Raw genomic sequence first — 57,671 nt, forward strand, 5'->3', positions numbered from 1 at the left:
GAGGTCAGAACCTGGCGTAAAAACCACTTTGGCGTTTCTAATGGCGGCTGGGGTTACTTCCTCTTCTTTAGCTTTACCCTCGCTACTGATGCTCACCCGCATACTGCCCATTTCGCCCAGCCTTACCACTTGCCCCTCTGCTAGAGAAGTCTGCATTACATCTACCAAAGCGTATAAGACTGCACGAATGTCAGCACCGCTTACGGTGGAAATTTTCTCGATGTCCTTGGTAAGTCCTGCTAAAGTTTTCTCGCTTACCGTGTTTGCAGAGGCGTAATATTTCTTCTCGCCTCCTCCAGCAACCCCAGGTTGCCCTTTCTGAATTACTTTGTACTTGATTGACATATGTTTAATATTTAAAGTTTAAGGTTCAATGTTTAAGAATTTAAAGGATTAAGGGTTTATAAAGGTTAGATTTTAGAGGTTGGAGGTTCTGCTTAAGGGCTGATGAGGTTATACTAAGTTCTAATCTCTTATATCTCACCTCTAACTCAAACCACCTATTCAGCTGATGAAAAAGACGAACTTTTAGCGGATATTTATGAAAACAAAACTTAGCGTGTGCTAAATACCAAATGCCTCTAACGGAAGCTAGAGGCACATTATTTATGATTGATGATAAAAATTTAGATAAAAAGTGGTATAATACGCGTACGCGTGTAACTATTCTGTATGTTTACGAAATTATTTGAGATAGCCAAATAATTTTGCAACTTTTTTTCACTTTTTTGTATATGGTTGGTATTGTGTCGCATAATAAACTGGAGCAAATGTATAAGCTATTTTTTAGATATGCAAATTTTAGGATATAGAATGTTTCTCTACCTGTGTAGTGGTATGTATATCCCAGTGGATTTGTTTCTGAAAAGGAGCCGAACGAAATGGGCAATCCAACTGGCAAATTTCGCAGGAGAAAGGCTTGCAATCGTCCATATGGAAGTTAAACTCTACCGTCCGTTCCGTATGTGCTAAGAGTAGTTTTATGGCTTTTTCCATTTCTTGGTGAGCTTCTCTTAGGGTGTAGTAGTAGGGGAGTGTAATATGGGCATCTATATGCAGATGAGCTCCAAACTGTTGCACCTTTACATTATGTATGTCTATCCATTCGTTGCGACGGAAGTCTTGCAGTACTTTTACAATTTCGGAGAGCAGGGCTTCGTCTTTTTCGTCCATAATGCCGCTTAGGGCTTTTCTTACAATTTTGTACCCCACGACAATAATGTATCCCCCAAAGAATAAAGCCACTACGGCATCTAGCCAATACACTTTAGTAATGTAAACCAGAATTAAACTCAATACAACGCCTAGAGTGGTTAGCGTATCAGACTGGAGATGTTTCCCCGAACTCATAAGCACTAGGGAATTTTCTTTTTTTCCTTTTTGGTAAGAGATATATCCCATAATGTAATTGATGAGTGCGGTAATAGCCACAATAGCAATTCCCCAATCTAGTTTCTGAAGGGTATTTTGATTAAGGAGTGAGTTGGCAGATTGCACAATAATCAGTATCCCTGCGAAGATGATGAGCATACCTTCAGCTCCTGCGGTTAGAAATTCTATCTTGCCGTGCCCATAAGGGTGGTCGTGGTCTTTGGGTTTTGCCGCAAGATAGAGAGAATAAAGCCCCATAAAAGCAGAAATGATGTTCATAATGCTCTCCATAGCATCAGAGAAAATGGCATCGGAGTTGGTAAGATGCCACGCAATAAGTTTTCCTACGAATAAAGCCACACCTATAAAGGCAATACTCCTTTGGAAGGTAAATTTATTTTTCTCTGGTGTCATATTTATTAAAGGGTTAAGCGGAGGTAAGTTGTGTGATGGTGGTAATGGTGTTTTGCTCTAGTTCTTCTAATGTCCCATTATTATAGATGATAAAGTCGGCTAACTTTATTTTGTCTTTTTCGGGCATTTGTTGTTTGATAATGTTTTCAACCTCTCGGTAGGTCTTTTGGTCTCTATCCATCACTCTTTTAATACGGAGGTTGTCCTCACTAGTTACCAAAACCGATTGATAGCAAGACTGATGCAACCCTAACTCAAATAAAAGAGCCGTTTCTTTAAATACAAACTCGGTATTCTGCTGATTAGTCCATATTTCAAAGTCTTGCTTTACTGCTGGGTGGATAATTTGGTTTAGCCTCTCCAATAAGTCTTTGTTGTCAAACACTTGTTCTGCAACCCATTTTCTGTTGTAGATGCCATCGGTAGTATAGGCTTCTTTACCGAGGAGATTGATAATCGCATTTTTCAAAGTTAGGTTATCATTAACCATAGTTTTGGCTCTCGCATCTGAATAATAAACAGGATAGCCCATTTTCTCTATGAAATGGGCCGCTGTAGATTTTCCAGAACCAATACCGCCTGTAAGTCCAATTATTTTTTTCATTTATTGGTTTAATGATTAGTAGCCAAATACTTCGTTGAAGCTAAAGGTTTCGTCTAGTCTTACGCCTTTTTCGGTCATTTTTAGAGAGGCGAGTTCGTGGTAGGCGTCGTGTTCAAAGAATAGTAGATACTCATTGTCTACACATTGTTTTAAGAACTTTTCTTTCTCTTCCATCGTTAGAAGAGGGCGAGTGTCGTACCCCATAACATACACCAACGGAATATGCCCCACGGTAGGAATTAAGTCCGCCGCAAAAACAATGGTTTTATCTTGATACTTGATGACAGGGAGCATTTGTTTTTCGGTATGCCCATCTACAAAGATAATGTCCATTTTTAATTCTGGAGCAAAACCATAATTTCCTGTTTTAGGAAGTGGCAAAAAATCTAACTGTCCACTTTCTTGTATAGGCAAAATGTTTTCTTTTAAGAAAGAAGCCTTTTCTCTAGGGTTAGGATTAACCGCCCAATCCCAATGATTCTCGTTAGACCAAAATTTAGCATTTTTGAATGCAGGGCGATAGCCAGACTTGTCGTCATTCCACTCTATAGCACCACCACAATGGTCAAAATGGAGGTGGGTTAAAAAAACATCTGTAATATCCTCTCTTACGAAACCATATCTTCTGAGGTTTTTGTCCAAAGAATCATCGCCCCAAAGGGAATAGTGCCCGAAGAATTTATCATCTTGCTTGTCTCCCAAACCACAATCTACTAAGATGAGTTTTTTGCCGTCCTCTATCAATAGTGAACGCATACCTAGTTCTATGAGGTTTTTCTCATCGGCAGGATTGGTTTTTTGCCAAAGCGATTTAGGCACAACCCCAAACATAGCACCGCCGTCTAGTTTAAAATTTCCGCATTGGATAGGATATAGTTTCATATAGTGATGTTTTTTAGTGTTTAAATTAAAAAATAGAGTTAGAAAAGTTCTCCCATATTTTTAGCTCTATTGATGTTAAGGTGTTGGTAAGCCTTATCGGTAACTTCTCGACCTCTTGGCGTTCTGATGATAAACCCTTCCTGAATTAAAAAAGGCTCATAAACTTCTTCCAAAGTCTCTGGATTTTCTCCGATGGAAGTGGCTAATGCAGAAATCCCCACAGGTTTCCCTTTGAAGTTTTCTATCATCACCCTCATAATTTTGTTGTCCATATCATCAAGACCAAACTCATCTACATTGAGAGAATCTAGTGCGAATTTGGTTATCTTTATTTCTATCTCGCCATTGCCTTTTATTTCTGCAAAATCTCGCACACGGCGAAGTAGAGCGTTAGCAATTCTAGGAGTACCTCGGCTTCTTCTAGCTATCTCTAGTGCAGCATCTTCATAAATAGGAACGCCAAGCACTCTAGCACTTCTTTCTATAATCATACCTAAAAGTTCTACCGTGTAGTATTCTAACCTAGATTGTATCCCAAATCTTGCGAGCATTGGTTTGGTAAGCATACCACTTCTTGTAGTGGCTCCAACTAAAGTAAACGGATTAAGATTGATTTGTACTGAACGGGCATTAGGTCCTGTTTCTAGCATAATATCTATCTTGTAATCTTCCATAGCGGAATAAAGGTATTCTTCTACTACGGGAGATAAACGGTGTATTTCGTCTATGAAAAGAACATCGTTTTCTTCTAAATTGGTAAGGAGTCCAGCTAAACTTCCAGGTTTGTCTAAGACAGGACCAGAGGTTACTTTAAAGCCTACGCCCAATTCATTAGCAATAATGTGGGCTAGAGTGGTTTTCCCTAACCCTGGAGGCCCATGCAGAAGTGTGTGGTCTAGTGCAGAACCTCGTTTTTTGGCAGCTGCTACAAAGACTTCTAAATTATCCAAAGTACGCCTTTGTCCCGCAAAATCTTTGAACGATTGAGGACGTATTTGCTCTTCTAATAAAAGCTCTTCGGCTGAATAATTTTCTTTATCTGGATGTAAGAAGTCTGGCATAGCTTACTAATATCTGAGGTCAAAGATAAGGTTTTGTTATAAATTAAACTAAAGAATAAATGCGAAATTGAGTTTGGGAGAAATACAATTGGTTAATATAAAAAATCCTCACAGCTCTCATTCTGTAAGGATTTTTATGTTTAGATTTTAATTTAATAAAACTATTCAGCTCCTTCTTGGAAAGTACGTTGCCCTAATTCTTGGTCAAAAAGATAAAGTGCAGAGTTGTTATCTTTTACCATTTTAATTTTAGCAACTAACTGAGATGCAGATGCTTCTTCCTCTACTTGCTCATTGATGAACCATTGTAGAAAAGATGCCGTAGCATAACTTCCTTCTTCGTTGGCGGTTTTATAGATGTTGAAGATACTTTTGGTAACTTCTTTCTCGTGGGCTAAAGCTCTTTCAAATATATCTAAAGCATCTTTAAATTCATAAGGCGGAGCGTCTACTTGTCCTAAAATTACTCTTCCACCAACATCATTAAGGAAATCAAACATCTTATCTGCGTGCATCAATTCTTCCTTAGCTTGTACACGAAAATAGTTAGCAATACCATCTAAATCCTGGTTATGGAACCATGCTGCCATAGATAGATAATATTGTGCGGCGTATTGTTCTTTTGTAATTTGTTCGTTAATGAGTTGTTCTATTTTTGTACTTATCATAGTTTAAGATTTTCTACAAATTTAGGGAAAATATTGTAACTTATTTTAAGAGAGTAATATGTAATTTCTATAGAGTGTTTAGACTAAATGTATTGATTTTTGAAAAAACCTTTTTTGTGAGTCAAATGCTAGATTATCAAGGTTTAAATCATTTTTGTTTATCCAAACGGTCTCATTTATTTCATCTAGTTCTAGCTCTAGTTTGGGCTTTTCAGTGAGTTCGTATTGAAAGAATAAATCCATAGTATTGTAATCTATACCCTTATAATGGTAAATATTATCTTGGCTAGAAAGGTAGCGGAGTTTATTTGAATCTATATTAAGTTTTAATTCTTCGTAAAGTTCTCTTTTGCAAGTGTTTTCTGCGGTTTCTTTTGGGTCACAAAAACCACCAGGAAGGTCTAGCATTCCTTTTTTAGGGTTTTGATTTCTGCGAGTGAACAAAATTTCATCTCCGTAAGTAATGAGTACTGCTACGGCAGCGGCACAATTGTGATAAAGTACAAAAGAACATTTGTTGCAGGAGAATTTTCTAAGATCGGTAAAAACTAATGTTTCTTTCCCGCATTTGGGGCAATATTTTAGTGCCATATGTTTAAAAATTAGTATTGTTTCTTGGGTGATACTTCATAATAGTTTCTCGGAGGTCTTCGTTGTCTAGATGGGTGTAAATTTCTGTGGTTGTAATGCTAGAGTGTCCCAACATTTCCTGAATGTATCTAAGGTCAGCACCGTTTTTTAGTAGATGTGTCGCGAAAGAATGTCTAAAGGTATGTGGGGAAATATTTTTTTTGATGTTGGCTTGTAGTGCTAAATCTTTAATGATGATAAATACCATCACACGAGTGAGCTTAGAGCCTCGTCTATTCAAAAATAAAATATCAGAATGCTTTGGGTTGATTTTTATTTCTGACCGAACTTCTAAAAGGTAATCCTTGATAAGTTTAGCTGTATACTGGGCTAAAGGAACAAGGCGAGTTTTACCACCTTTTCCGTCCACAATTATAAATTCTTCTTCAAAATTAAGGTTAGATATTTTTAGTTCTACCAATTCGGAAACCCTTAGTCCACAACCATAAAGTGTTTCTATAATGGTATGGTTTCTTTTACCTAAAGGATTGGTTTTATCTATGACGTTTATAAGTTGTTCTATCTCTTCAAAACTTAGAGTATCAGGGAGGTATAAGCCTATTTTGGGAACTTCTAGAAGTCTTGCGGGGTTATCAGTCCTTAGTTCATCTTCGTGTAGAAATTTAAAAAAAGCCTTTATAGAAGAAATCCATCTAGACTGACTTCTTTCATTGGTGTAGTTTTTAGATATTTGGTAAAGATATTCTTGTATCTGTTCGTAAGAAATATCTAAAGAGGAAGTATGGTTTAGCTGATTTTCAGCGAAAGATTGTAGTTTTTTTATATCTCTAGTATAGGCATCAATGGTGTTGTTTGAAAGGTTTTTTTCAAACTTTAGAGCATTTGCAAAGTCCTGTATTCGCTCGTTCCAATCCATTTAATTTTCCAGCAAATCTTGCGTGATTTGAACTACCTCTACTCCTGCGTTTTTAAGGAAAGTAAGTCCTTCTTCATCGGAATAATGGTCTATATAAACTAATCTTTTAATTCCTGATTGGTAGATGAGTTTGCTACATTCTTTGCAAGGCGAAAGTGTAAGGTAAAGTGTAGCGCCTTCCGCCGTTTGTGTGGTTCTTGCGAGTTTTAGTATGGCGTTAGCTTCGGCGTGTAATACATACCATTTGGTTTGACCTTGTTCATCTTCACAGCAATTTTCTAGTCCAGAAGGTGTACCGTTGTAGCCATCTGAAATAATGGTGCGGTCTTTTACAATAAGAGCTCCCACTTGTTTTCTTTTGCAGTAGGAAAGTTTGGCCCATTCTTGAGCCATTTTAAGGTAAGCGATGTCAAATTTATTATGTGGTTCCATTAAGATGTTTTTTTTGGAGATTTCGTCTAAAAGTTAGGTTTTCTTTTTTCTAGAAAAGCAGTAACACCTTCCTTTTTATCTTCCATTTCAAATAACTCTCCAAAGGCTTTTATTTCTACTTCGTAGCCGTTGTTACTGTCCGATGCATTAACGGCTTCTATTGCTTTACTAATGCCTTGTGGTGAGTTTTTAGCAATAGCTTCTGCTAATAGTTTAGTTTGAGGCAGAAGTTCTTCTTGAGAGAAAACTTCGTTTACTAAACCAATTTCTTTGGCTTTTTCTGACGAAATCATTTTTGCGGAAAATATCATCTCGTTAGCAATGCCTTTACCTACTAGTTTAGGAAGCCTTTGGGTGCCACCATATCCAGGAATAAGCCCTAAAGTAACTTCTGGTAAACCTAATTTTGCATTATCCGAAGCGTAGCGGATATGACACGCCATCGCTAACTCAAGTCCACCTCCAAGAGCGAACCCATTTACAGCGGCTATAACGGGTTTTTTGAGTTGTTCAATTTTGTTGAATAATGTATTTTGCCCTGTTCTTGCTAATTCTTCTGCTTTTGGTGTATTGAAATCGCTGAACTCTTTAATGTCTGCTCCTGCGACAAAGGATTTAGCTCCACTTCCTGTGAGAATGATAACTCTGATATTTTGGTCAGATTCTAACTCGTCTAAAGCGGTGCTTAGTTCTTTTATAGTAGTAGCATTAAGGGCGTTAAGGCTTTCTGGTCTATTGATAGTGATGGTAGCGATTTTACCTTCTTTTTCTATGATAATATACTGATACATAATCTTTGTTTTTAAATGGTTGGAGTAGGAGCATTTTTTTCAATTAGTCCTAAAGTTTTCAATTCACTCCAAAAGGCTTTGTGGATGATTTCGTTTCCATGTAACGAAATGAAATTCTTGTAAATCTGTTCTGCATTTCTACAACCTGTGAGTACAGAAACTACGGCAGGGTGTGCCATTGCAAATTGTAGAGCAGCGGTTCTTAGGTCAACACCGTACTTAGCAGCTACGGTTTGTAGTTGCTTTCTTTTTTCTGCAATTTCTTTAGGAGCTAGGTTGGGAGAGTAGTTCCAAGTTTCATTTCCTGCAAGATAACCACAGTTTAGTGGAGAACCGAGTACAATTTTCACCTTGTTTTTTTGCAAGGTAGGGAAGGTTTCATTTAGTGCCTGTTTGTGGTCTAGCAGGGAGTATTGTGTTGCCATTAGACAAATGTCTGGTTGCGAAAAATTCAATGCTTCTAAAACTGCATCAGGCTGATTGATGCCAAAGCCCCAGCCTTTGATGATGCCTTCTTCTTTCATTTTGGCAAGTTCGGGGATAGCTCCTTTTTTAGCTTCTTCAAAGTATTTTTGATACTCTTCTTTAGAGCCAAAATTAGCAGGGTTTAAGTCGTGGATAAAAACAAAATCCAACTTCTGAACGCCCAACCTTAATAAGCTGTCCTCTATTGATTTTCTAGCTCCACTTGCTGTATAATCGTAATTGAAAACGGCATTCATTGGGTTTTTCCAAAGATGTTTAATTTGTTCCTTTGGAGCGATGCCAGGCTTTAAGATTCTCCCTACTTTACTAGACAAAATATATTTATCCGAAGGTTTGCCGTCTAAAAACACACCAAATCTTCTCTCGCTAATTCCATTGCCGTATCTAGGAGATGTATCATAATAACGAATGCCTAATTCCCACGCTTTTTCCAGAGTTTTTAGTGCATCTTCCTCCGAAGTTGGTTTCCAAGCTCCTGCTAATGGAACGCCACCAAGTCCTAATACTTTATTAAGGCTATTGCCGTCGTTTAGAGGTGGCATTTCTTCATTATATTCATCAATGGTTTCGTTGTCTTCATTGTTTACAACAGTGCTTTGACCTAACAAAGTAGTAGGTGCTGCTGCCGATAATACGCCTAAACCTAAATTTTGTAAAAACTCTTTTCTTTTCATATTACTGCAATTTTGATTGGAGCTTAATATACAAAAAAATAATGAAGAATCTTATCTCTGCTGATGCATTTCATTGAAATTGATGTTGACGCCAAGCCCAGAAGCTACTTTCATTCCTAAGTCTAAATTAGCACGGAAGAAATGGCAGAGCTGTCTATTGATGATTTCCTCTCTTCTTTCACCATCAATTTTTTGCATATGGTTTATAATATTTTTTACAAGGTTGGCTCTAGCTTGGTCGTCCATCGCTTTGGAATAAAGTAATCCTGGTTGTGTAAAGTGGTCATCATCGTTTTCATTTCGGTTGAAAAAAGCCACTTTATTATTATCTAAATGATATTCGTGAGCTTTGTAGGAAGAGTCAGGTTTTATATCATCAAAGCTGTTTGGGTAATAGTTAGGGCTGTCTTTATAGTTTGAAGCATCTGCCATTGCACCATCTCTATGATAATGATTTACCGAGAATGGACAGCGATTAACCTGCAACTGATAAGCATTAACGCCCACTCTATAACGATGTGCATCTGGATAGGAGAAGATGCGTCCTTGTAGCATTTTGTCGGGAGAAAGTCCAATGCCGTCAATGATATTGCTAGGAGCAAATATAGACTGCTCCACTTCAGCAAAATAATTATCAGGGATTTTGTTGAGTTCCATTTCTCCCACTTCTATTAAAGGGAATTCGCTATGAGGCCAAACTTTGGTGACATCAAAAGGATTCCAACGGAATTCATTAGCCTGTTCTTCAGTCATTACCTGTATGTAGAGTGTCCATTTAGGAAAGTTGCTACTTTCTATTGCGTTTACAAGGTCTTCTTGGGCAAAGTCTGGATTTTCACCTTTCATTTTCACGGCTTCCTCATCGGTGAAGTTTTTAATGCCTTGCTTGGTTTTAAAATGGAATCTCACCCAAACCCTTTCATCATTAGCGTTAATCATAGAAAAGGTGTGAGAGCCAAAACCGTGCATATGGCGATAGCCGTAAGGTGTACCTCTATCTGACATTAGTATAAGCACTTGGTGAAGAGATTCGGGATTAAGCGACCAAAAATCCCACATCATCGTGTGGCTTTTGAGGTTGGTTTTTGGGTGTCTTTTCTGTGTATGAATGAAATCAGAGAATTTTTTAGCGTCTTTGATAAAGAACACGGGGGTATTGTTGCCCACCAAATCCCAATTTCCGTCTTCTGTGTAAAATTTAAGAGCGAAGCCTCTAGGGTCTCTTTCAGTATCAGCACTGCCTTTTTCGCCGCCAACCGTTGAGAAACGAGCAAATATCTTGCAAGTGTTGCCTACTTTAGAGAAGAGTTTAGCTTTAGTATATTTGGTAATATCATTAGTTACGGTAAACGTTCCGTAAGCTCCTGTCCCTTTTGCGTGTACGACCCTTTCTGGTATTCTTTCTCTTACGAAATGTGCCAGTTTTTCCTGTAAAACAAAATCTTGTAGCAGGACAGGACCTCTAGAGCCTACCGTTTGTGAGTCTTCGTATTCGTAGTAAGGACTTCCAGAAGTAGAGGTAAGTTTTTTATGAGACATATTGTTATTTTATCGTTATTTTAGGTTAAAACTACACTATTGTAGGTTCGTAAAATTAAACAAATTTAGGTATAAAATGAATAAACATTAGTATATTTGCGTAGAAAAATTTTAGAGAAGCCTTATTTACAATTCTATGAAATAATGAATGTTCAGCAATTAGAATACCTCATTTCTGTGGATAAACACAAGCATTTTGGCAAAGCAGCTCAAGCGTGTTTTATCACTCAACCTACCCTTAGTGCAATGATACAGAAATTGGAAGAAGAGTTAGATGTTAAAATATTTGACCGCTCCGCACATCCAATAAGAACCACAGATGCAGGTAAGGAAATCCTGCAACACGCTTATAAGATTATTGATGAAATTAATGAGATGAAAAATAAGGCGAATAGTCTCAATAATGTTTTGGCGGGTAAGGTGGTGCTGGGTATTATCCCTACGGTGTCTCCGTTTATACTTCCTGTGGAAATTTTTGATTTTCTATCACAGAATCCCAATATAGAAATGGAAGTAAAGGAACTTAATACAGACAGTGTGATAAAGGCATTGAAATCAGGCGAGATAGATGCAGGTATCATTGCGACACCTCACCACGATGCTGATGAGTTTTTTAAAGATGTTTTGTTTAATGAGGAGTTGATGCTGTATTCTTCCGAGTATGGCGGAGAAAATGAGAGTAAATTTGTACTTCCTCAAGATATAAAAGCGGACAAAATATGGCTTTTGGAAGAGGGAAATTGTTTGACAACACAATTTGAGAATATATGTAATCTTAAAGAAAATAGATTGAAACCTAATAATCTTGATTTTAAAGCGACGAGTATCAGTTCTTTACTTCAAATAGTAGATAGAGTGGGAGGGATTACACTGTTGCCTGAACTTGCGGCTAACCAGCTAGAGAATACTCAAAAAGCTAAAATATCAAGGTTCAGAAAGCCATTTCCTTATAGAGAAATTAGTTTAATCTATTATAAACCTACCTATAAACAGAAGATTTTAGATGAGTTTGTAAAAGTGGTGAGGGATTCGGTTCAGCCGAAACTTAACTACACACAAGCTCCAAAAGATTATATTAACATTAGACCAGATTAAAAAGAAAATGAAAACCTTTTATAACCCATTTAACAATAAAAAAATCTATATATTCGGGCTATTGTCTTTTGTGATGTATATAGTCGGTTTTTTCTCATCATACCCTTATTTATTAGATGGTTCTTTTAAGAGTGTCAATGGGCTCGATGTGGTGAGGAATGTTATAGAGTATGGTGTGATGTTTTTTTCGATAATTACCTTTTGTAGCATTCTTTATAGGGGGAATTATTTTTTCAAATGGATAGTTTTTTTACTGTTGCTTTTGTTGGGAGCTAATTTTATGATTTCTGCGTCGTGCCTATTTATATATAAGCAGGGATTTAATGTAGGAATGATAATGAGTGTACTAGACACTAATCTCTCGGAAAGCCTTAGTATGTCTAAAACTTTAATACTACCTATTATAGCGGCTGTATCGTTTGTAGTTTTAGCATTTGTTTTTATTAGAGAGCTATCAAATAAAATATACAACTTCAAAAGAATGCCAATATATCTATATTCGTTTGTTTGGGTATTGTTACCGCTACTTTTTTATGCTAAACATCAGTATATCAGTAATAAAGGGGGGGGGTAGTATGATTAAAAATGTCTTCTACCATGCTAGTGATTTACAAAAAGCATATAACCTAAGAGAAGAGCTAAAGCTAATAACAGAGAATAAAGTTCATTATAATTTGTCTCCGTTAGATGATGGAGAAGAATTACCTCAAAATATTGTGATTTTAATTGGAGAGTCTGCAAGAAAGCAAAATATGTCGTTGTATGGCTATGGAAGAAATACTACGCCCATAGCAGTTTCTGAGAAACATAATATGAAAATTTATAATAATGCATATTCTCCAGCGGCTATTACTAACTTAGCGGTACCCATTATTCTAAGTAACATTGATATAGATAACTACAAAGAAAATATCTTGTCTATTAGTGATAATATTGTGAATGTAGCTAATCATCAAGGATACGATACCTATTGGCTTAGTACACAAGGTGGAGCGGCAGGAATAACGGCAATAGCGTCTTTCTCTAAGAATAAAAAATGGATTGGCGGGTTTGATGAGAGTTTAATCCCGGAGCTATCGAGTGTACTTTCTCTAAATAAAAATTCAAAAAAAAGGAAGGTGATTATAATGCACATCAATGGTAGTCACCCTTATTCTTGTGATAAATATCCAGAGAAGGAAGAGTATTGGAAATTTCAAGGGCAATTGGATAATTGTTACGACAATTCTATAAGATATACCGATAAGGTAATGGGGGAAGTGATGAAGCAGATTGAGAAAACAAACTCTGTATTAGTCTATGTTTCAGACCACGGTCAAATCAAAAAAGACGATAAGTATATTCACGGGGACTACAGAGAAGCGGTTCAGGTGCCTTTCTTTATATGGTACTCACCGCTATATAAAACTAAAAATAAAGGTGTTGAGGTAAATAAAGTTGTATCAACAAGTATCATCTACAAAACCGTTTTAGAGCTTATGGGGGTAAGTAATCCTAAGGCAGTTAATAATCAAGGGAAATATTTAAAATTAGATATGAAAGCTATAAAGTACGAGGAGCTTAAATAGTTTTTGTTATAAATAAAAACTTTTATAACTTTGCAAACCTAAAGTAAAGAGGAAAAATTTGACTGATTGCAACCTCACTAAAAAATGCTAAAACAGATTTCTATTTTAGTTTCTTTTTGATGTTCTTCGGTCTTATTTTTAGTATTAAATTTAATTAAATAATAAAAAAATATGCCGTATTTATTCACATCTGAATCCGTTTCAGAAGGACATCCTGATAAAATTGCAGACCAAATTTCTGATGCTTTAATAGACCATTTTCTTGCCTACGATGAGAAGGCAAAGGTGGCTTGTGAAACTTTAGTAACCACAGGACAGGTTATTTTGGCGGGAGAGGTTAAATCTTCGGCTTACTTAGACGTGCAAACCATTGCTAGAGAGGTCATCAATGAGATAGGCTATACCAAAGGCGAGTATATGTTTAATGGAGATTCTTGTGGGGTTTTGTCTGCCATCCACGAGCAATCGCCAGAGATTAACCAAGGGGTGGATAGAGTGGTAGCCGAAGATAACTTTGAAGCAAAAGCCCAAGCCCAAGGGGCAGGCGACCAGGGAATGATGTTCGGTTATGCAACCAACGAAACCGATAATTATATGCCCTTGGCTTTAGATTTGGCACACGCTATTTTGAGGGAACTGTCTGCAATCAGAAGGGAAGGAACGGAAATAAAATACCTTCGTCCCGATGCTAAAAGTCAGGTAACCATAGAGTATTCTGATGACCATAAGCCTATCCGAATTGATAGCATTGTAATATCCACTCAGCACGATGAGTTTTCTGATGATGATGCAATGTTAGCCCAGATTAGAAAAGACTTAACGGAAATCCTCATTCCTAGAGTGGTCGCTAAGCAAAAACAAGAGATACAGAAGTTGTTTAATAATGATATTAAATATCACATCAACCCTACAGGGAAGTTTGTTATTGGTGGACCTCATGGGGATACGGGTCTTACCGGACGCAAGATTATTGTGGATACGTATGGAGGGAAAGGCGCTCACGGAGGCGGTGCTTTTTCGGGTAAAGACCCTTCTAAAGTAGACCGAAGTGCAGCGTATGCTACCAGACATATTGCTAAAAATTTAGTGGCTGCTGGGGTGGCAGATGAGGTGCTGGTTCAAGTATCTTACGCTATTGGTGTGGCAGAGCCTTGTGGGCTTTACATCAATACCTACGGAACCTCTAAGGTGCCTTATAGCGATGGGGAAATAGCGGAAAAATTAAAAGGTATTTTTGATTTGAGACCTTACGCCATAGAAACTAATTTAAAATTAAGAAACCCTATCTACAGAGAAACGGCGGCTTATGGGCATATGGGTAGGGAGTCTTATATTGCGGATAAGGTATTTAATGAAGGGAAAGAAAATGAACTTGTGGTAAAAGATTTAGAGTTCTTTACTTGGGAGAAATTGGATAGGGTAGAGGATATTAAGAGGGTTTTTGACCTTTAATGCCGTGTTGAGTTCGTATCATTGATGACGATATTTACTAAAACGATAAAGCCCAACTTTATAAAGCTGGGCTTTATGTGTTTTTTATTGTTTTACTAAAACAAGATCTTTTGGTAGCGGTTGAGGAAATACCGCTGCATTATAATAAGGGCAATCTGGTGTAATAAGATTACTGCCCTCATAGAAGTTCCATTGTAACCTACTTTTTGTATGGTCTGTAAAATAAATCGTGATAAAGCCCCAAAGACCACAGATGTCTTTATCATGGTAGTTTAAGGAATATTTATCATCTTTTTTTCTGAATCCCCAACCTTCTATCTTGGTATCTTGATCAGACAAATAAGAGTTGTCAAATAAAATTCTGTTATTTTGATCCATTACCTTAAATTTTCCTATTAACATATCTCTGAAGTATTCATTGGATACTTTATGTGTTAAGTATTTTTTTACTTTCCTAAATGTTATGAGAATTGTTTTTCCGTCCCAAGTTCCTTTCCAAGTTCCTTCATAGGCAGGTAATTCATTTTTGGTGTCCTTTACATAGCTGTCTTTAGGGAAATTTATTCCATAGGTTCTTAGTGTATAAGTTTGTGATTTACAAAACCCAGTCGTTAACAGGGTAATGATTAAAATAAATTGTTTCATAATAGTTTTTGCTAAAAGCCCAACTTTATAAAGCTGGGCTTTATGTGTTTTTTATTGTTTTACTAAAACAAGGTCTTTTGGTAGCGGTTGAGGAAATACCGCGGCATTATAATAAGGACAATCTGGTGTAATAAGATTACTACCCTCATAGAAGTTCCATTGTAACCTACTTTTTGTATGGTCTGTAAAATAAATGGTCATATGCCCATTCAGACCACAAATATCTCTATCTATATATGTTAAGTAATATCCATTTTTGTTTCTTCTGAAATTTCCTCCTTTAATTTTTGCTTCGGTATCGGATATATTGGTGTTATCAAATAGAACTTTATTATTTTGGTCTATTACTTTAAATTTTCCTACCAATATATCAGCGTAGTAAGCCTTATCATTTAAAAACCATTTATAATATTTTATCTTTTTAAATGTTATGAGAATTGTTTTTCCGTCCCAAGTTCCTTTCCAAGTTCCTTCATAGGCAGGTAATTCATTTTGGGTGTCCTTTACATAGCTGTCTTTAGGGAAATTTATTCCATAGGTTCTTAGTGTATAAGTTTGTGATTTACAAAACCCAGTCGTTAACAGGGTAATGATTAAAATAAATTGTTTCATAATAGTATTTTTTTAGTTACAGATTTAATTACACGGAGTTGTTTTTACGGGTTGGTTTTCTCCGTTATACTCCATTTTTTCTGATGATGTGGGAGTGCTTTTATATACTTCTAAACCCTCTATTCTCACCACTTCTTTTAAAAATTGTGTAAATAGTTTTTCTACATCAGGTTGAGAAAAGGATTCATTACCGTTGTAATATAAACTAAAATATTTGTCATTATACCATGTATCCCATTGACTCAACTGATTAGATCCCAGACTGTAGTTGCCGTCCCCCGTATATTTTAGGGTATAGCTCCCTTCAGAAGTTACCACAATGGCGTAGGCATCTGAAGCATTTCCCTTTTCTTCAGCATTTCTTACACAAGAGCTTAAAAAAGTAGCCACATCGGCAGGAGAAAATATTTTAACCACCCCTTCCTTATTGTTATGGGTATGCATAAAGCCGTAGTAACTTCTTCCATCTTCTGGGAGGCGAACGCTGGTGGTGCCAGTCCTATTTGTAAGCAATGTAGGAGTGCTATTTTCGTAAGATTCGGCAAAACCCAGCTCATGGTCTAGATCAAGTGTTTCTTTTTTTTGGAGTCTTTCAAAATTCTTTTTAAAAATAGGGTCTTCAAATTTACCTTTCATTTTCTTGCAAGGGTTTCTAGGAGGGATAGGATGAGAGTAACCACCGCCGCCATTGTCATGATCATTACATTTATAATACTTCATACAACCACGATCAACAACCCAAGGAGTTCCGCCGCCACCGCCGCCATCTATAACACCACTAACACCTCCTTTATCACCTCCTTTAGGTGGCGGTGGTGGTAATATTACGATAGGTATATTACAATTATCAAAAAAATTTCCTTTCTTCGTACATATACCCAGTTCCAAAAACTTTTGTGAACTATTTAATGCTTTTTTCGCTGGTGCATATTTTTCTATATAAGCATTTTGGAATAAGCCAATACTATTTTTATAAAATTCTGTATCCCTTTTTAGAACATAGTAATGAACTTGCGTTTCTTCATCAGAAAGCACACCACAGACTAAATCTTTTACCATACCGTCTTGTATTCTTGGAAATACTACCCACTTATCACCATTCTTCTCTGTAATAGTTTGAGAGTGAATACCAAAATCTACATAAGGTTTTGCTTCTATGGCACTCATATCAATATCTTTAACTTTAGATAGCTCCAAGAGTTTCTCCATATGCTTTCTGCCAGAGATATTAGTATGATATAGACTATCGTGGATTTGTGCAAGAATTTCAAATCCTTTAGCATAATCTATCACTTCATTATCGGTTTTCTTCGTAAAAACACTAAACTTCTTTGCCTAATTATCTTGCCGTTTGGCATTGGTTACCATATCGTCTGCCCTACAACCTGTTAATAACAACAGACCAGACAGACCCAAAATAGTTAATTTTTGTTTCATATTTTATCTTTTTTTTGTTATTGATTTTATTAGGCTAGTCCCTTCGGAACGGACTTTTATCCCGTAGTTTACGACCTGTTACCCCCTTATCAACCCCTTTTTTACCCCTTCGGAAGGGGTCGTTTAGCCCTTCCAAAGGGGTGTCGGGGCTTTAAATAACACCTCCTGCACCCCTAAAATAAAAACCCCTTACCCGTAAGCAAGGAGAATCAGAAGGGTTAGTTAGTCGGTTCGGAGGGCTTAGCAACGGGGGCTTTTGCCCTTCCTCCAGGGTATTGTTGCTTAAGGTCGGTGTAGATGGAGCCTGCTCCAGGGTCGTTATTGGTAGCCGCCACCTTTATCGCACGGTAAAACATCAGGGCAGCACCGTCCAAATCATAGCCCAATAGGAGATTGGTATCCTTCATCAGTTGTAGTTGTTGGTCTAGGAGGTTGATGAGTTCGTTGAGTTGTTTGTGGGCGGCGTAGTCTTGGTCGAACTCCGTTTTGTCCACATAAGTAGGTACTTTGGTAGGGTTGGCGTCCATTTGGAGCTTCACACGGTCTATCCAGACCTCCTTTTCGTACTTTACCCGCCCGAAACCTTGCCTTTCCGTAGGCGTAAGGCTCTTTACTTTACCTTCTAAAACACCGGCAATGGTGCTGATAGCGTCTTTCACTTTTTTGATTTCTTCTGTACTGAAGTTTACAGAAATGGTGTTCTCTTGTGCCATTTTTACTTGTTTTTATTGGATTGATACTATTTTTACTAAAAATCACATACTATTTTAGCCTCTAATGAGATAAATAGGTAATGATTTTTATATTTCGATGATAAATCTATAAATTGTCTTTCGATTATGCAAATCTTTATTTTTTTGGCTAAATACTCTGTATTTATGGGATATAACGATGAGTTCCCTTAGCATCGCCTTGTGAAATTCTAATGCAAAAATGGGTGGGAAGAAGGGGCGTTTTGTTTTCTAGGAGTGATAGAATGGAGTTCTTTGTTTGGGTTCTGGGTGTAGTGTATGATAAGTTTTTTTAGGGAGGTTTAATCCTTTAATTGGGTAGCGAGAACCTATACAAAATAATAATAGACGACGATAGAATGATAAAATTGGCGTGTATGCTGATGGCAGTATTGATGGTGAGGTGATGTTAAAGTTTAGTAAAATTTTGAACAATCATTTTCAATATAGCGGAATAATTACTTAAATTTGGGGCAAACATTGATGAAGTTTAATTAAAAAAATAAAATTATGTCATTTGAATTACCAAAACTAGGATACGCTTACGATGCTCTAGAACCGCACATTGATGCAAAAACGATGGAAATACACCACACCAAACACCACCAAGCCTATATAGATAACCTTAATAAAGCAATTGCGGGAACGGAGTTAGAAGGCAAGTCTATAGAGGAAGTTTGCCAACAGGGAAGCGATAAGCCAGCCGTAAGAAACAATGGTGGTGGGCACTTTAACCACACTCTTTTTTGGGAAGTTTTAACTCCAGGAGGAAGCAAAGAGCCCGTAGGAAAAGTGAAAGAAGAGATTGAGAAAATGGGTGGTTTTGATAAATTCAAAACGGATTTTTCGGAAGCGGCAAAAACAAGATTTGGTTCTGGTTGGGCGTGGCTTTGCAAAATGCCAGATGGGTCTTTAGAAGTATGTTCTACGGCTAATCAAGATAATCCATTGATGCCAAATGTAGGCTGCGGTGGTACGCCTATCTTGGGATTAGATGTGTGGGAGCACGCTTATTACCTTAATTACCAAAACAGAAGACCAGACTATGTAACAGCTTTCTTTGAAGTGATTAACTGGGATAAAGTAGAAGAAAACTATAACAAATAATCCTTTTTAGAATTAAAAATAAAGAAGCATCATCTGACTAAGGTGGTGCTTTTTTTGATTTCAAGTTTTCGTTGGTTGGGCATTTATCCGTATCTTTGCCACCGAAAAAGACCTTTGAAATGTTAGGAAGAAGACAAATACGAGAAAAAGTAGTACAAACCCTTTATGCTTACCAGCAAAATCCACTTAGCCAAGATGCATTGCAAAGAAAAATGTTCTCAGAAATAGAGAAGATTTATCATTTGTATGTTTATCAGCTTAATTTTTTGGTTGGTCTAAAACATTTGGCAGAGCACCAAATGGAAATAAGCAAAGGTAAGTTTTTAAAGACCGAGGAAGACCTTAATCCTAATCAGAAGTTCATTAGAAACCAAGTTCTAGAAAATATAGAGAATAATCAGGAGCGACTTTCATTTACCTCAAAACATCAAAACCTAAAGTGGGACTTAGATGATGATTTATTGGTAAAGACTTTCCAAAGAATGAAGGCGGGGAAGCGTTACCAAGACTTTATGCAGAATGACGAAGTGTCTTTTGAAGACGACCAAAAATTCCTTGGGAAATTATTTTTGAGGTATGTGGCAGAGAATGAGGCGTTCCACGAGCTGATGGAAGAGAAAGAAATTAGCTGGGCAGATGACCTACATATTTCTAATACAATGATACAAAAGACCATTGGTTTTATAAGAGAAGGTGAGCCGAGCCATACACTTATCAAGATTATTAAAGATGAGGAAGACAGAAGTTTTGCACAAAAGCTATTACAATACAGCTTAAACCATTGGGAAGATACGGAAGTGAAGCTAAAAGAACGCCTTAAAAATTGGGAGCTAGACCGAGTTTCTCTTATGGATAGAGTGATTTTGATAGCGGCTATCACAGAATTAGACCATTTCCCATTAACGCCTTCTAAAGTGATTATCAACGAATATATAGAAATTTCTAAGGCATTTTCTACAGATAAAAGTCAAGTGTTTATCAACGGACTTTTAGGTAAATATGCAGAAGACATCAATCGTTTTTAAAATAAATATACAATGAGAAAAATTACAAAAATAACTGCCCTTTTGGGATTTAGTGTATTATCTCTAACGGCTTGTAATAAAAATGAAAAGCCGGAAGTGCTTAATCCAGAAACGGAAGTTGCAGAACAAATTTCTGTTGAGGAGCAACTGCACACAGAGCAATCTGATATGGTAAAGCAGGCACAATCTTCACCATTAACTTCGGTGGCTTTATCGGCTCCAAGTTTTGATTTTGGTGTGGTTAAATCGGGTTCTATTGTAGAGCATACTTATGAAATTACAAATACAGGTAAAAATCCACTAATAATTTCTAATGTTAAGCCTACTTGTGGTTGTACTGTTCCTGATTATACTAAAGAGCCTATATTACCGGGTAAAGTAGCTAAGGTAACTCTTAAATTTGATTCAGGTAGTTTCCAAGGAATGCAGCAAAAATTTGTGGAAGTTTATGCTAACACAGAAAAAACACCTATTGTATTAAGTTTCACAGCAGATGTACAGTAGTCGTCTATCACTAAAAATAAAACTAAATAAAAAACAATGAATTTACTTATTTTACTTCAAGCACAAGCACAACCATCTATAATGCCAACTTTCATTATGATAGGAGGTATGATAGTTTTCTTTTACTTTTTTATGATTCGTCCACAGATGAAAAAACAGAAGCAAGAGAAAAACTTCCAAGAATCTCTAAAACCAGGGAGAATGGTGGTTACCACATCTGGGATACACGGTAGAGTTTCACAAATAACAGAAGATGGTGTGATACTAGAAACAATGGCAGGTAAACTTAAATTTGAGAAAGCTGCTATATCTCGAGAGTTTACACAAAATAGATTTCCGGATACTAAAGAAGTAGCGGACAAGAAATAATTCTAAGACAGATTGGTAGCTATATCAATCTGTTTTTTTTACAATATGGAGCATAGTTTGGAACATAACAAGCGGTCTATAACTACACTAGCAAAGCTTTTAACAGAGGTAGCTACACTTCTCATTTCTAATGGTGCTAACTCTACGAGGACAAAACGAAATGTAGTGCGTATTGCGGAAGCCTATGGCTACGATGTGGAAGTGTTTTTCTCTTTTTCGGGGATATTTCTATCCTTGTACGATAAAGATGGAAATAATACAGAAACTTTAGTTAAAACCATTGGTAGATATGGTATCAATTTTAATCTTATTTCAGATATTAGCGTTCTTAGTTGGGATATAGCAGCACACAAACTTCCTTATGACGAAGTAGAAAAAAGATTAGATGAAATAAGGAATAAGCCTCATTACTCTGTATGGATTAAAATGCTGTGGATTGGTATGGCGACAGCGGCGCTTAGTCAGTTGTTTTCAGGGACTTATTTAGAGTTTTTAGTAGTATTTATAGCGAGTGTCATTGGTTTTTGGGTAAGATTATTTTTAGTTAAAAAAGAATATAATCTGTTTATGCAGAGTTTAGTGGCTGCGTTTGTGTCGGTATCGGTTGTGAAAATGGCATTGATTCTAGGTCTGCCAGAAGGTCATGCGGCACTCACAGCGTGTGTACTTTGGTTGATACCGGGAGTGCCTTTAATCAATGGTTTTTTAGATTTATTGGAAGGACATATTGTTTCGGGGTGGGCTAAAGCTGCCTTGGGAACGATGATTGTTTTTATGATAGCGGTAGGCTATTATTTATCAGTATTTATATTCAGATTGTTTTATGGCGTATGATGTTTTAGAAAAGATATTTTGGGCGGTATTTGTATCGTTAGGCTTTGCGGTACTTTTCAATACTCCAAGGCGGGCATTATGGGCGGTAGCACTATTAGCCGCTTTAGGTTTCGGTATAAAAACAATAATATTAGTTTATGTGTTAAATGGGCAAGTGGTAATGGCAACGCTTTTGGGAGCATCTGCCGTCGGGCTATCAGGTTTGTATTTTGCCCACCGAGTACACACACCACCTATTGTATTTACGATACCTGCGGTTATCAATATGATACCAGGAACATTAGGTTATAATTTTATGGTAGGGATTATACGTATTGTGTCGTCTAGGAAGGAAAACTCAATTACAGTGGAAAATCTGATAGAGATTATCAATAATGGACTTAATGCAGGGTTTACCGTTTTGGTACTAGCGTTTGGAGTTGTTTTTCCAATTTTGATATTTAACACTAGAACGGTAAAGAATAAAGACTTAAACAGATATCTTAAATATAAGATGCTTAGACTTAAAAGAAAAAGGCTTAAATAATAATTTTATTATGGGAAGAACGGCATTTATAACAGGAGCTACGTCGGGCATAGGGAAGGCTACGGCAGAGCTTTTGGCTCAACAGGGATACAGACTCATCATTTGTGGACGAAGAGCAGAAGTTTTAGAAGAGTTTAGAGAGAAATTATCTTCAAAAACAGAGGTGTATGCTTTGGTTTTTGATGTTAGAAACGCTGATGAGGTAGAACACTCCATAACATCTTTGCCTGAAAGTTTCAAGGATATAGATATACTCATCAATAATGCAGGGAATGCTCACGGATTAGAGCCTCTGTCAGACGGTAATATTTCTGATTGGGATATGATGATGGACGCTAATGTGAAAGGTTTACTTTATGTCTCAAAGCCGATTATCTCTAGAATGAAAGAGGTAAAGAGAGGGCATATTATCAACATTTCTTCCGTTGCGGCTCGCCAAACTTATGCTAACGGGGTGGTCTATTGTGCTTCTAAAAGGGCTGTAGATGTGATTTCGGAAGGTATGAGGATAGAGCTTACTGGTTTTGGTATTAAAGTAACCAATATTCAGCCTGGAGCGGTAGAAACCGATTTCTCTAAAGTGAGATTTAAAGGAGATGAAGCAAGAGCTAAAGCCGTTTATGAAGGTTACGAAGCCCTGAAAGCCGAAGATATTGCAGATGCAGTAGCGTATTGTATCAACGCTCCAGAGCGTGTTTCTATAGCGGAACTCTGTATTTATCCTAAAGCACAAGCGGAGCCTAGAACCATTTGTAGATAAATGAAATTAAAAGAAAAAGGGACATTTTATAAAGTGTCCCTTTTTTATTATTGAGTTAGCTCAAACTATAAGTCGTCCCTTCTTTACCATCTTTTAGTTCAATGCCTTTTTCTAGCAGTTGGTCTCTAATCTGGTCGCTTAATTCCCAATTTTTAGCTTTTCTAGCTTCGTTTCTAAGGTTGATTAGGATTTGAAGGGCTTGGTCTAGCTTTTCATTATTATTTTCTTCTATTTTCTGAAGTCCTAAAACATCAAAAATTAGACGGTTTAAAGTTTCTTTTAATAGAACTAAATCTGTTTCACTTATACTTTCCTTGCCATCTTTTAGTGCAAAAATAAATTTAACAGCTTCAAATAAATGAGCAATAAGTATAGGAGCATTAAAATCATCTAATAATGCGGTGTGGCATTTAGACTTCCAATCCTCAATATTGAATGTAGTATTGTTACCATTAGCTGATAAATGTTCTAAAACACTCATAGCTTCCATAAGTCTTTGGAAGCCCTTTTCACTAGCTATCATTGCTTCGTTAGAAATATCCAATACACTACGATAATGGGCTTGCATAAAGCAAAAACGCACTACTGATGGATGAAATGATTTTTCAAAAAAGTCATTTTCCCCAGAAATGAGTTGCATTGGGAGGATATAGTTTCCTGTGGACTTGCTCATTCGCTGTCCGTTCATCGTCAGCATATTGGCGTGCATCCAATAGTTTACGGGTGATGTTCCATTACACGCCTTACCTTGAGCAATCTCACATTCGTGGTGAGGGAATTTTAAATCCATTCCGCCTCCGTGTATATCAAATTTTTCGCCTAAATATTTAGTACTCATAGCAGTACATTCTAGGTGCCAACCAGGAAATCCCTCTCCCCAAGGAGAGTTCCATCTCATAATATGAGCTGGAGAGGCTTTCTTCCATAGTGCAAAATCTTGTGGATTTTTTTTCTCTCCTTGTCCGTCCAAATCTCTAGTGTTGGCAAAGAGTTCTTCTATGTTTCTTTTGGAAAGTTCGCCGTAGTTTAGTCCTTTCTCATTGTAAGCCTTTACATCAAAATAAACTGAACCATTACTTTCATAAGCGAAGCCTTTGTCTATTAGTTTTTGTGTGAGTTCTATTTGCTCCATAATATGCCCTATGGCGGTAGGCTCGATGGTTGGGGGAAGTAGATTAAAAAGTTCTAAAACTTTATGGAAATCTACGGTGTATTTTTGTACAATTTCCATAGGTTCTAGCTTTTCTAACCTTGACTGTTTTATGAAACGGTCGTTGTTTACATCACCATCATCGGTAAGATGCCCCGCATCAGTAATATTTCTTACATAACGCACTTCGTAACCTAAATACACCAATGTACGGTAAATAAAATCAAAGGACATAAAAGTACGCACATTGCCCAAATGAACATTGCTGTACACCGTAGGCCCACACACGTACATGCCTACCTTGTGGTCTAAAATAGGTTTGAATATTTCTTTTTCTCCTGTGAGAGAGTTATATATTTTAAGCATATCTTTTTCGTTTTGAAAAGGGTGGAGTTAATCTAGTTTTGTGTGACTACCAACATAGTGTAGAAACTCTTGCCTAGTGATAGGATTAGTTCTAAAGATACCACTAAGCTCGGCTGTAATGGTAGAGCTAGCCGTATCCTTGATGCCTCTGCAATTAACGCAAAGGTGCTTAGCATCAATAATACAAGCCACATCATTAGTGTTGAGAGCCTCTTTTAAAGCCTCTACTATTTGCATAGTGAGTCTTTCTTGTACTTGTGGACGTTTGGCGTAATAATCTACAATTCTATTGATTTTTGATAACCCAATCACTTCCCCGTTAGAGATATAAGCCACATGAGCCTTACCGATGATAGGCAAAAAATGATGCTCACAAAAAGAATAAACTGTAATATCTTTTTCCACGAGCATTTGTCTGTATTTATACTTGTTGCTAAAAGTAGAGATACCTGGTTTGTTTTCAGGAAGTAACCCACCAAAAATCTCATTTACATACATTTTGGCTACTCGCTTAGGTGAATCTTTTAGAGAGTCATCTGTCATATCTAGCCCTAAAGTTTGCATGATTTCGGCAAAATGTTTCTCTATAATAGCAATTTTTTCTTTGGGTGTTTTCTCAAAGGCATCAGATCTTAAGGGGGTGTACTCTTTGCCTGTAAACACATCGTCATCATTATCAAAATGGTTATTCATGATATACTCTGTAAAATAGGAGCAAAGTTAAGAAAATCTTTGGAGTAATGTGGTGTAGACATAAAAAAGGATTAATGATAAATTTAATCTTGTATAAGATAAAGCTTTGTAGCTATGAATAAAAGCAGATGGATTCAAAATAAATTTGTAGCTTTGCGAGGTTATTTATGTGTGGAGGTTAGTTGAATTGTGCATTTAGTATTATAATTTTTCTGAATGCGTTATATGATTATTAGAGTACAAGTATGAAAAATAAGACAACGAGTAGTCTTGGTTTTTTTAATTATTTTAAAAAAATAATAGGGTGGCATATCTATGGCTATATATTACTCAATTTTTTGGTTGGGCTATTAGATGGTTTAGGTTTGGCTATGTTTATTCCTTTATTGGCTTTAGCTACAGGAACTGAGGGAGGGGGAGAATCTTTGGGTAATTTACAGTTTTTAGTTGATCTTATTACTAAAATAGGATTAGAGTTAAACTTGATGACCACACTGGGTTTTATGGTTTCCTTGTTTTTATTTAAGGGCGTTTTTTATTACCTGCGTTCAATTTATTTCATCAAAATTCGATTGAAAACGATAAGAACCGTACGTATTCGTTTGATTGAAGGGCTGAAATCACTTTCTTATTCTGGGTTTACCAAAATGGAAGCTGGTAAGTTGCAAAACAACATGATTGGAGAAACGGGAAAACTAGTGGGGGCTATGACTTTTTACTTCAATACAATGCAACATATAGTTATGGTGATGACTTACGTGGTATTGGCTTTTTCTGCGAACTGGAAATTTGCCGTTATGGTAGGGTTAGGAGGTGTGATAACGAATATTTTTTATAAGTATATCAATAAGATAACACAGAGGTATGCAAGGAAGCAATCCTTGTTGGGACATGATTTTAACGGAGATTTAATACAAGTTATCAATCATTTTAAATATCTAAAGGCAACAACTTATTTTAAAGCGTTTGAAAAAAAATTGCAGGATAATATTTGGACGGTAGAGGAGATTTCATTTAGAATAGGGCGTATTGGAAGTATTGCTGAAAGCCTTAGGGAGCCATTAATCATTGTGGTTATTTCGGGAGTTATCCTGTTTCAGGTTAATGTAATGGGAGGGGATTTTAGTTCTATTTTGGTAAGTTTACTTTTGTTTTATAGGGCTTTGGCTCATTTGGCTTCGATGCAGAATGCGTGGAATGGCTTTTTGACGAATTCGGCGGGATTAGAGTCTATAGAGACTTTACTTCTCCAGTTTACTAAATATAAGGAGCTTCAATATTCGGAAAACATAGAGGAGATAGGCGAAATAAAGGTAGAGAATGTAAGTGTGAAGTATGATAGCAAAGAGGTTTTGAAAGAGGTAACATTCTCTATTCCAAAGAAAACCTCCGTAGCTTTTGTGGGTGAGAGTGGGGCAGGAAAAACGACGTTAGCTAATGTGATTTGCGGGTTAATGACTCCAAATCAAGGCTCAGTTTGGGTATCGGGTAAATCGGTTTATGCTTCGGATTTGGATTCTTACAGAAAAAGGATAGGGTATATTACCCAAGAGCCTGTGGTTTTTAACGATACGATTTTTAATAATGTAACTTTTTGGGCGGAAAAAACGGAGGAAGCACTTGCTAAATTCCATAAAATTATGGAAATGGTATCCTTGAAAGATTTTATGGAGGGGCTTAACCAGAAGGAGGATACTGTACTTGGGCATAATGGGATATTGATTTCGGGAGGGCAAAAACAGAGGATTTCCATAGCGAGAGAGCTTTATAAGGATGTGGAATTGATGATTTTGGACGAGGCGACTTCGGCTTTGGACTCTGAAACAGAAAAACATATTAAGGAAAGTATAGATATGCTGCAAGGTAAGTTTACGATGATTATTATTGCCCATAGATTATCTACTATTAAGAATGTGGATGAAATTTTTCTCTTGGAGCAAGGTGAAATTACAGCTTCAGGAAATTTTGGGGAATTGATGAGTACATCAGATAAGTTTAAGAAAACGGTGGAATTACAAGGCTTAAAATGAAATGTTTTTATGAAGTTGGGAAGTTCATAAGAATGAATTTTAATTAAATAACCTAAATCGAGATAAGCAACCATTAAAAAATAATTGACAGTCGTTTACTCTTTGTAGGTTAAGTGACTTTTTTTAGAAAAAAAACTGTATTACTTTGTCCCAAATCTCAAATATTTTTTTAAATTATATTGATTTGGGAGCTGTGGAATGTGTAGAAGAACACCAAATTTTTGAAAAAATAAAAGAGTTGACTTATAATTAATTTGTATTTATATATATATCATGATTAAGCGCATTAAGGATAGCTTGCAGGTTTTATTAGGACGCAAAGAAGCTATTTATTTAACCCAAGATAAAAATAAAGAACCCAATTTTAATCGGGAAGTTTTTTCTGTAGAAGAAAAAGCGTATATAGATAATACTTCTATGGAGTTTATATTTGCAGAGTTTGGAGAAAACAGAGTAAATGCAGGAGGGGCGGATTTAAGTGGACATTCAAGATTAGATCCCACTCTTTCTAGCTTAAAAAAATATTTTCCTAAAGCTACTTATACTGTTTATACAGATTTTGATTTAAAAATAGAAGGGGTGCAGACTAAGAGAGTAGTATCTCCAGTTAAAAATGAGGAAAACCATACAAGGTTTGGACATAGGACAAGTGTTTATTTCAGGTTTTTAGGTTTATTAGAGTCTGAGGCAGATTTTAAGTGTTCAATAGATACAGATATGTATATCACTTCTGAAGATATTATTGCTTTAGTAACTTTAACTCAAAAATTTGGTTTTTGTGTTCCTCATAATGTAAGGCAATTATTGAGACAAGATATGAAGATGTCTTTGGATACAAGAGAAATTACAGATAAAAGTAGGGGGATGGGGTATTCTTATAACCAAAGCCCTATGACTCTTTGGAAAGATGATATTAGAGGACAGATATTTTATAAAAGAGCATCAGAATTAATGAAAGCAGAACCTGCAAGAGGATCCTACATTATGTGGAAAGCTGCTTGGGATACAGGGGTTTATCCGTATGTATTGCCAAGACAATTTTGTGTTTGTGTAGGAGAGGAAGGGTGTGGTGAAGAAGTTCTTTTACACGTAGGACATCCCCCAGTAGAGAAATACTATAAAGAGTATTTAAAATGAAAAAAAGTATTTTATTTATTGTTGACAAACCTAATTGGGCATACGAATACATGGTCAAAGTATGGGTGCCTTATCTTTTCAGTGAGTACGATTGTTACATAACTTATCAGCAGGATTATTTTATTAAACCTTTTGACGGTAAGGTACGGTGGTGGGTTCAATTAAAGTCTTATTTTATTCATACTCTTAGTTATATTTTAAATAAAGATAAATTAACCTATTTTGTCTCTGATAATAAAAGGTATTATTATCCTAAAAGAACAAAAAATAAAGTATATCAATTTGATGCAGAACTCAATAAAACTTTAGTTGATAGAATCAATTTTGATATTATCACGGAGATGGCTTTTTACTTTCAATATACTGCAGAAATTCCCTTTACAGCTCCTAGGAAAATAGTAGGTATATTTACAGATAAGTTTCCTCATGATGGTCCAAATGTAGATATTAAAGAAAATATAGATCGCTCATTATTGGATAGAAAAAGTTTTTATGATAAGTATTTATCGTCTTATGATTATATTATAGTAGGAGGTGGAAATTTAGAAAAAGAGTATAAAAAGTTATCTAATAGAGTGCAGTTTGTTTACGGTATTTTTGGACAAAATAATTTTATAGAAAATAAAACTGTAGGTAAAAAAGAAGGATTAATAATAGGTTGGACGGGAACCCCTAAGCGACCTATGAAAGGTTTTGAATCTATTATTCTTCCCGCTATGGAAATGGTTAAAAATACAGGGAGAAAAGTAGAGCTTAAGACAAAGTTTTCAGGAGCTTATGAGGAACTGTATCCTTTTTATCAAGATATAGATTTGGTAGTGATAGCTTCCGATGCAGATTCAGGTCCATCTCTTTATGCCGAGGCATGTCTTGCAGGTGTGCCTGTGATTTCTACCAAGGTTGGATTGCCTCTTATGGGAATTAAGGATGGAGAAAATGGATATTTTTTTGAAAGGAATCCAGAAGCTCTTGCAGAAAAAATAATTAAATTGTATGATGAAAGAGAGATATTGGTGGGGTTTTCTGAAAGAGTGAAAAAGGACTATCTTACTTGGATGGATAATGCTAAAACAATAGAATATTTTAAGAAAGTTCTTTCTAACTGATATTAAATAGAATGCCAATGGTAGTAGGTAATGGGCTTATAGCTTCCTTATTTAAGGGGGAAAGTGTGGCTGAGGTGGTGTTTTTTGCTTCGGGGGTCTCAAATTCTTTAGAAACAGATAAGACACAATTCCAACGAGAGGAAAATTTATTAAGAAAAAATATAAAGAAAAATCCTGATAAATTGTTTCTCTACTTTTCTACTTGTAGTATCTACGACTCTTCTAAGGCGGAGAGCCCTTATGTTTTACATAAACTTAAAATGGAGCAGGTAGTTGCAGAGACTTGTTCTCGGTATTTGGTTTTGAGACTAAGTAATGTGGTGGGAAAAGGAGGGAATCCTAATTTGTTAATGAATTATCTTGTAAACTCCGTTAAACGAGGAGATGTAATAAATGTTCACACAAAGGCAACAAGAAATTTGATAGACGCAGAAGATGTTAAGGCTGTTGTCTTTAATTTACTCAAACAAAAACAGTTTAATAGAGTTGTTAATTTAGCCTATATAGATAATTATACTATTATTGAAATACTAGAGATATTAGAAAGTGTTATCAAACTTAAACCAAATCTTAACTTGATAAAGGTGGGGGTGGGCTATCCAATTAGTATTTCAAGTGAAGTAGAAAACTATTTTATAGAAAATAGTCTTAACAACAAATATCTGTACTTGAAAAATATTTTATCCAAATATTATCTTTCGTAGCGGTATTTAAAGATTTTCATACCAAGCCAAGTGGGCAGACTATTAAAAAAATCTTTCTTCTTGGTATCAATGGTAAAGCTAGAGGAGAAGTAGTCTAATAGGCTCAAAGAAGCTAATGTCTTATAACTAGAGTAACTCTCTTTCCAAAGAATTTCATTTTTTTGAGCTTTCCAATTCATTAGTAAAGTGGTGGTTTTGTAGTTGGTAAGGTATTTTAAAATGAGGTTTTTTCTTTCCTTTTCTGTTTCATCCTTCAAAGCTTCGTTAATGTGTTGTCCTATGGTAAACCAGTTGTCAAAATTTCTTTTGTTTCGGTTGTGAATAACGGATTTTTTATGCAAATAGTAAGTATAGGTTATGCCTTTATGGATAGCAATGTGGTTCATTTTTAAGACTAAATGAAAGGTCCATAGCTCGTCCTGTGCAAATAGCCCCTTTACAAAGTATAATTTGTTGTTTCTAAGATATTCTGTTATAAAAAGTTTATTCACAGCATAGGTTACTAATTTGCTTTCTGAGAATGCTTTTAAGATATTATCATTTCCTTTAATTTCTGTTTCTGAGGCTTTTATCTTGATACAGATAGATTTCTCTCCAGTTTCAAGCTGTTCACATTCAAGTTGGGAGATTACCATTTCTGCATTAGTGTTCTCGGCGATATTAACCAAGATTTCTATACAGTTGGGCGTGATGGTATCATCACTATCTAAGAAAAAAAGATATTTTCCTTGAGCGGTATCAATCCCTTTGTTTCTGACAACGGATAAGCCAGAGTTCTCCTCCAAATGATAGATCTTCCAATTATTAAGCTGATGTTTAGAAATAAAGTCTTCTGCAATTTTTACAGAGTTATCAGGTGTCTGGTCATTTATGAGGGTAACTTCCAAGTTTGGATAAGTTTGGTCTAATACAGATTGTAAACACTTTTCTATAAAATCTTCACATTTAAAAACAGGAATGGATATCGTAACTAAAGGAGTGGAGGTTCTATTTTGCATAAATTTGTTTTTAGCAAAAGTACAATTATTTTTTATACATTTGTAGGTGTTAAATTGTGTTTATGGGCTTCTTTTCAAGACTTATTTATTTTTTAATTAAATATCCCAATTTAAAAAAAATAAAAAAATATTCGTCAAATTTTAAATTTGGGGATTTTTGTAATTTTTCTTTTTATCCTCAACTAAGAGATGTTAAGCTAGGAAATGGTATTAGTATTAGAAATTATTGCAATGTTTTGGTGGGGAATGAGGCACAGCTAATAATAGGGGATAATGTATTTATGAATAATTATTGTTCTATCAATTGTTTAGATGAGATAGAAATAGGAGATAATACTTTATTTGGGGAAGGAGTGAAACTTTATGACCATAACCATCAACATACAAAAGGAAAGGTAGAACATCACATTTTTACTAAAGCACCTATAAAAATAGGTAAAAACTGTTGGCTTGGAAGTAATGTAGTCGTATTAAAGGGAGTTACTATTGGAGATAACACCATTATTGGAGCTGGGTGTACCATATACAAGGATATCCCTGCAAACAGTATTGTGATTAATAAACAAGAATTAATGGTAAAATCTATATAATTTTTTAAATTAAAAAATATGCTAAATGTAACAAAAACTTATTTGCCTCCAATAGAAGAATATATGTCTTTTGTTCAGAGGGCATATGACAAAGCATGGTTGACTAACAGAGGGGAGTTGGTTTTAGAACTAGAAAAACAACTTAAGGAATATCTTAATGTCAAGAATATCATATTAACTACTAATGGCACACTACCGATTCAAATAGCGATTAAAGCACTTAATCTGAAAGGAGAAATTATTACCACGCCATTTAGTTATGTTGCTACAACCTCGTCCATTGTTTGGGAGAATTGTAAACCAGTATTTGTAGACATAGAGCCTGATTACTTGACTATTGACCCATTAAAAATTGAAAGTGCTATTACATCCAATACAACGGCTATATTGGCGACTCATGTGTTTGGTAATCCGTGTGATGTGGAGGCGATAGAAAATATAGCAAAACAATATAATCTTAAGGTTGTTTATGATGCTGCACATGCTTTTGGAGTTACATATCAAGGTAAGAGCTTATTTAGTTATGGAGATGTAAGTACTTGTAGCTTTCATGCTACTAAGATATTTCATTGTGGAGAAGGGGGCTGTATGATTACTAATGACGAAGAACTTATGCATCGTTTATTCTATATGCATAACTTTGGGCATGAAACACCCACGAGTTTTTACGATGTAGGAATTAACGCAAAAATGAGTGAACTCCAAGCGGCTATGGGATTAGCAGTATATAATCATTATGATGAAATTTTGAATGGTAGAAAAAGGGCAGTAGAGTTATACTTGAGTTTGCTTGAAGGTACAGAAGCTGAGGTGTTGAAGATTAGAGAAAATACGGAATGGAACTATCACTATTTCCCAGTGGTATTTAGAACAGAAGAAGAGTTGTTAAGAGTTCAAAAAGAAATGAATAATAAGAATGTTTTTCCAAGGAGATACTTCTATCCAAGTCTTAATACACTTAATTATGTTGATTATGTGCCGTCGCCTATATCTGAGAGTATCAGTCGACGGGTGTTGTGTTTACCGTTGTTTGATAGTATCACAAAAAGTGAAATAGAGAAGGTTTGTCAAATTATTATGAGGGAGATATGACTTCTTTTTACAGCATAGAAGAATTGAAAGAATTGCCGATTAAATCATTTGGTGAAAATGTGTTAGTTTCAAGAAAAGTAAGCCTATACGGAAGAGATATTGAGATAGGTAGTAATGTTAGGATTGATGATTATTGTATTCTTTCAGGCAAAATAAAATTAGGTTCTTATATACATATAGGAGCATATTGTGCATTATATGGAGCTTTTGGTATAGAAATGGAGGACTTTACTGGTTTATCGCCTAGATGTACAGTTTTTTCAGCGACTGACGATTTTGGCGGAAATTTTCTTATAAGTCCAATGACGAAAAAGGAACATACTCGTGTTAGTGGAGGACTTGTTAAAATAAGACGATATTCTCAAATTGGAACGGGTTGTGTTATTATGCCTGATGTAGAAATAGCAGAAGGAACAGCGGTAGGGGCAATATCTCTAATCAGCAAAAATACGGAAGCTTGGTCTGTATATGTTGGAGTACCTGCAGCTAAAATTAAAAAAAGGGAAAAAGGTTTGTTAGATTTAATTTCTGATTATGAATAATTTAGTAAGTGTTGTAATGATTACTTATGGTCATGAAAATTATATTTCTAAGGCTATAGAAGGGGTTTTCATGCAAAAAACCAATTTTCCAATAGAGTTCATAATAGCTAATGATAATTCTCCAGACAGTACAGATGATGTTATAAAAAACATTTTAACTACAGTTCCTTCTCATATTGAAGTAAAGTATACCAAACATACTCATAATAAAGGTATGATGGGGAATTTTATTTGGGCATTAGCACAAGCAAAAGGGAAATACGTAGCGTATTTTGATGGAGATGATTATTGGATTGATGAAAATAAGCTACAAAAGCAATATGATTTTATGGAATTTCATCAAGACTATGCAATATGCTGCCATAATTTTAAGCTTCAAGACGGAGAAAATATTTCGGATAAATCTTTTTTTGATGATTTAACAATAAAAGAAACCTCTAGTATAGAGGATTTGGCGAGGCAGAATATTGTTCCTACTTTAACTTCTTTTTTTAGAAATATTAAAGTTGAATTTTCTCAATGGTCGTATTCTTCTCCGCTGGGAGATTTAGTGCTGTTCCTTAATGTAGCTAGATTTGGTAAGATTAAATATTTTAACGAAAAAATGGCTGTTTATAGGCAAAATGTAGGGGTATGGAGTGGGAAGAAACAAGATTATTCTAAATTGGCATGGATGTATTCAAATTTAGCAAATGATTTTAAATATTTACCTAACGTGTATAGTGAGCTAAAAAGGCAGGAGCAAAACCATGCCAAATATTATTTGGAAACATTAGCCTATGAGAGTATATTACGAGACGATTACTTTAAAAAGTTACCTTTATTGCAAAAGATTAAGCTGCTTTTAAAAAAAATACTTAAATAGTATATGGATATATACATAAAATCATTCAATAGACCTTACTATCTAGACCGTTGTCTAGCGTCTATTGAAAGAAATGTAAAGGGAACTTATTCTGTTATAGTTTTAGATGACGGTACTCCTCCAAGATATTTGGATAAAATAAAAGAGAAGTATCCTCAAATAAATATCAAAATATCTAAGTCTTACTCCCAAAAAGTAAAGGCAGTAGAAGACAATATTTTATTGGGGAAGGATATAGATGGCTTTAGTATTCCTACCGATTTATGGATAGAAGCAGTTGAGAGTGGAACAGATTATTGCGTTGTTACAGAAGATGATGTATGGTTTACAGAAACAATTGATGTAGAAAATTTACTAACAGAAGTAGAGAAAAATAACATCAATCTTTTAAAATTAGGCTGGCTAAGTAACTTTAAAGATGATGAATATCTCCAGATAGGTAAAATTGGCGGAGATATCAATTTTAATAGACCTAAGGATTTGTTTCTAGGCTCAAAGTGGTTAATGGATTTGTTTTTTTATAATAAGTATAAATTCTTTACAATAGGTTATAAGTTAGGGAAATTTGATAATTATACCAAAAGAAAATACTGGTCGCTCAATTCTATCCTGATGGGATTATGGAAAAAAGAATATTGGCTAGAAGTCTGGAAAGATGCAAAGGGTAAGGTGGACGAAAAACAACAATTAAGAAATGCAGCCACTTACTATAATGAACATAAAAATAATCCAAACTTTATAGCTAGACTTTCTAAGGAAGCTATGAAAACGACTTTTCAAAGTTCTGCCACTAATTCCTACCACGAATACGGGTTTAAGGTGGATATAAACTACATCAACTATCTTTTGAATGAGGCTTGGTATAATGATAGGTTAGAGAGTATGCAAAACTATCCTAATGATTTTTCTGTTGAGTATTTGGAGACTTTCTTTGACGATAAAGCAGATAAAAACGAATACCGTAAGTGGGTAGAGCAATTTAAAAATCAATATAGAAACCTCGGCTGTAGTATAGAATAGAAGTTTATATTTTCTATATCTTTGCAGAAATTTTTGCTTTGAAAAAATTACTCAACGAGACTATTATTTATGGTATTGGAGCAATCTTACCGAGGGTTATTTATTTCCTGCTTAATCCTTTTTTCATTTACTATATCTCTAGGGAAGAGTTTGCCCAGTTTACCAATCTTTATGCTTGGATGTCTTATGTAAACATATTACTTACACTTGGGTTTGAAACCTCTTTTTTCCGTTATTCGGCAGAGAAGGAAAACGAAAACAAGGCATTTTACACCTCGTTTTGGTTTCTCTTTTTCACAGCAAGTTTGTTTTTAGGTGGAGTTTATATTTTCAATCAAAGTATAGCAGATTCATTAGGGTACGTTACTCATCCTGAGTATATTAAATGGTTTGCTTGGATTGCTTTTTTTGATACTATTTGTGTAATTCCGTTGGCGTGGCTTAGATTTAATAATAAACCAATAAAGTATTCTGCTATTAGAGTGGCACAAGTGCTGGTTCAAGTATTGAGTGTTTTGGCATTATTTCTATTTATACCTAAAGAAGCCTCTCAAAGTTTGGGTATGGAGACATCGGTGTCTTATGCATTCGTAAGTAATATTATAGCTAGTGTGGTGGCGTTTGTAATGTTGCTACCCGTAGTTAGCAAGATAAGGTTTAAGTTTTCTATAAATTTGTTTAAACGAATGATAAAATACTCATATCCACTGATGTTGGCGGGATTAGCATTTGTTGTAAACGAAAACTTTGATAAAACGGTACAATATAACATTATTTCCAAGGCTGAAGCTGGGGCTTACGGAGGTTGTTATAAGTTAGCTGTTCTAATGACTCTATTTGTTACGGCTTATAGAATGGGTATTGAGCCTTTCTTTTTTAAACAAATGAACAATGCAAATGCTCCAAAAACTTATGCAAAAATCACGGAGTATTTTACATTATTTGCATCTGTGGCAGCTTTGGGTATTATAGCGAATATCAGTTGGTTAAAATCAATTTTTATTACAGATAGCTCTTATTGGATCGCTATGGATATAGTACCGATTATTGTGGTGGGTAATTTGTGTTTCGGTATTTATTATAATTTATCTACTTGGTATAAAGTTACAGATAGAACCTTTGTTGGTACGCTTATTTCCTGGCTGGGAGCGGCAATTACCATTGTACTGAATTTGTTGTTACTCAAAGATTATGGGTTTATGGTATCGGCGTGGGTAACCTTGTTGGTTTATTTCTTAATGATGCTAGTGTCTTACTTTTTAGGACAGAAGTATTACCCAATCCCTTATAATATGAAAAAAATAATGTTGGTACTTTTGGTATTGTCGGTATTTTCGTTTCTGTCTTATCAAGTGTTTGAAGCAAATGTATGGATTGGGAATATTTTATTCTTAATCTTTGGATTTGGTATTATTTTTTCTGAGAGGAACTTAATTTTATCAATGGTAGCGAGGTTTAAAAATAGAGGGTAATTTTAATCAGTTGTTTATTTTTGGAGGAAGAAAAATTAAAATACTATATTTGGAGTTTAATTAGTAATTTATCATAAAAATATGAAAATAATAGTACCTATGGCGGGGCGAGGCTCCCGATTGAGACCACATACTCTTACAGTTCCAAAACCACTTATACCTATTGCGGGTAAGCCTATTGTGCAAAGATTGGTGGAAGATATTGCAAAAGTCGCAGGACAACCTATAGAGGAAGTAGCTTTCATTATTGGAGATTTTGGTGATGAAGTAAAAACTTCTCTAATCCAGATTGCAGAAAAATTGGGGGCTAAAGGGAGTGTATACACTCAAGATGAGCCTCTAGGTACGGCTCACGCAATAAAATGTGCGGAAGCTTCTATGCAGGGCGATGTGGTAGTAGCGTTTGCAGACACTCTTTTCCGAGCTGATTTTGTCTTAGATACTAATTCGGATGGTGTAATTTGGGTGAAAAAAGTAGAAGACCCTTCGGCTTTTGGAGTGGTTAAGTTAGATGATTATGGTTTTATTACCGATTTTGTAGAAAAACCCCAAACATTTGTTTCGGATTTAGCTATTATAGGAATTTATTACTTTAAATCTGCTGAAAAATTAATGGAGGAGATTAATTATATTATGGACAATAATATAATGCAAGGAGGGGAGTATCAGTTAACAACAGCATTAGAAAATTTAAGACAAAAAGGAGCGAAGTTCTCTTTAGGTAAGGTAAATGACTGGATGGATTGTGGCAACAAAAATGCAACGGTAGAAACTAATAGCAAGATATTGCAATATGAAAAAGAAGCGATGTCTTCATTCCCATCGTCTGCTAAGATAGAAAATAGTCTTATTATTCCTCCATGTTTTATTGGAGAAAATGTGGTTATTAAAAATTCCAAAATAGGACCTAATGTTTCTTTAGGAAATAATACTGAGGTGGTTAATTCCAATATAGATAATTCTTTAATACAGGAGAAAACACTGATTAATCATGGTAATTTGAGTAATTCTATGATAGGTAACTCAGCTAAATACTTTGGAGTGTCTAGAGAAATTTCGTTGGGAGACTATTCGGTGTTAGATTTTCTTTCTAAATAAATAAATGTATAAGTTTTTAGCTCTTTTTCCGTTATAGTATAAATCTTAACTTTAATATTATGAATAAACTTTGGTTATTGGGTGGAGTTATGCTTATACTAGTGTCATGTAAGACTCAGCAGAATATTCCGTCTGAACCACCTGTAAGTACACATAAAAAGATAGAAAAAGACCAAGTTTTTTTCAATAATATCCTTAGAGAATCTGCTTTTAAAAATTTAAAGATTTCTAGTAAAATTAAGGTAGATAACGGGAGTCCAATTCCTACATTGGACGCATTGGTTTATATAGAAAATCAAAAGAAAGTTTGGGTAAATCTTTCAGCGTTGTTCTTTAATGTAGCAAGAGGTATCGCCACGCCAGAAGGCATTAAAGGTTATGAAAAATATAATAAAACTTATATAGATTCGGATTTTTCTTATCTTAATCGACTTCTGAATGTTAACTTTATCGATTATTCAGCTCTTCAGAATTTATTGGTAGGGAGGACTTTTGTTCCTATTAAAGATGGTGATTTTGATTTGATTAAAAACACACAAAGCTATCATTTAACATCGTCTAAAAATCAAAAAATAATAGTAGATGGTAAAGTGAATGAGTATAAAGTGGAGCTGGATTATGACACAATGTTTAATCTTAGTAGAGTAAAATTATCTGACGTTAAAACGACTGATTATCTAGAAGTTTTTTATACCAATTGGGAAAACTTTGAGGGAAATTATTTGCCTAGAAATGTTAAAATTATTATAAAAGCAAAAAAAACAGACCAAATTTTCATAGAAAATACGAAATTTGATTCCTCTGTTATGGATACGCCGTATACTGTGCCAAATAATTATACAAAGAAGGAAATTAAATGATATTCAAGAAGATAATTTTTTTATTGGGAGTGTTGTGTTTTGGGTTGTTTTTCTCTCAAAGGAAAGAGCAACTTCAGAAGGAGAGTGCAGAGTTGAAAAAGCAGATTGCGCTTATTAACTCTAATCTCACGAAAATGCAAAAGGAAGCAAGGCTTTCGGTAGCACATCTTAATGAAGTTAATAAAAAAATTCAATTAAGAGAGAAAATTTATAGAAATACACAGAAAGAAAAGCGCTTCATCGAAGATGACATTTATCTCCGTCAAAAACAAATCAATAAATACAGAAAGGAACTAGCCATATTAAGAAAAAACTATGCAGAGATATTGGTGAAAGCCTATAAGAATAAAGGTATTCAGAATAAGGTTACATTTATTCTGTCTGCTAGGAATTTAGGAGAGGCATTAAGAAGGGTACAATATCTTAAGCAGTATTCTGACTATCAGGATAAAAAAGCAGCAGAGATTAGTAACAAGTCTGCAGAAATTCAACAAACACTCAAATTAAAACAAAAATCAATAAAAGAAAAGGAAAATATTCTTACTCAGCAGCAGAAAGACCTTTTAGTGATTCAGAATGATAGAAAACAAAGAGAACTATTATTAGAAGAATTTAAGAAAAATGAAACGGCTCTTACAGTTGAATTAAAACAAAAACAAGCGCAAGCTAAGAAAATTGAAGGGGAAATCCGAAAGATAATAAACGAAGAAATAGCAACAGCTAAAGCAAAAGAAGAGGCAGAACGAAAGGCAAGATTGGAAAGAGAAAGACTTGCAAGGGAAGCTGCAGCTAGAGAAAAGGCAAGGATAGATGCAGAAAATAAGGCGAAAGCAGAAGCGTTAGAAAGAGAAAGGAAAAAAGCAGAAGCGGAAGCCGCTAGATTAGCAGAAATTGAAAGAAAGAAGCAAGATGATGCAAGAAAACAGGCCGAACTTGCAAAAGCAGAAGAAAATGCAAGAAATGAAGCTCGTCGTATAGCTGCCGAAAAAGATGCTAGAGAAGCGGCTGCTAGAGCTAAGGCAGCGGAAGAAAAAGCTAAGGCAGCAAGAGATGCTGAGGCAGAACTAGCCAAGAGAAAAGAAGAGGAAAAGAAAAAAGCAGAGGAAAAAACAAAGACTGCGTTTGGTGTAGGAACGGCAATAGGGTCTAATTTTGCAGAAAATAGGGGACGAATAGGTTTTCCTGTAGAAAGAGGGCAAGTAACGCATCGTTTTGGTAGGCAACCACATCCGGTATTCAAAAATATAGTGGAGGAAAATAATGGGATTAGAATAGCTGTTTCTGAAGGAACTAAAGCTAGATGTGTTTTCCCAGGTGAAGTTTCAAGGATTTCTTTTGTAGGCGGTACCAAAACGGTTATCGTAAAACACGGCAGTTACTTTACGATATATAGTAATTTATCCGATGTTTCGGTTTCTCCAAACCAGAAGGTTTCATCAGGAACTACCATTGGAACTATTGCACAAGATTTTGAGGGAGCTTACTCTTTAGATTTTCAAATATGGAATGGAAGTACACCTGTTGATCCATTAGGGTGGGTCTCAAATTAATTATAAATGAATAAAAATATAAATAAATTATGTTAACGACTATTTTAGCACTATCAGTACAGCATATACTTATAGTGTTGGTTATACTACTCTTGTTCTTTGGGGGGAAAAAAATTCCAGAATTGATGAAAGGTTTAGGCTCAGGGATTAAGGAGTTTAAAGATGCAGTAAAGGAGGAAGAAAAACCTTCAACAAAGGAAGAACCAAAATAGAGTAAATCTCTTTTTTTGACGGTCAAATTTTGGTAAGGATAGCAAATTAGTTTAAATTTTGCTATCTTTACCAAAATTTTGTTTTAATACTTAAAGATAAATATATGTTAGTAGCTATTCTTGGGGTAGTAGGACCTTGGCAAATTGTTGCTGTCGTTGTTGTATTATTGCTTTTGTTTGGAGGGAAGAAAATTCCGGAATTAATGAAAGGTTTAGGCTCAGGGATTAAAGAGTTTAAAGATGCAGTAAAGGAAGAAGATAAAAGTGCGCCATCAGCGGAGGAGGAAAGTAAAAAATCATAATAAAAGTAAGATTTTAAATTAAATGAGTTTTTCTGAAAAAGCTTGGGATATTTTTAATCAAGCCATTATAGATTATCATAAAACAGATGATATAGATGCAACTGAGACTAATCCGTTTTCTGAAAATACTTTGGAACGACTTTTGTATTCAAAGAATTGGATTGATACCGTTCAGTGGCATTTAGAAGATGTTATTCGTGATGAGAACATATCTCCCGAGGAAGCTCTAAAGATTAAAAGGAGGATAGATTCATCAAACCAAAACAGAACCGATTTGGTAGAGTATATAGATGACTATTTTCTGGAAAAATACAAGTCTGTAAAGCCTAAAGAAAATGCGAAAATCAATACAGAAAGTCCAGCGTGGGCTATCGATAGATTATCCATATTGGCTCTTAAGATTTATCATATGAAGATAGAAACCTCGAGAGATACAGCGAATGAGGAGCATAGATTAAAATGTTCTCGTAAGTTGTCTGTTCTTGAAGAGCAGAAGGAGGATTTGAGTATTGCCATAGATGAATTATTGTTTGATATAGAGAACGGTAACAATAAAATAAAGACTTATAAGCAAATGAAAATGTATAATGATGATAGTCTAAACCCAGTTTTATATCAAAAGAAGAATGCTTAAAAATATTTTCCTTTTCATATTCGCTACATTTTTGGTAGTTTCTTGCTCTGTAGAACAGGTTAATCTATCTCCTTTTTCACAAGAAATTGTTTCGAAAGGACAGGTTAAAATTTCCTATGATACTGTTGTTATGAATGCGGGGGTGAGCCTTGATCAAGTAAAATATGCATCGGAACTTTCAACAGCGGCGGATAAACTTCCTAGATTTTCAGATTCGGCAATAAACGAACATATAGATTTAATAAAGTTTAATGTTTCTGAATATCTTTATGCGCTTAGAGAGCACAATGAAAATAGAAAAGTAAGGACTTTAAACGGTTTGCAAAAGAGCTACAAAAAACTTCAAAGATTGAGAAAAAAGCTATCTTTGGAGGAAGACGAAATGCTTAATTTTTATTTAGTTAAAATCAAAACTAATATCACGTTATTGGAATCTATTAATACATCTTCTGATAATTTTTAGTATTACATAAATTTTATATGTTGAAAATACAGGCTGAGGCTAATATTCCTACCGATTTTGGTATTTTTAAGATGGTCGCATTTTCTGATAATGAAATGGATTGGACTCCACATATTGCATTGATTGCCAATAATACGGATTTTTCTAAAGTGATAAATGTGAGATTTCATTCAGAATGTATTACAGGAGAGGTATTTCATTCTAAAAAGTGTGAATGTGGTCAGCAGCTAGATGCAGCTATGAAATATATGCAAGAAAACGGTGGTATTATCCTTTATTTAAGGCAAGAAGGTAGAAATATAGGAATTATCAATAAACTTAGAGCTTACGCTTTACAAGAGCAAGGAATGGATACAGTGCAAGCAAACCTACATTTAGGGCTACCTGCTGATGGAAGAGATTTTGCTGTAGCTATTGATATTTTGACTAGTTTTGGAGTGAAAGAAATTAACCTACTTACCAACAATCCAGATAAATTGAAATTTGTAGAGGATAGTTCTATAAAACTTAATGAAAGAGTTCCTTTGCAGATAGTTTCTAATGAAATTAATGAGGATTATCTAAAAGTTAAGAAAACTTATTTTGGACATTTGTTGGAAGATGAAAAATAATGAACCAAATAGAACATATTAGAAGGACTTTTTATAATAAAGGTCCTTTTTTGTTTTTGAAAGTAAGCTCATAAAAAAATTGTATATTTGTTGTAATCAGAATTAACTTTTTCAAAAACGAATGAATATTAGAAAAGTCTTAGCTTGTGCGATGTTATTTTTTATTTTTGGAAATAATAAAGCACAATATATACCTAAAAATAACGCTGAAACCCTAAAAAAAGAAGCCAAAGTTTATGCTGAAAAAACCTATCAACAGCTTTCTGAAGATGAGAAAATAGGGCAACTTTTTATAGTTGCGTTATATACTAATAAAGGGGAATCTTTCATCAATCAAGTAAGAACATTGGTGGAGATGGAAAATATAGGTGGGCTTATATTGATGCAAGATGATACTCGTAGGCATATAAGTCTGGTAAACGAACTTCAAGGTAAATCTAAAATACCTCTGATGATAGGTATGGATGCAGAGTGGGGACTTTACCAAAGGCTTCCAATAGCACATAAGTTCCCTTGGGCAATGACGCTTGGGGCGCTTCAGGATAATACGCTTATTTATGAAATGGCAGCCAAAATAGCTGAAGATTGTAAAAGAATGGGGATTTATTGGGATTTTGCTCCTGTGGTAGATGTTAATACCAATCCTATCAATCCCATTATAGGTAATCGTTCTTTTGGGTCTAATGTGAAAAAAGTGATAGAGAAAGGATTAGCTTACAGTTATGGTTTGCAGGATAACGGCGTTTTGGCAAGTATTAAACATTTTCCAGGACATGGAGATACCGATACAGATTCTCACTTGGATTTACCTATAGTTAATCATTCATTACACAGACTTAATAAAGTGGAGTTAGCTCCATTTAAAGCACTTATGGATAAAAAAATAGGTGGTGTTATGGTGGCTCACCTTTATGTTCCGTCTTTGGAAAGTCAAAAGGGAATTCCAGCTTCTATTTCGTATAATATTGTAACTAATTTGTTGAAAAATAAGTATGGTTATCAAGGGCTTATTATTACCGATGCTCTTAATATGAATGCGGTTGCGAAGAGGTTTAGTCCGGGAGAACTTGATTTAAGGGCGTTTAAGGCGGGTAACGATATTATGCTTTTTTCTCAAGATGTACCTTCTGGTAAAAGGTTAATTAAGAAATCTTTGCAATCTGGCGAGATTTCTCAAGATAGACTAAAAGAGTCGGTCATGAAAATTCTAGAAGCAAAGTATCTATTAGGGTTGCATAATTTTAAACCTATTGATGCCAATAACATAGAAAGAGATTTAAATAATGATACTCATCAAAAATTAACGGAAAAGCTATACGCCAGCGCTTTAACATTGATAAAAGATGAGGCAAAAGCTCTACCTTTAAAATCATCAAAATACTATTATTTACCTTTGGAGGAAGCTCCTTATCAAGACTTTATTAGAGAACTTCAAAACGGAAGAGAAGTAGAGCTTATTACAGAAGATAAATTAAATACTTTACCTCAAAATACTTCAATTATTGTAGGGCTTCATAAGGATAACAGCACAGCATATAAACCTTATAAAATATCGGCGAAGTCTAAGGCGATTTTGGATAGAGTAGCTGCTAGGCATCAGTTGATATTGGTGGTGTTTGGTAGCCCTTATGCTTTGAGAGATATAAATATAAAGAATTATCCAACGGTACTTGTCGCTTATGAAAATAATGAATTATCTATGAAGGCTACTGCCAAAGGACTTTTAGGTAAAACTAAAATACACGGGCGACTTCCTGTGGTCGTAAATCAAGATTTAAAAGAGGGAGTAGGGATAGACGTAGCACCTGTACAGAGCGAAACTGAATGTAGTGCTAAACCAAATGTCGTCATAGAATAAAATGTTGAAAGGTATGAAAATAGGCATTCTTTGTTATCCTACTTACGGAGGTAGTGGCATTGTAGCCACCGAATTAGGAATGAGTTTAGCTCAAAAAGGTTATGAGGTACACTTCATTAGTTCTAACCTTCCTGCTCGGTTAGATATGACCAACCCTAACATTTTTTTTCATAAAGTAAATGTTGAAACCTATCCATTGTTTAAATATCAGCCGTATGATATTGCATTGTCTTCGGCTATTTATCAGGTAGTTAAACTTTATAAATTGGACCTCATACATGCTCATTATGCTATTCCGTATGCTTATGCAGCCTTTGTGGCAAAGCAGATGCTGAGAGATGAAGGTATTTTAATTCCCATAGTTACCACACTACATGGCACCGATATTACTTTGGTGGGGCAACATCCTAGTTATAAGGCGGCAGTTCAGTTTTCTATCAATCATTCAGATGCGGTAACTTCTGTTTCGGAAAGTCTTAAAAAAGATACCTTGAAAGCTTTTACTATTAAAAAAGAAATACAAGTTATTCCAAATTTTATTGATAACGATTTGTATAACAGTTTTGTAGGTTGTTGTAGAAGACAGTTTGCAGAAGATGACGAAAAACTGCTGATTCATGTTTCTAATTTAAGAAAAGTTAAGAGAATTCCTGATGTGTTAGAGGTGTTTAAAAGAGTGCAGGAAAAAGTACCAAGTAAATTGGTAATTATTGGTGAAGGTCCTGATATGGAATTGATTAACGATTTCCTTATGGCTCATCCGTACCTTATAGACAAAATAAGAATTTTAGGGAAAACTAATGATTTGTACCAGATTTTAAAATGTACTGATGTGTTTCTGCTTCCTTCTGAACAGGAGAGTTTTGGTTTGGCAGCGTTGGAAGCAATGGCGGCAGGAAATGCGGTGATTAGTAGTAATGCAGGAGGGATACCAGAGGTAAACATACAAGGAGAAACAGGCTTTTTGACGGAAGTGGGCGATGTGGAAACTATGGCTAAAAAGACCATCAATCTCTTGCAAGATGATGCTTTGCTCCAAAAAATGAAAGAAAGAGCAAAAGAAGTAGCCTTGCGTTTTGATTTAAAAAATATTCTCCCACAATACGAGCAGATGTACCGTGAAACGATAGAATCTTTTAAAAGTTAACCTTAACTTTTCGTATGAACGAGCAACTACTGCAATATCTTTGGAATTTTAAACTCTTTAAAACTTTTGATTTTAAGGATACTAAAGGTAATAAGGTAGAGGTCTTAGATTTTGGTCAGTGGAATTCCGACGAGGGAGCCGATTTTTTGTTTGCTAAAATTAAATATCAAAATATTGTTTTAGCAGGAAGTATAGAATTGCATTTAAAATCTTCGGATTATCAAAAACATCAACATCATTTGAATAGGCAATATGATAATATTATTTTGCATGTGGTCTATACTCACGATAAAGATGTGGAAGAGTTGGTTGAGAAAAATATCCCAACATTAGAGCTTAAAGATTATTTAGAGACTTCTACACTAGAGAAATATCAGAGGTTAAAGGCTCAAAATGAGTTTATTCCGTGTGAGAAGTTGATAGAGATTTCTAAAATTCCGTTTCAGTTTTCAGAGGAAATATTACTTAAAAAACTTGACCAAAAATCTTTGGAAATAGAAACAGCACTCGCTGAAACTAAGAATAATTACGAAGAAGTTTTATTTCAAAATTTGGCGTATGTTTTTGGACTTAAAATCAATGCTTTTGCTTTTAAGCAAATCGCAAAAAGTGTAGGTTTTGGTATTGTAAATAAAATAAGACATCATCAAAATCAATTAGAAGCTTTATTTTTCGGGTTGAGTGGCTGGCTAGAAACACCTTCCGATACGGAAACCGAGATGTGGAAAAGAGAATTTGATTTTCTAAAAGCCAAATATCAACTGAACGACACTTTTGTAGCACCTAAATTTTTAAGATTAAGACCTGTAAATTTTCCCACAATAAGGTTGTCTCAGTTGGCTCATCTTTACCATTTGCATCAAAATTTATTTTCAAAAATAATTAAAGCGTCTTGCCTTGAGGAACTTTATGAATTGTTTACGCCAATTAAAGCATCGGAATATTGGGATAATCATTATAATTTCGGAAAACCAACGGATAAAAAATCAGTTAAAAAATTGACGAAGAGTTTTATAGATTTAGTTATTCTTAATGCGGTTCTCCCTTTAAAATATACTTATCATAAACATTTGGAGGAAGAAATTTCCGAAACCATTTTAGATTTTTATCAAAATATTAAACCAGAAAAAAATAGTATCATAGAGCAGTGGGAAGTTTTAAAAGTTCCTATTAAGACGGGTATGGACAGCCAAGCCTATTTATTTCAGTATAAAAACTTTTGTAGTCAGAAAAAATGTCTAACTTGCGGCATTGGATATCAACTTTTAAAAAGATAGAGGCTTATGTTTGAAAATTTAAGACACAGATTTGAGCGTGAATGGTTTGGTGTACTTACTAGAATGGGGTCTAGACTAGGGATTCCTGTGTCAAAATTAAGGGTCTTTTTCATTTATTCTACATTTGCGACGGCAGGTGTATTTTTCCTTCTTTATTTAGGGTTGGCATTCCTACTTTGGGTAAAAGATATTTTTATCGTAAGAAGACCTAGCGTATTTGATTTATGATGAAGATACAAATAAAGCCTGTGAATAGTAATAATATTACTAAACTACAGGAAATCTATCGGTCTTATATAAATACTTTTCCAAAAGACGAACGCAGAGATGAAGCGGGTTTTTGGGCTTTAGCTAGAAAAGATTTTTCTCCTATAAGAGAAATTATAAGGGGAGAAGATAGTGTAGGCTATATTATTGTGTGGGATTTATCATTATGCTTGTTTGTAGAGCATTTTGAAATATATACTTCGTTTAGAAATCAAAATTTAGGTTCTCAAGTATTGAATTATTTAAAGAATAAATTTCCATTGGTAATCTTGGAATCAGAACCTGATGGTTTAGGAGAATTGGCTTCTAGAAGATTGAATTTTTATCAGCGTAATGGTTTTGTAATTTTGGACAAAGGTTATATTCAGCCAGCTTATTCAAAGGATAAAAAAACATTAAATCTTTACTTGTTAGGAACGAAAGTCTCTAATGATTTATCTCTTATTGTTCAGGAAATAAAAGAACGGGTATATATGTGAATGTCTCGTTTTATACTTTGACCTATAATTCTATAGTATTTTACCATTGAAAAATAGCTGATTATGGTTTAGTAATGGGTAATGTCCATTTAGAAATAGTATTTTACTACTTAGAAACAAAGAATAGATAATTATAATTTTTTAGTTAATAATCATAGTGCATAATAATGGGAAGCAAATGATGCTTGCAAATGAAAGTGGGTGTATCTTAAGCAAAAGGGAAACATTTTTTTATTTGAATAGACCCTTCTTTTTTTATACAGTGCGCTATGTTCTTTTTAACTAGTTACAGAAGTTCGCTCGTATTTGATTAAAAGTTCAATAAAGTAAGAATAAGTAACTCTACCTTCTTGTTGATTAGATTTAAGAAATAAGTGGTTAGTTAATCCAAAAAAATCAGAAACGAGTCCTGTATGTTTATTTATGAAATCTTTCTCATAAGCTTGGTCTTGTCTCATTCCGTCGGAATATTCACTAAGAATTTTTTCAACAAATTGAGGTTCTGCATCTACTAACGAATTAAGCAAACTCTTGAGGACAAAATATTGAGTGCTGTATTTCAGTTCGGTATTATCACTATTTATTCCTATGAGATAACCTATGAAATTAGCTTCTTGCTCCCTTGCGTAACCTAGCTGGTGGGCACTTTCGTGGGCTAGAGTGAATGGCAAATAAGTGTCAGGAAGATTAGGGTTATATTGAGCTTCTGTAGAAAAGGGGTTGTAATACCCTAAAATACCTGTATCATTCATTATAAAAGAAAAAATACTAGGTTTGAAGTTGGATATATCAGTTGTTATTTTAGAGTTTAAGCCTAAAGGAAGTTGCCTCTGTTGATTAAGAATTTCAGAGGTTACCATACTTAAATTTTTTATTTTAAAAACCCTGTTAGAATCTTCGGAAACCTGCATTCTACTTTCTTTGCATAAGTTGAGGTATTTAATAGCGAGAGTTTTAGCTTCGTTAATACTAGGTTCTTCTTTGGGCAAAAGATTTATTATTGGTGGTTGAAAATAAGTCATTCCCCAAAAACTTTGATAGATGAAATAGAATATATTAACTCCTACTAATAGTTTTAGTAATGGTTGTTTTTTCTTTCTAAATCTTAGAACTAAGCTATAAACGAGAGCTATAAATAAAACAATGTATAACACATCACCAATAGAAAAAGGAAACAAAGATGAAAGATATTGATGTATTTCTTTTTTTAGTTCAAAAAAAGAGTTGAAGAATTTAACGGCTAAAGCAATTTTGGAGAAAATATAGAATAAAACAAATTGGGCAAACAAAACGCCTGCCCAAAATCTTTTCTTTTTATGTAAATCACTAGTGTGCATTACTAGAACTTTCAGAAAGAATAACGCCTTTCTTTTTAAGAATTTTAGGAGTGATAAAACCATAAAATGCCAAGTAGCTGAAGCATATTACAGGAATAATGTACGAGAAATGCGTATAAGTCATTCCTAAAATTCCGTTTGGAGAAGTAAGGTCGTGGTCGCAAACCCACCCTTGTATCAGAGGGATAACACCTCCTCCTAGAATCATCATTACCAAGAACGAAGAGGCTTTACCTGTGTTTTTACCAAGCCCTGCGATTGCCAAGTCAAAAATAGAAGGCCACATAATAGAACAAAATAATCCACCTGAAATAAAGAAATATTTGGCAATTTCTTTGTCTGGGTAAAATAAGCCTAAAATCATCATTACTGCACCAGCTACGCCAAAAATCATTAGTGTTTTTCCTGCGTTTTTGCCACCTAGGAAACTCATAACGATAAAAATCAAAATCCAAATAGGGTAAATGTAAAATGCAGAAATATCCTTTCCACTTAGATGGTTAGCACCTAAAATAATTCCGAATGCTACAAATGGTACAATAAATTTTAAAGCTAAATTAGTAGAAGACGAGGTATTGAAAACATTGATGCCTCCATTCCATCTCCCAATCATCAAGCTACCCCAATAGAGCGATACAAAAGGAGCAATATTATGTTCTAAAACATTACCAAATTCTGCAGTGTGTAATAAAGCAGGTAAATTACTAATAATAGAAACCTCAACACCTACATAAATGAAAATGGCAAGCATTCCCAATAATAGTTGTGGATAATTAAATATATTGAAAGAGGAGTCTTTATCTGTGTTATCTACTTCATCTGAAGTGAGGTCTTTAGCAGGGTCTTCTATTTTAGAAAATAGCATAAATACCGCCACGAGTATAAAAGCAATACCAAGTATGATAAACGGTAATTTAACATCGTTGAGGTTTAGGCTAGTATCTCCGTTGCCTTCCGTTCCAAAAAGAGCTAATCCTAATAAAATAGGACCGATGGTAGTTCCCAAAGAGTTGATGCCTCCTGCTAAGGTTAGTCTGTGAGCACCAGTTTCGGGGCTTCCCATTTTAATAGCGAGAGGATTGGCAACAATCTGTTGAACAGAAAATCCTAATCCTACAATAAACAAAGCTGTTAAAAAGAACCCAAAACTATGATTACTAGCTGCTGGTACAAACAAAAAGGCACCAATCGCAGAAATTACCAACCCGAAGGCTAAGGTCTTTTTATAGCCAAATTTTTGCAAAATATCACTAAACAAAGAAATGATGAAAAATATAACCGAACCTATGAAATAAGCAGCATAGAATGCCCACGCGACTAGTTGAGACTGCACCTGAGAAAGAGTAAAACTCTTCTTAAAAACAGGAATAAGAATATCGTTACTTGCGGCTACAAATCCCCAAAAGAAGAATACAATAATTAGGGATATAAATTGAGACCATTTGGTTTGTGCTGTATTTTGTTCCATTGTTAAAAATTATAAGAGCAAAGATAATTTATTATTTTATATTATAGAGTGTTTTCTTCTAGTGTGTTTTTGATAAGTTGATGTGCCTTTACTTTAAGTTCCTCTACATTATAGGTTATAGGATTATCAACAATCTCATTCAAGAATACTTTTATTTTACCAGGATAACCTTTAGAATTATCAAAAGGGAACATTTCCTTAAGCCCGATGAACGTAAATATAGCTAGTGGCATACTATGTTCCACCGCTAGGGAGAAGGCTCCGTTCTTAAAATCGTCTAGAACAATGCTTGTGTCATCAGGAACGCCACCTTCAGGGAAAATCACCATATTTTGTCCACTTCTCATTCTTTCGGCAGACCTTGTGTACACTTCGGCTCTGCTTTTCGGGCTGTTTCTGTCCACCATCACCGCCACTCTCTTGTAAATAGTTCCGAAAATGGGGATTTTTACCAACTCTTTTTTTCCTACAAAACAAATAGGGTGATTAGGTAATAAGATAACCATCAGCATAACATCAATCACAGAAGTATGGTTGGCAATTACGATGTATTGTATGTTAGGATTAAGACTTTTTGAAGTTTTTTTAATCAACTCGTATCTAAAGCCCATACCATAGAATACGCCTAACGCCCAAAGTCTAATAAAAAAATAACAAATTTTGTAGTGCCCCTTTCTAAATGAAAAAAGATAAACCCAAGGTCCTAGTATTAGCACTAGAACAATGTTTAGTATCACAAACCATAAACGCCATAGATAAACCAGTGCCACCATAATTTTGAAAATTTTATCCGTTGAATACCACTCGTTTTTTCACACTATAGTTGAGTATAGATACCAGAGCGATGGCTGATGCTTTGCTAAGTATTTCTCGGCTGAAGGTAAAGAACCATAGTTTAAGATAACTTTCAAAAACCCACCAAAAGAAAACTTGGAAGAATATAAGACTCAAAAAAGTAGAAAAAACAGAAACCCCCATAAAGTAAGCGAACTCTCTCTTCTTAGAATGTTTGCCCCTCTGAAATACAAACCAAATACTCAAGAAATAGTTGGTAATAATGCCACTACTAGTAGACAAAATATTGCTCAAAGGGTAATGCACGCCCATAAAATCCAGTTCTAAGGGCAACCATTGTGGGATAATAATACTAAACAACTTAAAAGAACCTATCTCTACTATAGCGCTCAAACCACCTGCTATAATAAAGAATAGAATTTGTTTTTGTTTCAGTAGATGCTGTTTCATAAAGTGGCAAATTTAACTTTAATAATTAAAAGATGTAAAAAATCTAGCAGAATTTTTTACAAAATGTAACAAAAGTAAACGATTTACGACCTACTATGCTATAAAATATAACATAATGAAAAAACAATTAATTCTGTTATCTTTAGTGAGTTCATTTTATGTGATGGCACAGGAGAAAGGTGGCTCAAAGGAGAAAAAAATAGAAGAAGTTACCATCACCAAAACCAAAAAGGCGGTAGAACAAAAAGCAGATAGAACAATTTTTGATTTTTCGGAACAGCCTCAACTTAATTCAGGGACAGCTTTAGATGGGATAAAAAAATTACCGGGGCTTGTGTCATCTGATGTAGCAGGTATGCTTTATCAAGGTAAAATGCTAGAGGTCTTTATGGACGGCAGACCGCTGAATATTTCCAGTAACGAACTGAATGCCTTTCTAGAAGGTATGCCAGCCAATTCTATAGAACGAATAGAGATTATCACACAACCAGGGGCAGAATTTCCTGCAACTTCTGGAGGAGCAATCCTTAATATTATCACTTCCAAAACAGCTAAAAACTACCTTACAGCTACTTATTCTGGCAATTACTCTTTTACCAATGAAGAAAAAGTACGCAGCCGAACTAATAACTCCGTTTTACTTAACGCTAAAAATAAATGGTTTGGCTGGCAGCTTAATGTGGGGCAAAATTACAGAGAATCTCTACTTAGAGGGAATACCGATAATATTACCTCTGTATTTACCGACCGCTGGGGGCGTGGTTCTTTTATTAAAGCGGCAATGACTTTTGATATTGGTCAAGATAGATTATTGTTAAATTACGACCTTAACCATAATAACAATGATGCTAGAGTAAATAGTACTGGTGTTTTTTCAGGAGCACCTTACGAAAGATTAGACGAAACCAATTCACTGGGAAATAGACACGAGTTTATCACCACTTATCAGAAGAAATTTGATGATAAAAATAAAAAATTAGATTTTAAATTTTCATTCAACAAGAATGATAATAAATTTCAGCAGGAAAATCAAATGCTTAATGGAGTTGGAAGAAATCAGTTGATATTAAACAATTTATCAGATGCTAGAATTTCTACTTTTAAGGTAGATTACTCTCAACCGATAAATATTTTAGATGAAGGTAAAATCAGTTTTGGTGGGTTGTACGAGAAACTGAATTTTAATACCCAATCTGGAGGTATTACCAATTTAGATTATCAAAGGCAAACCGCCTCGTCTTATGTAGAGTTACAAGCCACTTTAGGGAAATTTGATTTCATAGCAGGAACTCGTGCCGAAGATTACGATATTTCAGGAGAGGCTTACAATGCAACTACAAAGTCTAATAAACAACTAATCCCTTTTAATCAGTTTAGGTTTTTCCCCAATGCAAGTGTGCAGTACAACTTTGGTAAGCAGGTTTATTTTGCTTTAAACTATAACAAAAAAATTACGCTGCCTAGCATTTCTGCCCTTAACCCTAACAACAATACCTTTGCTAACGGAAACCTTTGGACGACGGGTAATCCCGAACTCCAACCGACGATTTTTGACAACTATGAAGCTAAACTTTCTGCGTTTGACTATGCCTTTATCGGCTATAATGTAAGCGTGGCTAAAAATCAGCTCATTCAGATGATTATTCGTCAGGGAGATGCGGTTGTTCATCGTCAGGATAATTTACCACAATTTAGAATCCACAACTTTAATGTAGGGCTTCCGTTGCCGTTTATGCTATTCCATAAACCGTTAAGCGAGGTAATGAAGATGAATTTTAACCCAGACAAAATCAACTTTATGTACCTCTATGCGGGCTACCAAAAACACGAAATTCCAGAAGTGAAAACCAAAGGATTTTGGATTTTGAACCTGATGTCGCAGTTTATACTTCCGAAAGATATCAAGCTAGTAGCTAATTTTGGATACCTTACACCAAACGGAAACTACTACTATTTTGTAGCCGATAAACCGTTTATGAACACGCTAGACCTTACGCTTTCCAAGAAGTTTATGCACGACCGTTTGAGTGTTTCGGTATTTGCTAATGATATTTTAAACGGACAAAGAATGCAGGTGCGTTCTCTAGCACAAACGCCCAATGTTGTACTCTTTAATAAGTGGGACAGCCGTAGCTTCGGACTTTCTATAAACTACAAAATCCCAACTAAAAACCGCCTAGCAAAAGAAACCCCGAACCTTTTGAATAAAGATAAAAAAGAAGATACAGGGCTTATCCAAGGTCTTTAGTAGCCAATTTCATTAAGGGAGTTTAAGAAAAAAGGAGCATTTTTGCTCCTTTTAATGTTTATTATTTATTATATTAGCCACGCCTTATCTCCATTAAGGCAAAGTATAAAAAAGTAAAAGCTGGTGGCAAACAGCGAAAGACCCCATCGGCCATTAACCTAAAAATCTAATGAATTATGAGTTTAAGTAACTTAAGAAACAGCCATCTAAGCGAAGACAAAGTAGCTAAGGTGGTAGAAGCATTAGCCAAACTAGAGGCAGAACTGGCAGAAGTAAATGTAAATCTAACCTCGGAAGACCGCAAGAGGTACGGTAGCATCAATGAGCAAAACAAGCTCTTCGTTAATCGAGTGAATGATTTTCACAAAAGTATGCCTAGCTTACAGACACCACAGGTAGATTGGGCAGAGTTTGATAAAGACTTTAGCAGCCGTACCCATCTCACCAACATTATAGACAGGCTAGAAACGCTGCTACAAAACCTTAAAAATGCCAGAACCCTCCACGATTATGATAACTATCAAGACGCCTTGGTAGATTATGCCTATACCAATTTTATGGTAGGGACTTCGGCGCCAGGCTACGAAGCCAAGCAGAGAGAGCTGGCACAGTTTTTCGCTAGTCGTGGCAGAAGGGCAGACAAAGCTGCGGCTCCTAAAGAATAATTTTGAGTTCCTAAAAAATCAAGTCAGCCTCGTAATTAGCGAGGCTGACTTGGTTTTTTGGAAAGTGTACGAGGTCTTTAGCCTACTAGAGTTGGTTTTTCAGAAAGTTGTGTTGGTTTTTTAGGAAGTGTACGGGGTCTTTAGCCTACTAGAGTTGGTCTTTTAGAAAGTTGTGTTGGTTTTTTAGGAAGTGTACGAGGTTAAAGACCCAGAGGAGTACGTTACGAACCCCAATTTTGCCGTTATCTACGAAGAGTTTTAGCTCAACCACCAAGTCCACTTCTACTAAGACCCCACCGAGAGCCTCAATAAGCCCTTGGGCTTACCCCACCTTCCCCTAGCATCAAAGCCCGTTTTGGAGACGATAGGCGAGAGTGGGCTTCCCTTTGGGATTTTTCGGGGCGAAAGTGTAAGGTAAATGATTGTTGATAAGCCTAAACCTTTCCTATAAAAGATAAATTTGTATTTTTGTAGAACATAACAAATAAAATAATAATGGCTAAGAAGAACCAATCAACAAGATTGACAGTTCAACATAAAAAGTCTCAAGGAGTAGTTGGTATTTTTGGTGAAAAAGCAAAATTACACGATTTAACAGTTGGTGAAATATCGCATCTCGTGATTAAGCAACTTGAAGAAGAATACCCACAGCTAACATTTCAATATAAAACAAGCATACGAAAAGAAGAAATAAACAAGGCGTTAAGAAAAATTGATGGAGAGCTAGGGCAGACCCTCTTTGTTCCAAATTCAAGCGTTAAACCCGATGGAGGAATAATTGAAGTGAAAGATGATAATGGCAATTGGAGGATAATTTTAGTGTCAGAAGCTAAACATCAGGGTAAAGATATAGAAAATATTAGGAAAGGAAGGTTGGTTGGTAAGGCTAATAATCAGGATTTGATGGCGGCAGGAAATGCGATAGAAAGATCGCATAAGAATATATCAGAAATAGCCAATTTTATGCTTTTAGAATCTCATTTTCCTTATGTTTTGTTTTTAGAAGGCTCTAATTTTTTAACAGAAACTGTGTCAATTGAAAGACCAGATGGAAGAATAGTAAGACTTGAATACAATTCAGGGATATTAAACAGATTGGATAGGCTAACTGCTGCAAATTACGGAATGCCTATTAACACCAATTTATGTGTAAATAAATTTATTAAACACAAGGATAAAACAATTATGCTCCAAGCAACATCTATTTATACACAAGGAAAAGGAGAAAAGTGGGATAATAAGGAGATGTTTGATATTATGCTTACAATTTCAAAAACCTCTCTTAAGGTATTAGGGAGCGATTTATTTAATCAAATTACCAAAAATAAATAAGCAAAGAATAGTGGCAAGAAACGCAACAAATAAATTATTACAAAAAGCAAAAAAATCTAAAAGTGATGAGTTTTATACACAGCTTTGTGATATAGAAAGTGAATTACAACATTACAAAAGCCATTTTCAAGATAAAGTGGTTTATTGTAATTGTGATGACCCAAGAGTAAGTAATTTCTACAAATACTTTGCTTCAAACTTTAAAGAATTAGGACTTAGAAGATTGATAACGGCCTGCTACCAGAGGCAAGAAACAGATTTGTTTAGCGCAACCAATGTGAAGAATGGATTTTTCTTTGAATATTTAGGACAGAATAAACCAATTGAAGTAAAATCATTTAAGGGAGATGGTGACTTTCGTAGCTCTGAAAGTATAGAGTTATTAAAACAGGCTGATATTGTTGTTACTAATCCTCCTTTTTCCCTATTTAGAGAATTTGTGGAGCAATTGATTAAATACAATAAAAAATTTCTAATTATTGGGAATATAAATGCCATCACTTATAAGGAAATTTTTAAGTTAATTAAAGAAAATAAAGCTTGGCTAGGAATAAATCTTGGCAGAGGAATCTCTGGCTTTATTGTACCAGAACACTATGAATTATATGGTACAGAAGCTAGAATAGATGATTTTGGAAATAGAATCGTATCTCCAAATAATTGTTTATGGTTAACCAATTTAGACAATTTTAAAAGACACGAAGATATTAAACTAACAAAAACGTATTTCGGGAATGAAAATAAATATCCAAAATATGATAATTATGATGGTATCAATGTAGATAAAACAGAAGATATTCCTTTGGACTATGATGGGGGGATGGGAGTACCTATAACATTTTTACATAAGTTTAATCCAGAGCAATTCGAAATAATTAAATTTAGAAAAGGTAACAATGGAAAAGATTTATCAATAAATGGTAAATTCCCATATTTTAGGATACTTATTAGAAACAAAAAGGTTAAAAATGTCGTACGAGTACAGAGGGAAAATCAGCCGTTAGCAAGTGTGTGGCTTAGCGGCAGGTAGTTAGGTTGGGGCTTCTATCTCTTGTTTGATTTTTGGAGTAGTAATTGATGGTTTTGTATCCTACCAATTTTTATTACTAAGTCAAATATCAATTTATTCTGTTTGACAGAATTTCTTGTAAGGTTCAGTGCGTTTTAAAATATATTTCCTAATTTAGCCCGTCAATTTTATTATAATATGATTGCTATCGTAGACGGAGGTTCCACAAAATGTGATTGGGTAATTCTTAACCCCAACGGAAGTTTCAAACTCAAGACAGAAACCATTGGTTTTAATCCTAATATCATTCAGATTGATTTAATTCCGAAAGAAATTATGAAAAATCAGGATTTAAGCCAACTTCAGTCCAGCGTTACCCAAGTATTCTTTTATGGCTCGGGGTGTGGCATTGCAGAGAATAAGGCGGTGGTAGAGCAGCAGCTAAAAAAGGTATTTACCAATGCGAAAATAGTAGTGAGCGAAGACCTTACAGCAGCAGCCTATGCCGCTTATAGAGGCGTACCTGCCATTGTTTGTATTTTGGGTACAGGCTCCAACTCTTGCTATTTTGATGGGACAAATGTGAGAAGCGATTTGCCCTCCTTAGGGTTTTTAATCGGTGATGAGGGGAGTGGCAGTGCTTTAGGGAAGCACCTTTTAAGACGATTTTTTATGAAGAAGCTCCCTGCCGATTTGCATCAGGATTTTGTAGATACCTATAACCTAAGTATAGAAGAGGCGCTTAAAAAT

General features: G+C 35.0%; 61 protein-coding genes (1 of these 61 cut by a window edge). 38 read left to right on the forward strand and 23 right to left on the reverse strand.

Going from position 1 to position 57,671, the window contains the following annotated elements; translation table 11 throughout:
* The 12 genes from D1003_RS03160 to D1003_RS03215 form a co-directional block, all read right to left on the reverse strand.
* A partial coding sequence (locus D1003_RS03160) for an HU family DNA-binding protein (RefSeq protein ID WP_260393303.1) occupies positions 1-345 on the reverse strand: 345 nt, incomplete at its 3' end.
* Positions 346-801: 456 nt separating this feature from the next.
* Entirely contained in the window at positions 802-1,785 is a 984-nt protein-coding gene (locus D1003_RS03165) for a cation diffusion facilitator family transporter (RefSeq protein WP_153935695.1), read from the reverse strand.
* A gap of 13 nt (positions 1,786-1,798) precedes the next feature.
* On the reverse strand, positions 1,799-2,389 hold the full coding sequence (gene coaE / locus D1003_RS03170) for a dephospho-CoA kinase (RefSeq protein ID WP_153935696.1): 591 nt from the start codon (positions 2,387-2,389) through the stop codon (positions 1,799-1,801).
* 15 nt (positions 2,390-2,404) lie between these two features.
* On the reverse strand, positions 2,405-3,271 hold the full coding sequence (locus tag D1003_RS03175; protein ID WP_153935697.1) for an MBL fold metallo-hydrolase: 867 nt from the start codon (positions 3,269-3,271) through the stop codon (positions 2,405-2,407).
* Between the two features lie 38 nt (positions 3,272-3,309).
* Complete coding sequence (gene ruvB, locus D1003_RS03180) at positions 3,310-4,332, reverse strand: Holliday junction branch migration DNA helicase RuvB (protein ID WP_153935698.1); 1,023 nt, start codon at positions 4,330-4,332, stop codon at positions 3,310-3,312.
* Between the two features lie 161 nt (positions 4,333-4,493).
* Positions 4,494-5,000 carry a ferritin gene (locus D1003_RS03185; RefSeq protein ID WP_079207465.1) on the reverse strand — a complete coding sequence of 169 codons (507 nt, stop codon included), beginning with the start codon at positions 4,998-5,000 and terminating at the stop codon, positions 4,494-4,496.
* A gap of 78 nt (positions 5,001-5,078) precedes the next feature.
* Positions 5,079-5,591 (reverse strand): NUDIX domain-containing protein, encoded by a 513-nt coding sequence (locus D1003_RS03190; protein WP_153935699.1) that lies wholly within the window; start codon positions 5,589-5,591, stop codon positions 5,079-5,081.
* Positions 5,592-5,595: 4 nt separating this feature from the next.
* Positions 5,596-6,507 (reverse strand): site-specific tyrosine recombinase XerD, encoded by a 912-nt coding sequence (gene xerD, locus D1003_RS03195; RefSeq protein ID WP_153935700.1) that lies wholly within the window; start codon positions 6,505-6,507, stop codon positions 5,596-5,598.
* Positions 6,508-6,939, reverse strand: coding sequence for a dCMP deaminase family protein (locus D1003_RS03200; RefSeq protein WP_153935701.1), 432 nt, complete (start codon positions 6,937-6,939; stop codon positions 6,508-6,510). It lies immediately after the preceding gene.
* Between the two features lie 26 nt (positions 6,940-6,965).
* The gene (locus D1003_RS03205; protein WP_153935702.1) at positions 6,966-7,730 is read right to left on the reverse strand and encodes an enoyl-CoA hydratase/isomerase family protein; all 765 of its coding nucleotides are present in this window, start codon (positions 7,728-7,730) and stop codon (positions 6,966-6,968) included.
* A gap of 11 nt (positions 7,731-7,741) precedes the next feature.
* Entirely contained in the window at positions 7,742-8,890 is a 1,149-nt protein-coding gene (locus D1003_RS03210) for an aldo/keto reductase (RefSeq protein WP_153935703.1), read from the reverse strand.
* A gap of 51 nt (positions 8,891-8,941) precedes the next feature.
* Complete coding sequence (locus D1003_RS03215; RefSeq protein ID WP_153935704.1) at positions 8,942-10,429, reverse strand: catalase; 1,488 nt, start codon at positions 10,427-10,429, stop codon at positions 8,942-8,944.
* A gap of 144 nt (positions 10,430-10,573) precedes the next feature.
* Here D1003_RS03215 and D1003_RS03220 point away from each other — a divergent pair, with 144 nt between their 5' ends.
* From D1003_RS03220 to metK, 3 genes are all read left to right on the forward strand, one after another.
* Positions 10,574-11,524 carry a LysR substrate-binding domain-containing protein gene (locus D1003_RS03220; protein WP_153935882.1) on the forward strand — a complete coding sequence of 317 codons (951 nt, stop codon included), beginning with the start codon at positions 10,574-10,576 and terminating at the stop codon, positions 11,522-11,524.
* A 575-nt stretch (positions 11,525-12,099) separates the two neighbouring features.
* Positions 12,100-13,092 carry a phosphoethanolamine transferase gene (locus tag D1003_RS11200; protein ID WP_260393304.1) on the forward strand — a complete coding sequence of 331 codons (993 nt, stop codon included), beginning with the start codon at positions 12,100-12,102 and terminating at the stop codon, positions 13,090-13,092.
* 171 nt (positions 13,093-13,263) lie between these two features.
* The gene (gene metK / locus D1003_RS03230) at positions 13,264-14,544 is read left to right on the forward strand and encodes a methionine adenosyltransferase (protein ID WP_153935705.1); all 1,281 of its coding nucleotides are present in this window, start codon (positions 13,264-13,266) and stop codon (positions 14,542-14,544) included.
* An 84-nt stretch (positions 14,545-14,628) separates the two neighbouring features.
* Here the strand turns inward: metK and D1003_RS03235 are convergent, their stop codons facing one another.
* The 4 genes from D1003_RS03235 to D1003_RS03250 form a co-directional block, all read right to left on the reverse strand.
* Positions 14,629-15,189, reverse strand: a complete 561-nt coding sequence (locus D1003_RS03235) for a DUF6705 family protein (RefSeq protein WP_153935706.1) — start codon at positions 15,187-15,189, stop codon at positions 14,629-14,631.
* Positions 15,190-15,240: 51 nt separating this feature from the next.
* The gene (locus tag D1003_RS03240; RefSeq protein ID WP_153935707.1) at positions 15,241-15,801 is read right to left on the reverse strand and encodes a DUF6705 family protein; all 561 of its coding nucleotides are present in this window, start codon (positions 15,799-15,801) and stop codon (positions 15,241-15,243) included.
* 24 nt (positions 15,802-15,825) lie between these two features.
* A complete protein-coding gene (locus D1003_RS03245; protein ID WP_153935708.1) occupies positions 15,826-17,094 on the reverse strand; it encodes a hypothetical protein in 1,269 nt (422 codons plus the stop codon).
* Positions 17,095-17,456: 362 nt separating this feature from the next.
* Positions 17,457-17,951 (reverse strand): hypothetical protein, encoded by a 495-nt coding sequence (locus tag D1003_RS03250; protein WP_260393305.1) that lies wholly within the window; start codon positions 17,949-17,951, stop codon positions 17,457-17,459.
* 528 nt (positions 17,952-18,479) lie between these two features.
* On the opposite strand from D1003_RS03250, the gene D1003_RS03255 reads away from it, so the two are divergent.
* The 7 genes from D1003_RS03255 (at position 18,480) to D1003_RS03285 (ending at position 23,094) form a co-directional block, all read left to right on the forward strand.
* Positions 18,480-19,076, forward strand: a complete 597-nt coding sequence (locus D1003_RS03255) for a superoxide dismutase (protein WP_153935709.1) — start codon at positions 18,480-18,482, stop codon at positions 19,074-19,076.
* A gap of 119 nt (positions 19,077-19,195) precedes the next feature.
* Positions 19,196-20,101, forward strand: a complete 906-nt coding sequence (gene nusB, locus D1003_RS03260) for a transcription antitermination factor NusB (RefSeq protein ID WP_014937498.1) — start codon at positions 19,196-19,198, stop codon at positions 20,099-20,101.
* Positions 20,102-20,113: 12 nt separating this feature from the next.
* Positions 20,114-20,605 (forward strand): DUF1573 domain-containing protein, encoded by a 492-nt coding sequence (locus D1003_RS03265; RefSeq protein WP_153935710.1) that lies wholly within the window; start codon positions 20,114-20,116, stop codon positions 20,603-20,605.
* A 36-nt stretch (positions 20,606-20,641) separates the two neighbouring features.
* Positions 20,642-20,974 carry a preprotein translocase subunit YajC gene (gene yajC / locus D1003_RS03270; protein WP_153935711.1) on the forward strand — a complete coding sequence of 111 codons (333 nt, stop codon included), beginning with the start codon at positions 20,642-20,644 and terminating at the stop codon, positions 20,972-20,974.
* Positions 20,975-21,019: 45 nt separating this feature from the next.
* Entirely contained in the window at positions 21,020-21,808 is a 789-nt protein-coding gene (locus D1003_RS03275) for a threonine/serine exporter ThrE family protein (RefSeq protein ID WP_153935712.1), read from the forward strand.
* On the forward strand, positions 21,798-22,334 hold the full coding sequence (locus D1003_RS03280; protein WP_052911605.1) for a threonine/serine exporter family protein: 537 nt from the start codon (positions 21,798-21,800) through the stop codon (positions 22,332-22,334). The genes D1003_RS03275 and D1003_RS03280 overlap by 11 nt, the downstream gene beginning before the upstream one ends.
* 10 nt (positions 22,335-22,344) lie before the next feature.
* The gene (locus D1003_RS03285; protein ID WP_153935713.1) at positions 22,345-23,094 is read left to right on the forward strand and encodes an SDR family NAD(P)-dependent oxidoreductase; all 750 of its coding nucleotides are present in this window, start codon (positions 22,345-22,347) and stop codon (positions 23,092-23,094) included.
* Between the two features lie 55 nt (positions 23,095-23,149).
* Here D1003_RS03285 and cysS read toward each other — a convergent pair whose 3' ends face one another.
* Together cysS and folE are read right to left on the reverse strand one after the other, a co-directional pair.
* The gene (gene cysS, locus D1003_RS03290; RefSeq protein WP_153935714.1) at positions 23,150-24,610 is read right to left on the reverse strand and encodes a cysteine--tRNA ligase; all 1,461 of its coding nucleotides are present in this window, start codon (positions 24,608-24,610) and stop codon (positions 23,150-23,152) included.
* 27 nt (positions 24,611-24,637) lie between these two features.
* A complete protein-coding gene (gene folE / locus D1003_RS03295) occupies positions 24,638-25,303 on the reverse strand; it encodes a GTP cyclohydrolase I FolE (protein WP_153935715.1) in 666 nt (221 codons plus the stop codon).
* A gap of 245 nt (positions 25,304-25,548) precedes the next feature.
* Here folE and D1003_RS03300 point away from each other — a divergent pair, with 245 nt between their 5' ends.
* The 4 genes from D1003_RS03300 (at position 25,549) to D1003_RS03315 (ending at position 30,280) form a co-directional block, all read left to right on the forward strand.
* Entirely contained in the window at positions 25,549-27,333 is a 1,785-nt protein-coding gene (locus tag D1003_RS03300) for an ABC transporter ATP-binding protein (RefSeq protein ID WP_153935716.1), read from the forward strand.
* A gap of 273 nt (positions 27,334-27,606) precedes the next feature.
* The gene (locus tag D1003_RS03305) at positions 27,607-28,470 is read left to right on the forward strand and encodes a hypothetical protein (RefSeq protein WP_153935717.1); all 864 of its coding nucleotides are present in this window, start codon (positions 27,607-27,609) and stop codon (positions 28,468-28,470) included.
* Positions 28,467-29,576: a glycosyltransferase gene (locus D1003_RS03310; protein ID WP_153935718.1), complete on the forward strand. Its 1,110-nt coding sequence runs from the start codon at positions 28,467-28,469 to the stop codon at positions 29,574-29,576. The genes D1003_RS03305 and D1003_RS03310 overlap by 4 nt, the downstream gene beginning before the upstream one ends.
* A gap of 17 nt (positions 29,577-29,593) precedes the next feature.
* A complete protein-coding gene (locus D1003_RS03315; RefSeq protein WP_153935719.1) occupies positions 29,594-30,280 on the forward strand; it encodes an NAD(P)-dependent oxidoreductase in 687 nt (228 codons plus the stop codon).
* Here D1003_RS03315 and D1003_RS03320 read toward each other — a convergent pair.
* On the reverse strand, positions 30,268-31,278 hold the full coding sequence (locus tag D1003_RS03320; RefSeq protein ID WP_153935720.1) for a glycosyltransferase: 1,011 nt from the start codon (positions 31,276-31,278) through the stop codon (positions 30,268-30,270). The two genes, D1003_RS03315 and D1003_RS03320, sit on opposite strands and share 13 nt — an antisense overlap.
* A 62-nt stretch (positions 31,279-31,340) precedes the next feature.
* Between D1003_RS03320 and D1003_RS03325 the strand changes: the two genes are divergently transcribed.
* The 19 genes from D1003_RS03325 (at position 31,341) to D1003_RS03415 (ending at position 47,617) form a co-directional block, all read left to right on the forward strand.
* Entirely contained in the window at positions 31,341-31,868 is a 528-nt protein-coding gene (locus D1003_RS03325; RefSeq protein WP_153935721.1) for a DapH/DapD/GlmU-related protein, read from the forward strand.
* 18 nt (positions 31,869-31,886) lie between these two features.
* Positions 31,887-32,960: a DegT/DnrJ/EryC1/StrS aminotransferase family protein gene (locus D1003_RS03330; protein ID WP_153935722.1), complete on the forward strand. Its 1,074-nt coding sequence runs from the start codon at positions 31,887-31,889 to the stop codon at positions 32,958-32,960.
* Positions 32,933-33,502: an acyltransferase gene (locus D1003_RS03335; protein ID WP_221410913.1), complete on the forward strand. Its 570-nt coding sequence runs from the start codon at positions 32,933-32,935 to the stop codon at positions 33,500-33,502. The genes D1003_RS03330 and D1003_RS03335 overlap by 28 nt, the downstream gene beginning before the upstream one ends.
* Positions 33,495-34,367: a glycosyltransferase gene (locus D1003_RS03340; RefSeq protein WP_153935723.1), complete on the forward strand. Its 873-nt coding sequence runs from the start codon at positions 33,495-33,497 to the stop codon at positions 34,365-34,367. Before D1003_RS03335 ends, D1003_RS03340 begins: the two co-directional genes overlap by 8 nt.
* Before the next feature lie 3 nt (positions 34,368-34,370).
* On the forward strand, positions 34,371-35,387 hold the full coding sequence (locus D1003_RS03345) for a glycosyltransferase family 2 protein (RefSeq protein WP_153935724.1): 1,017 nt from the start codon (positions 34,371-34,373) through the stop codon (positions 35,385-35,387).
* Between the two features lie 38 nt (positions 35,388-35,425).
* Positions 35,426-36,859 (forward strand): lipopolysaccharide biosynthesis protein, encoded by a 1,434-nt coding sequence (locus tag D1003_RS03350; RefSeq protein WP_153935725.1) that lies wholly within the window; start codon positions 35,426-35,428, stop codon positions 36,857-36,859.
* 81 nt (positions 36,860-36,940) lie between these two features.
* Complete coding sequence (locus D1003_RS03355; RefSeq protein WP_153935726.1) at positions 36,941-37,957, forward strand: sugar phosphate nucleotidyltransferase; 1,017 nt, start codon at positions 36,941-36,943, stop codon at positions 37,955-37,957.
* A 59-nt stretch (positions 37,958-38,016) separates the two neighbouring features.
* A complete protein-coding gene (locus D1003_RS03360; RefSeq protein ID WP_079207510.1) occupies positions 38,017-38,817 on the forward strand; it encodes a DUF4292 domain-containing protein in 801 nt (266 codons plus the stop codon).
* On the forward strand, positions 38,814-40,367 hold the full coding sequence (locus tag D1003_RS03365) for a murein hydrolase activator EnvC (RefSeq protein WP_153935727.1): 1,554 nt from the start codon (positions 38,814-38,816) through the stop codon (positions 40,365-40,367). The genes D1003_RS03360 and D1003_RS03365 overlap by 4 nt, the downstream gene beginning before the upstream one ends.
* A 29-nt stretch (positions 40,368-40,396) precedes the next feature.
* Complete coding sequence (locus tag D1003_RS03370; protein WP_079207514.1) at positions 40,397-40,579, forward strand: twin-arginine translocase TatA/TatE family subunit; 183 nt, start codon at positions 40,397-40,399, stop codon at positions 40,577-40,579.
* A gap of 104 nt (positions 40,580-40,683) precedes the next feature.
* Positions 40,684-40,881 (forward strand): twin-arginine translocase TatA/TatE family subunit, encoded by a 198-nt coding sequence (gene tatA, locus D1003_RS03375; RefSeq protein WP_153935728.1) that lies wholly within the window; start codon positions 40,684-40,686, stop codon positions 40,879-40,881.
* A gap of 22 nt (positions 40,882-40,903) precedes the next feature.
* A complete protein-coding gene (locus D1003_RS03380; RefSeq protein WP_153935729.1) occupies positions 40,904-41,515 on the forward strand; it encodes a DUF4254 domain-containing protein in 612 nt (203 codons plus the stop codon).
* Positions 41,508-41,978, forward strand: a complete 471-nt coding sequence (locus tag D1003_RS03385) for a hypothetical protein (protein WP_052911625.1) — start codon at positions 41,508-41,510, stop codon at positions 41,976-41,978. The genes D1003_RS03380 and D1003_RS03385 overlap by 8 nt, the downstream gene beginning before the upstream one ends.
* 17 nt (positions 41,979-41,995) lie before the next feature.
* A complete protein-coding gene (ribA, locus tag D1003_RS03390; RefSeq protein ID WP_153935730.1) occupies positions 41,996-42,589 on the forward strand; it encodes a GTP cyclohydrolase II in 594 nt (197 codons plus the stop codon).
* A gap of 151 nt (positions 42,590-42,740) precedes the next feature.
* Positions 42,741-44,447, forward strand: coding sequence for a glycoside hydrolase family 3 protein (locus tag D1003_RS03395; RefSeq protein ID WP_153935884.1), 1,707 nt, complete (start codon positions 42,741-42,743; stop codon positions 44,445-44,447).
* 13 nt (positions 44,448-44,460) lie between these two features.
* A complete protein-coding gene (gene bshA, locus D1003_RS03400; protein ID WP_153935731.1) occupies positions 44,461-45,594 on the forward strand; it encodes an N-acetyl-alpha-D-glucosaminyl L-malate synthase BshA in 1,134 nt (377 codons plus the stop codon).
* A gap of 14 nt (positions 45,595-45,608) precedes the next feature.
* Positions 45,609-46,871 (forward strand): DUF2851 family protein, encoded by a 1,263-nt coding sequence (locus D1003_RS03405; protein ID WP_153935732.1) that lies wholly within the window; start codon positions 45,609-45,611, stop codon positions 46,869-46,871.
* 6 nt (positions 46,872-46,877) lie between these two features.
* On the forward strand, positions 46,878-47,099 hold the full coding sequence (locus tag D1003_RS03410; protein WP_004916635.1) for a hypothetical protein: 222 nt from the start codon (positions 46,878-46,880) through the stop codon (positions 47,097-47,099).
* Positions 47,096-47,617, forward strand: coding sequence for a GNAT family N-acetyltransferase (locus D1003_RS03415; protein WP_153935733.1), 522 nt, complete (start codon positions 47,096-47,098; stop codon positions 47,615-47,617). The genes D1003_RS03410 and D1003_RS03415 overlap by 4 nt, the downstream gene beginning before the upstream one ends.
* A 278-nt stretch (positions 47,618-47,895) precedes the next feature.
* On the opposite strand, the gene D1003_RS03420 is transcribed toward D1003_RS03415, so the two are convergent.
* The 4 genes from D1003_RS03420 to D1003_RS03435 are packed head-to-tail and all read right to left on the reverse strand — an operon-like array spanning position 47,896 to position 51,667.
* Entirely contained in the window at positions 47,896-48,954 is a 1,059-nt protein-coding gene (locus tag D1003_RS03420) for a DUF3810 domain-containing protein (protein ID WP_153935734.1), read from the reverse strand.
* Positions 48,944-50,422, reverse strand: a complete 1,479-nt coding sequence (locus tag D1003_RS03425) for an MFS transporter (RefSeq protein ID WP_153935735.1) — start codon at positions 50,420-50,422, stop codon at positions 48,944-48,946. The genes D1003_RS03420 and D1003_RS03425 overlap by 11 nt, the downstream gene beginning before the upstream one ends.
* A gap of 41 nt (positions 50,423-50,463) precedes the next feature.
* Complete coding sequence (locus tag D1003_RS03430) at positions 50,464-51,195, reverse strand: 1-acyl-sn-glycerol-3-phosphate acyltransferase (protein WP_153935736.1); 732 nt, start codon at positions 51,193-51,195, stop codon at positions 50,464-50,466.
* Between the two features lie 13 nt (positions 51,196-51,208).
* Positions 51,209-51,667, reverse strand: a complete 459-nt coding sequence (locus tag D1003_RS03435; protein ID WP_153935737.1) for a GtrA family protein — start codon at positions 51,665-51,667, stop codon at positions 51,209-51,211.
* A gap of 115 nt (positions 51,668-51,782) precedes the next feature.
* Here D1003_RS03435 and D1003_RS03440 point away from each other — a divergent pair, with 115 nt between their 5' ends.
* From D1003_RS03440 to D1003_RS03460, 5 genes are all read left to right on the forward strand, one after another.
* Positions 51,783-53,915 carry an outer membrane beta-barrel family protein gene (locus D1003_RS03440; RefSeq protein WP_153935738.1) on the forward strand — a complete coding sequence of 711 codons (2,133 nt, stop codon included), beginning with the start codon at positions 51,783-51,785 and terminating at the stop codon, positions 53,913-53,915.
* A gap of 176 nt (positions 53,916-54,091) precedes the next feature.
* Positions 54,092-54,580 (forward strand): hypothetical protein, encoded by a 489-nt coding sequence (locus D1003_RS03445; RefSeq protein WP_004916652.1) that lies wholly within the window; start codon positions 54,092-54,094, stop codon positions 54,578-54,580.
* A 495-nt stretch (positions 54,581-55,075) separates the two neighbouring features.
* Positions 55,076-55,912: an EcoRI family type II restriction endonuclease gene (locus tag D1003_RS03450; protein ID WP_153935739.1), complete on the forward strand. Its 837-nt coding sequence runs from the start codon at positions 55,076-55,078 to the stop codon at positions 55,910-55,912.
* A 10-nt stretch (positions 55,913-55,922) separates the two neighbouring features.
* Positions 55,923-56,942: an adenine-specific methyltransferase EcoRI family protein gene (locus D1003_RS03455; RefSeq protein ID WP_252339411.1), complete on the forward strand. Its 1,020-nt coding sequence runs from the start codon at positions 55,923-55,925 to the stop codon at positions 56,940-56,942.
* Between the two features lie 177 nt (positions 56,943-57,119).
* Positions 57,120-57,671, forward strand: partial view of a BadF/BadG/BcrA/BcrD ATPase family protein gene (locus D1003_RS03460; protein WP_153935740.1) — the 5' portion only. The gene runs 306 nt beyond the window's last position; the window shows 552 of its 858 coding nt (coding positions 1-552); its start codon is at positions 57,120-57,122; its stop codon lies beyond the right edge, outside the window.

The organism is Riemerella anatipestifer, from assembly GCF_009663465.1.
GTDB lineage: Bacteria > Bacteroidota > Bacteroidia > Flavobacteriales > Weeksellaceae > Riemerella > Riemerella anatipestifer_C.

Coding starts and splice junctions, on each gene's coding strand:
- D1003_RS03365 (WP_153935727.1), top strand. CDS start 38,814: ATGATATTCAAGAAGATAATTTTTTTATTGGGAGTGTTGTGTTTTGGG.
- D1003_RS03325 (WP_153935721.1), top strand. CDS start 31,341: ATGGGCTTCTTTTCAAGACTTATTTATTTTTTAATTAAATATCCCAAT.
- yajC (WP_153935711.1), top strand. CDS start 20,642: ATGAATTTACTTATTTTACTTCAAGCACAAGCACAACCATCTATAATG.
- D1003_RS03450 (WP_153935739.1), top strand. CDS start 55,076: ATGGCTAAGAAGAACCAATCAACAAGATTGACAGTTCAACATAAAAAG.
- D1003_RS03440 (WP_153935738.1), top strand. CDS start 51,783: ATGAAAAAACAATTAATTCTGTTATCTTTAGTGAGTTCATTTTATGTG.
- D1003_RS11200 (WP_260393304.1), top strand. CDS start 12,100: ATGATTAAAAATGTCTTCTACCATGCTAGTGATTTACAAAAAGCATAT.
- D1003_RS03385 (WP_052911625.1), top strand. CDS start 41,508: ATGCTTAAAAATATTTTCCTTTTCATATTCGCTACATTTTTGGTAGTT.
- D1003_RS03220 (WP_153935882.1), top strand. CDS start 10,574: ATGAATGTTCAGCAATTAGAATACCTCATTTCTGTGGATAAACACAAG.
- D1003_RS03410 (WP_004916635.1), top strand. CDS start 46,878: ATGTTTGAAAATTTAAGACACAGATTTGAGCGTGAATGGTTTGGTGTA.
- D1003_RS03305 (WP_153935717.1), top strand. CDS start 27,607: ATGATTAAGCGCATTAAGGATAGCTTGCAGGTTTTATTAGGACGCAAA.
- metK (WP_153935705.1), top strand. CDS start 13,264: ATGCCGTATTTATTCACATCTGAATCCGTTTCAGAAGGACATCCTGAT.
- D1003_RS03250 (WP_260393305.1), bottom strand. CDS start 17,951: ATGGCACAAGAGAACACCATTTCTGTAAACTTCAGTACAGAAGAAATC.
- D1003_RS03345 (WP_153935724.1), top strand. CDS start 34,371: ATGGATATATACATAAAATCATTCAATAGACCTTACTATCTAGACCGT.
- D1003_RS03165 (WP_153935695.1), bottom strand. CDS start 1,785: ATGACACCAGAGAAAAATAAATTTACCTTCCAAAGGAGTATTGCCTTT.
- D1003_RS03320 (WP_153935720.1), bottom strand. CDS start 31,278: ATGCAAAATAGAACCTCCACTCCTTTAGTTACGATATCCATTCCTGTT.
- cysS (WP_153935714.1), bottom strand. CDS start 24,610: ATGCTTAAAATATATAACTCTCTCACAGGAGAAAAAGAAATATTCAAA.
- D1003_RS03265 (WP_153935710.1), top strand. CDS start 20,114: ATGAGAAAAATTACAAAAATAACTGCCCTTTTGGGATTTAGTGTATTA.
- D1003_RS03190 (WP_153935699.1), bottom strand. CDS start 5,591: ATGGCACTAAAATATTGCCCCAAATGCGGGAAAGAAACATTAGTTTTT.
- D1003_RS03415 (WP_153935733.1), top strand. CDS start 47,096: ATGATGAAGATACAAATAAAGCCTGTGAATAGTAATAATATTACTAAA.
- D1003_RS03235 (WP_153935706.1), bottom strand. CDS start 15,189: ATGAAACAATTTATTTTAATCATTACCCTGTTAACGACTGGGTTTTGT.
- D1003_RS03300 (WP_153935716.1), top strand. CDS start 25,549: ATGAAAAATAAGACAACGAGTAGTCTTGGTTTTTTTAATTATTTTAAA.
- D1003_RS03215 (WP_153935704.1), bottom strand. CDS start 10,429: ATGTCTCATAAAAAACTTACCTCTACTTCTGGAAGTCCTTACTACGAA.
- D1003_RS03210 (WP_153935703.1), bottom strand. CDS start 8,890: ATGAAAAGAAAAGAGTTTTTACAAAATTTAGGTTTAGGCGTATTATCG.
- D1003_RS03200 (WP_153935701.1), bottom strand. CDS start 6,939: ATGGAACCACATAATAAATTTGACATCGCTTACCTTAAAATGGCTCAA.
- D1003_RS03205 (WP_153935702.1), bottom strand. CDS start 7,730: ATGTATCAGTATATTATCATAGAAAAAGAAGGTAAAATCGCTACCATC.
- coaE (WP_153935696.1), bottom strand. CDS start 2,389: ATGAAAAAAATAATTGGACTTACAGGCGGTATTGGTTCTGGAAAATCT.
- bshA (WP_153935731.1), top strand. CDS start 44,461: ATGAAAATAGGCATTCTTTGTTATCCTACTTACGGAGGTAGTGGCATT.
- D1003_RS03360 (WP_079207510.1), top strand. CDS start 38,017: ATGAATAAACTTTGGTTATTGGGTGGAGTTATGCTTATACTAGTGTCA.
- xerD (WP_153935700.1), bottom strand. CDS start 6,507: ATGGATTGGAACGAGCGAATACAGGACTTTGCAAATGCTCTAAAGTTT.
- D1003_RS03315 (WP_153935719.1), top strand. CDS start 29,594: ATGGTAGTAGGTAATGGGCTTATAGCTTCCTTATTTAAGGGGGAAAGT.
- tatA (WP_153935728.1), top strand. CDS start 40,684: ATGTTAGTAGCTATTCTTGGGGTAGTAGGACCTTGGCAAATTGTTGCT.
- D1003_RS03395 (WP_153935884.1), top strand. CDS start 42,741: ATGTTATTTTTTATTTTTGGAAATAATAAAGCACAATATATACCTAAA.
- D1003_RS03420 (WP_153935734.1), bottom strand. CDS start 48,954: ATGCACACTAGTGATTTACATAAAAAGAAAAGATTTTGGGCAGGCGTT.
- D1003_RS03380 (WP_153935729.1), top strand. CDS start 40,904: ATGAGTTTTTCTGAAAAAGCTTGGGATATTTTTAATCAAGCCATTATA.
- D1003_RS03330 (WP_153935722.1), top strand. CDS start 31,887: ATGCTAAATGTAACAAAAACTTATTTGCCTCCAATAGAAGAATATATG.
- D1003_RS03255 (WP_153935709.1), top strand. CDS start 18,480: ATGTCATTTGAATTACCAAAACTAGGATACGCTTACGATGCTCTAGAA.
- D1003_RS03445 (WP_004916652.1), top strand. CDS start 54,092: ATGAGTTTAAGTAACTTAAGAAACAGCCATCTAAGCGAAGACAAAGTA.
- D1003_RS03355 (WP_153935726.1), top strand. CDS start 36,941: ATGAAAATAATAGTACCTATGGCGGGGCGAGGCTCCCGATTGAGACCA.
- nusB (WP_014937498.1), top strand. CDS start 19,196: ATGTTAGGAAGAAGACAAATACGAGAAAAAGTAGTACAAACCCTTTAT.
- D1003_RS03405 (WP_153935732.1), top strand. CDS start 45,609: ATGAACGAGCAACTACTGCAATATCTTTGGAATTTTAAACTCTTTAAA.
- D1003_RS03275 (WP_153935712.1), top strand. CDS start 21,020: ATGGAGCATAGTTTGGAACATAACAAGCGGTCTATAACTACACTAGCA.
- D1003_RS03310 (WP_153935718.1), top strand. CDS start 28,467: ATGAAAAAAAGTATTTTATTTATTGTTGACAAACCTAATTGGGCATAC.
- D1003_RS03285 (WP_153935713.1), top strand. CDS start 22,345: ATGGGAAGAACGGCATTTATAACAGGAGCTACGTCGGGCATAGGGAAG.
- D1003_RS03430 (WP_153935736.1), bottom strand. CDS start 51,195: ATGGTGGCACTGGTTTATCTATGGCGTTTATGGTTTGTGATACTAAAC.
- D1003_RS03340 (WP_153935723.1), top strand. CDS start 33,495: ATGAATAATTTAGTAAGTGTTGTAATGATTACTTATGGTCATGAAAAT.
- D1003_RS03435 (WP_153935737.1), bottom strand. CDS start 51,667: ATGAAACAGCATCTACTGAAACAAAAACAAATTCTATTCTTTATTATA.
- ribA (WP_153935730.1), top strand. CDS start 41,996: ATGTTGAAAATACAGGCTGAGGCTAATATTCCTACCGATTTTGGTATT.
- D1003_RS03425 (WP_153935735.1), bottom strand. CDS start 50,422: ATGGAACAAAATACAGCACAAACCAAATGGTCTCAATTTATATCCCTA.
- folE (WP_153935715.1), bottom strand. CDS start 25,303: ATGAATAACCATTTTGATAATGATGACGATGTGTTTACAGGCAAAGAG.
- D1003_RS03280 (WP_052911605.1), top strand. CDS start 21,798: ATGGCGTATGATGTTTTAGAAAAGATATTTTGGGCGGTATTTGTATCG.
- D1003_RS03370 (WP_079207514.1), top strand. CDS start 40,397: ATGTTAACGACTATTTTAGCACTATCAGTACAGCATATACTTATAGTG.
- D1003_RS03240 (WP_153935707.1), bottom strand. CDS start 15,801: ATGAAACAATTTATTTTAATCATTACCCTGTTAACGACTGGGTTTTGT.
- D1003_RS03175 (WP_153935697.1), bottom strand. CDS start 3,271: ATGAAACTATATCCTATCCAATGCGGAAATTTTAAACTAGACGGCGGT.
- D1003_RS03185 (WP_079207465.1), bottom strand. CDS start 5,000: ATGATAAGTACAAAAATAGAACAACTCATTAACGAACAAATTACAAAA.
- ruvB (WP_153935698.1), bottom strand. CDS start 4,332: ATGCCAGACTTCTTACATCCAGATAAAGAAAATTATTCAGCCGAAGAG.